Below are 45,574 nucleotides of genomic sequence, written 5' to 3' on the forward strand. Positions count from 1 at the left end.
GATCCTGGAAGATCATCTGGACGTCGCGGCGCAGCGGCCGCATCCCGCCCACCCCCAGGTGCGTGATGTCCTTGCCCTCGAACTCGATCCGCCCGCCGGTGGGCTCCAGCAGCCGGGTGATCAGCCGGCCCATGGTGGACTTGCCGCAGCCGGACTCCCCCACCACGCCCAGGGTCTCCCCCGGCCGCACGTCGAAGGAGATGCCGTCCACGGCCTGCACCGCGCCCACCTGGCGGCGCAGCAGCCCCTTGGTGATCGGGAAGTGCTTGACCAGGCCCTCGACCTTGAGCAGGGGTTCACCCGCCGCCTTCGCGGGCCCCTGGCGGGGAATCGTCGCCCGGTGATCGGGCGCGGTCTCGTCGGGTACGGCGTTATCGGGCACGGGTCGGTCCTTCACAGCTTGGGCGCAATCTCTTCGGTCCAGATGCGCGTCCGCTCCTCCTGCGGCAGGTGACAGGCGGAGTGGTGCCTGCCGCCCTCGTCACCGGTCACCAGGCGCAGTTCGGGCCGCTCGGTGCGGGTGACGCCGCCCTTGGGCAGGTCGGCGTAGGGGCAGCGCGGGTTGAAGGCGCAGCCGGACGGCACGTTGATGAGGCTGGGCGGCGAGCCCTTGACGGGGATCAGCCGCTCGGTCTGGTCCCGGTCGATGCGCGGCATCGAGCCCAGCAGCCCCCAGGTGTAGGGGTGCTGGGGTTCGTAGAAGACCTTCTCGGCCGGGCCGCGTTCGACGCAGCGGCCGCCGTACATCACCAGGATGTCGTCGGCCAGCTCGGCGACGACGCCCAGGTCGTGGGTGATGATGATGACCGCGGAGCCGAACTCCTTCTGCAGATCGCGGATCAGGTCGAGGATCTGCGCCTGGACGGTCACGTCCAGGGCGGTCGTCGGCTCGTCCGCGATGAGCAGCTCGGGGTTGTTGACCAGCGCCATCGCGATCATCGCGCGCTGGCGCATGCCGCCGGAGAACTGGTGCGGGTAGTCGTCCACCCGCCGGTCGGGCTGGGGGATGCCGACGCGGTCCAGCAGCTCGACCGCGCGCTTTCGGGCGGCCTTCTTGTCCACGTCGTGATGGACCCGGTAGGCCTCGACGATCTGTGCGCCGATGGTGAAGTACGGGTGCATGGCCGACAGCGGATCCTGGAAGATCATCGCCATCTCGCGGCCGCGCAGCCGGCGTACCTCGTCCGGGTCGGCGGTCATCAGTTCCTTGCCGTCGAGCCAGATCTCGCCGGTGATCCGGGCCTTGCGGCGGCCGTACTGGCCGACGGTGTGCAGGCCCATGATGCCGAGCGAGGTGACCGACTTGCCGGAGCCGGACTCGCCGACGATGCCGAGGGTCCTGCCCTTCTCCAGCTGGAAGGAGAGCCCGTCGACGGACTTCACCATGCCGTCGTCGGTGGGGAAGTGGATCCGCAGATCGCGTACGTCGAGGAAGGCGGTGGGTGCCGCGGCGGCCGTGCGGACGGGCTCGCCGACGGCGCCGCTGGGGGAAAGGTCCGTCACGAGAGCCTCACTCGGGGGTCGATCACGGCGTACAGGAGGTCCACCACGAGGTTGGCGACCACGACGGCGACCGCGGCGACGAGCGTCACCCCGAGGATCAGCGGCAGATCGCGGTCGCTGATGGCCTTCACCGCGGCCTGGCCGAGGCCCGGCAGGTTGAACGTGGACTCGGTGAGGATCGCGCCGCCGACGAGGGCGCCGAGGTCCATGCCGAGGATGGTCAGGATGGGGGTCATCGTGGAGCGCATGGCGTGCTTGCCGATGACGACGGGTTCGCGCAGGCCCTTGGCGCGGGCCGTGCGGATGTAGTCCTCGCCGAGGATCTCCAGCATGGTGGCCCGGGTCAGCCGGGCGTACATCGCCGCGTAGAGGAAGGCGAGGGTGATCCAGGGCAGGAGCAGCCCGCCGAACCACGCCCCCGGATCCACGGCGAAGTCGACGTATTCACCGTCCACCCAGCCCAGTCCGTAATGGAAGATCGCGAGCGAGAGCAGACCGGTGAAGTAGATCGGCAGCGAGACACCGCTGAGTGCGACGGTCATGGCCGCGCGGTCCCATACGCTGCCGCGCTTGAGGGCGGAGACGATGCCGGTGGTGACGCCGCCCAGCACCCACAGCACACAGGCGCCCCCGGCCAGCGAGAGCGTGACCGGCAACCGGTCCTGGAGCACGGGCCAGATGGCCTGCTCGGTGCGGAAGGAGTAGCCGAAGCACGGGGCGTCGCAGCGGACGGAGGTGCCGCCGCCGCTGTAGTCCCGGCCGGCGAAGATGCCGGTGACGAATTCCCAGAACTGCACGAGGATCGGCTTGCCCAGTCCGAGCTTCTCCCGGATGCCCTCGATCGTGGCCGGGTCCGCCTGCTTGCCGACGTACAGGGCGGCGGGGTCGGCTCCGGTGAGCTTCGGAATCGCGAAGAAGATGCCGAAGGTCACCAGGGTGACCACGAGCAGCATCACGATGACGGCGATCAGCCGCCTGACGATATAAGCGAACACTGCGGTCGGCCCGGCGGCGGCCCGGGAACCCCTCGGTCAAGGGGCGCCCGGACCGCCACGCGCGGCCCTCACCTGCCCTTCGGGCCTAGCGGCGGGTGCGCCGGTGGAGCGGACGGACTGTCACTTGACGACACCGAGCGAGGCGTAGTCGTAGCGGCCGTTGTAGGCGTCGGCCGTGTAGACGTTGGTCAGCCGGGAGCTGCGCCAGATGATGTTCTTCTCGTAGGTGAAGGGCAGGTACCAGGCGCCCTCCATGACCTTCTTGTTGGCCTCCTGGTAGATCTTCCCGGCCTTCTCCGGGTCGGTCTCGGCAACACCGTCGTCGAAGAGCTTGTTGACCGCCGGGTCGTCGAGTTCGGGGTAGTTCTGGTTGCCGCTCTGCTGGATGAAGCGGCCGTCCGCGATGGGCTTCAGGAAGCCCTGGCCGCTGGGGAAGTCGGCGCCCCAGCCCATGATGATGATTCCGTAGTTCTTGGACTTGACGTTCTTCGGCGCACCGATGATGCCGGTGGACTGCGCGCCGTCGAACTGGTCGATCTGCGCGTCGATGCCGACCTTCTTCAGGGCCGCCTGCAGCGACTCGGCGGTGGCGACCTCCGGCGGCTTGTTGTTGCGGACCGCGATCGTGGTCTTGAAGCCCGTGGGCTTGCCGCAGGCCTTCAGCTCCTCCTTGGCCTTGGCCTCGTTGGGCTTGCCCTGCTTGACGTCGTACGGGTCGTAGGCGGCGTCGAAGCCCTTGACCGACGGCGGCAGCATGCTGGTGCCGATGGAACCGCCCGCCTGCGGGCCGCCGCGGGCGGTCTGCAGCGAGGTGTGGTCGGCGGCGTAGATGACGGCCTTGCGGCAGTGCTCGTTGTCGAACGGCGCGACCGTCTTCGGGAAGGCGGCGTAGCGGATGAAGCCGGTGTCGGGGTTGTCGACGTTGGCCTTGTTCGACTGCAGGGCCTTCTGGCGGCCCGCCGAGCCCATGCCCGTCGCGTTGATGTCGAGGTCGTAGTCACCGGCGATGAGCCGGTTGTCCATGTCGTCGGCGTTGGTGGTGAGCTTGAGCGTGATCTTGTCCGGCAGGGCCTTGCGGACCGGGTCGCTCTCCTTCTTCCACTTGTCGTTGCGGACCAGCTCCAGGCCCTTGTTCGGGGTGTAGGACACCCACTTGTAGGGGCCGTTGGAGAAGGGCTTGCTGCCGTACTTCTCGACGGTGTCCTTGTCCGGGCGGACGGGTCCGGCCGCGGGCAGGGCCAGCATCTGGAGGAAGTCGCCGTTGGGCTTGGGCAGCTTGAAGACGATCGTCTTCGCGTCGGGCGTCTCGATCGCCTTCAGGCCCAGCTTGTCCTTGGAGGTGTCCTTGTAGGGACCCTTGTACTCGTTGCCCGGGTCCAGGGTGTCCTTCAGCCAGGTCGGACCGCCGGAGATCTTGTCCGTGGCCCAGGTGCGCTCGATGCCGTACTTGATCTGCTGGGTGGTGACGGGCTGGCCGTCCTCCCAGGTCAGGCCGTCACGCAGGGTGAAAGTGTAGGTCTTCTTGTCGGCCGACATCCGGCCGGTGTCCGTGGCCATGTCCGGCACGAGCGTGGAACTCTGCGCGCCGGGGGCGGCCTTCGGGGTGACGAGGGTACGGACGTAGTAGCGGGCGAAGTCCCACATGAATCCGTAGTAACCGCGCTGCGGGTCCCATGAGTCGGCGTCCTGGGTGCCGATGAACTTCAGCTCGCCACCCTTCTTGTCGGACACGCTGGCCACCTTGCCGACACCGGCGTTGAAGCCCGCGGCCTTGCCGCCCTTGCCGTCGTCGCTCCCGCCGCCGCCACAGGCGGCGGTGCCGACGAGGGCCGCGACCACGAGGGCCGACCCTGCGGCCAGTCTCCGCCTCGAAGTGCTCTGAGTTGTCAAGATGTCGCGACCTCCGTGATCGACGCGGCCCGTGGGACGAGCCGGCTTGTTTCGGGAACGGCCTCCTGACGGAACGACAGGGGCGGTGTACGACAGCGGACTTGGCTGTAGGGGTCAGCGCGAACCCTTCGGGTCCAGCGCGTCACGCACGCCGTCGCCGAAGAGGTTGAACGCCAGTACGGTGACGAAGATGGCGAGACCCGGGATGATCATGAACATCGGGTCGGACTCGTAGGTGCCGACGGCCTTGGAGAGCATCTGCCCCCAGGACGCGGTCGGCGGCTTGACGCCGGCGCCGAGGAAGCTCAGCGCGGCCTCGGTGAGCACATTGGTGGGGATCATCAGCGTGGCGTACACGGTGATCGGTGCCACCAGGTTGGGCAGCAGCTCGCGCAGGAGGATGTACAACTGTCCGGCACCCAGGCTGCGGGCCGCCTCGACGTACTCACGCTCCCGCAAGGACAGCGTCTGACCTCGGACGATGCGGCCCACGTACGGCCAGCCGAAGAAGCCGATCACCACGATCAGCACGGCCATGCGCACGCCCGAACCGGACATTCCCCATAGCGTGTTGGGCACCACGGACACCAGTGCGATGATGAACAGCAGCTGCGGGAAGGCCAGCAGCAGATCCATGACCCGGCTGATGACGGCGTCGACCCAGCCACCGAAGTAGCCGGCGACGATGCCGACGACCGTACCGACCACGACGGCGACGACCGCGGAGAGGAAGGCCACGAGCAGCGAGATCCGGGCCCCGTAGACGACTCGGCTGAAGACGTCGCGGCCGTTGCCGGGCTCGACGCCGAAGAGGAAGTCGCCGTTGATGCCGCCCCAGTCGCCCTTGGGGGTGCTGAACAGCGGGTCGATCGTCTCCTCGTGGAATTCGTTCGGCGGATGCCCGAACGCGCTCACGATGAGCGGGGCGAAGACCGCGACCAGTATGAGCAGCAGCACCACGATGCCGCCGGACAGGGCCACCTTGTCGCGCTTCAGCCGGATCCAGGCGATACGCCAGGGGGAGCGCCCCTCGATCGCCTTCGCCGGGACGCCGGCGGCGACATCGACGGCTGCGGTCTCCGCCGCGCTCGTGTCGTGCAATGGTGCCGTCATCGTCTGGTGGACCCCTCTCGGCCGGCGCCAACCGGCCCAACGCCCGCCGCCCGAAAGGCGGCTGGATCACATCACTGGTGCATCACTGGTGCATCACTTGGTGCAGATGGTGCGCGGATGGTGCGATGGTGCGGGAAGTACACGCGGAGCAGGTCGTACGCAGGGCCGATGGCCCGGAGAGCGGGAGCCGACGGCCCTTGTTGCGGGCCTTGTTGCGGGCCTTGTTGCCGGAGTCTTCAACGCGTTCACGATCACCCGCCAGACCTGACCGGCAATGGATGCGCAACCGTGATGTGTAGAGAAGGGTTCCGTTATACGGACATCCCGGGTTCTCCAGCGGATGCGAACACCTGTCGCCTGCGGCGGGGGGGGGGCGCCCTGCGGGCGCGCGTCCTCAAACGCCGGACGGGCTTAATTCAAGCCCACCCCACGATCCGTCGGTCAGGCCCTAGCCCTGCCAGCCCTGTTGGGGCGGGTAGCCGTAGCCGGCCGAGGCGGCGGGGGCGGCGGGGCCGTAGGCGTCGCGGTCGAAGAAGGGCCGTGTGTTGGCCCGCATCCACATCGCGACCGGGTCGTAGTCGTCCGACATCGCCACCGTCGACACCGGCAGCCCCTCGGGCACCACACTGATCGACTGCTGCATCATCAACCGCACGGATTCCACGGCGGTTTGCGAGGTGTCATAGAGATCGAGGCCGATCGCCAGGTACGGGGTGCCGAGCGCGGGCTGCACCCAGGCCCGGCGCAGCGCCCGGACGGCGGGCGTGCGGTGGGCGTTCTGCCCGAGCAGGGCGTAGAACTGCGGAATGTCTATGGCCGGTTCGCTCAGGCGCAGCGGCCCGGCGGGCAGCCGGTCGAGTCCGCCGGTGATGCGCCGCAGGTCGAGCCACGGGATGCCGACACCGCCGCCGGGCGCGTGCGGGTTGAGCCACAGGCCCCAGCGGTCGGGGAAGAGGGCGGCGGCGATGGAGCGCCCGGAGGCGACCTCGTGGGCGCGGTTCCAGCCACTGGCGGCGAGTTCCTGCGCGGAAGTCACACAGGGCGCGTAGCCGAGCCCGTCGACCTCCATGTTCCCGTACTGGGCGTCGGGCGATCCGGCCTGGCCGTGCCACAGCAGCATCCACACCTGGCCCTCGGCGAGGGCGTGCAGGAGTGCCTCGTACGCGTCGTACCTGCCGGGCGCCACTTGGCGCAGCATCTGCTCCACGCCGCTCTCCGCGCCCGCGCTCACCTGGGTCCGCCTCTTCTCTCGGCCGTCTCTCCACCGCAGGGGGGCGTGATCGCGCACCCCCTGTCGTCATCCAACCAGCTTACGAGCCCGCGACGGCGGGCACGGGAGGAGTCACAGGTCACGGTCGTAGAACGGGCGGACCCTCTCCCGCAGCCAGTCGCCGACGGGGTCCTGCGCGACGTCGAGGAAGACCAGCTGTACGGGCCAGGGCACCGGGACGGTGCCGAGGGCCCGGCCGAGGGCGTCCAGGGCGGCGGTGCGGCTCCCGGGGTCGGGCAGGTCCAGTTCGACGCCGACGAACAGCGCCGGGGCACCTCCCTCGACGCTCGCCAGGGTGCGGCGCGCGGTCCGCACGACGGCGGCGGCCGCGAATTCCAGTCCGGCGGCGGCGAGGAAGGCGGTGGGCTCGTCCTGCCAGTCGGGCTCGAAGAGCCGGACCCGCCCGCCCGTCGGATCGCCCTCCAGCGTGCCGCGCCCGGCCCGGCACAGCGCGGCCACGGCGACCGGCGGCAGGGGGACACCGACCGCGCCCTCGGGATTGACCACGATGCCCACCTGCGGGGGCAGCCCCCGGGCGAACTCCACGGCGGGCGCCACGGTGAAGGACATCCGGTCCCCGACGACGCACCGGAACTGCGCCTCGGAGCTGAAGACGGGGACGAACGCCGCGCCGTCGAGTTCGAGCGTGGGGACATCGAGGTCGGGGCTGTCGGGGCCGCCGCCGTTCGGCAGCGGTATCCACAGGTGGCTGCGGCCGAGGACGTCGACGATCGCCGGACCGGCACCGGGGTCACCGAGGGAGCCGGCGAGCACCATTTCGAGTTCGTTGGCGGGCCAGCCCTGGGGGAGAGCGGGGGCGCCGGGGCCGCCGGCGGTCACGCCTTGGGGGACACCGCCCTGAGCGGGGGTCCAGCCGTACTGCTCGGGGATGCTCATCTCGTCCAACTCGCCCAACGCCGTCCAACCACCGTATCGACAAAGCCGCATCCGAACCCTAGCGGCTCCGGGGGCCACGGCTCTCGTCGGCAGCCGAATTCGGTGCCGATCCGGATGTTCGGCGCGGATGCCCTGCGGGCCGTGGCATGTGCACCACCGCTGCGCGGGGTGTCCTCCGGACGGGCTCAATGTGGCCAGCTTTCCCTGCGGGCCGTGGCAGGTGCACCACCGCTGCGCGGCGGTTGTCCTCAATCGCCGGACGGGCTTGATTTGGCTGAGGCCAGCCAAAACCAGCCCGTCCGGCGTTTGAGGACGCGCCCGCAGGGCGCTCGCCGCCGCAGGCGGCCAAGGCGGCCCGCAGCCGACAAACCGCCGGCCCGGCGAGAGGCGGCAAGACCGCCCTCCCGGACCGTCAGCCGTCGAAGACGATCCTTTCGATCGTCCCGGCAGCCCCCCGGTCAAGCAGCACGGCAGAGGCGCAGCCATCCGGCAGGTGGCCGGCGGCGGTGTCCGTGATCAGTCGGGACATCGCCCGGCAGTGCCGGGCGAAGGCGCGTGCGGAGACGGTGCGGCCGCGTGCCGCCTGGCCGGCGAGCGCGGTGGGCGGGTCCACGGCCAGGACCAGCAGATGGACCGAGCCGCCGCGCCGCCGCGCGTCCCGGACGAGCCAGCGGCGGACCCAGCCGCGCTGCCCGCAGTCGTGCACGACCGCGCTCGCCCCCGAGCGCAGGGCCCGGCGCAGCCCGGCGTAGTGGGCGATCCGTACGAGCGGGCGGTAGGCCCCGTAGGGCAGCCAGGGCGGGGTGCGGCGCTCCAGCCGGTCGCGGGCGTCCTGGGAGTCGACGCACCAGACCACCGCGTCCCGGCCGTCCAGGGCGGCCACGGACCGCCGGATCAGTGTCGACTTGCCGCTTCCGGGGAGTCCGGAGACGACGAGCAGGTCCCCGGCCGGATATCGCAGGATCGCGGGGGCCGTGCCCCCGCGGAGATCGCGCACACCCGTCGGTCCCACGTTTCGCCGCGCCCCCTGCGCCCTCGGCGGCCCAGGCGGCACGGACCCCACCCGTGTCGTGTCCGTACCCCGCGCCCGCACCGTGCTCCCCCTCCTTCGGCCTCCCCTGTCCGGCCCCCCGGCCCCCTACCCACCGAACGTAAAGGAAAGGTAATCCAAATCAGGGGGTCTCGGGCCGTCCGTCGCACGCCTGTACGTGCAATGATGTGCGCGCCAACTGCATACCGGCCGCTCGAATCCGCGCGGGAGAGTCCCAGCACTATGTGTGCTGGGCGCCGAAGGAGCAAGTTCCTCCCTTGAATCTCTCAGGCCCCGTACCGCGCGGGTGAGGCAGATCTGAAAAGCGAGGCGCCCCCGGGCGACCTCCACCCAAGGTGCAAGCCGGGGACCCGTTCGTTTCGGGGCTCTCGGTGAACCTCTCAGGTTCCGATGACAGATGGGGAGGCCGTGACCCCTCTTTCGCGAGCCTTCCGCGAGTCTCGCGACCACGCCTGGGAGCCTGAACCATGACCGAAGCCCCCCGCCGCACCGCCCTGGACGCGCTCCACCGCGCGCTCGGCGCGACGATGACCGACTTCGCGGGGTGGGACATGCCCCTGCGCTACGGGAGCGAGCGCGACGAGCACGTCGCCGTGCGGACCCGTGCCGGTCTCTTCGACCTGTCGCACATGGGCGAGATCACCCTCACCGGCCCGCAGGCCGGCCGGGCGCTGGACTTCGCGCTCGTCGGCAATCTGTCCGCGCTGGCCGTGGGCCGGGCCCGCTACACCATGATCTGTGACGCCGCGGGCGGCATCCTGGACGACCTGATCGTCTACCGGCTGGCCGACGAGGAGTTCATGGTCGTCGCCAACGCCTCGAACGCGCAGGTCGTGCTGGACACGCTGACCGAGCGCGCCGCGGGCTTCGAGACGGCCGTCCGCGACGACCGGGAGAACTACGCGCTGCTCGCGATCCAGGGCCCCGAGTCCCCCGGCATCCTCAAGTCCGTGACCGACGCCGACCTCGACGGCCTCAAGTACTACGCGGGTCTGCCGGGCACGGTGGCGGGCGTGCCGGCGCTGATCGCCCGTACGGGTTACACCGGCGAGGACGGCTTCGAGCTGTTCGTCGCCCCGGCCGACGCCGAGAAGCTGTGGCAGGCGCTCACCGAGGCGGGCGCGGACGCCGGTCTGGTGCCGTGCGGCCTGTCCTGCCGCGACACGCTGCGGCTGGAGGCGGGCATGCCGCTGTACGGGCACGAGCTGACCACCGCCACCACGCCCTTCGACGCGGGTCTGGGCCGGGTCGTGAAGTTCGACAAGGAGGGCGACTTCGTGGGCCGCGAGGCCCTCACCGCCGCCGCCGAGCGCGCCGCCGCCCAGGCCCCGCGCAAGCTGGTCGGGCTGATCGCCGAGGGCCGCCGGGTGCCGCGCGCCGGGTTCCAGGTCGTCGCCGGCGGCCAGGTCGTCGGCGAGGTCACCTCGGGTGCCCCCTCCCCCACGCTCGGGAAGCCGATCGCCATCGCGTACGTCGACGCGGCGCACGCCGAGCCGGGCACGCAGGGTGTAGCTGTGGACATCCGCGGTACCCACGAGCCGTACGAGGTCGTCGCTCTGCCGTTCTACAAGCGTCAGCGCTGACCTTCCCGATCGGTTGTCGATCAGTTTTCGATCGGCTTTCGTCCCACCTGTCAAGACCCGTTGCACAAGCACCCACGCGCATCCAGGAGAATCAAGCCATGAGCAACCCCCAGCAGCTGCGTTACAGCAAGGAGCACGAGTGGCTGTCGGCCACCGAGGACGGTGTGGCGACGATCGGCATCACCGAGTTCGCGGCCAACGCGCTCGGTGACGTCGTCTTCGCCCAGCTCCCCGCCGTCGGCGACACCGTCACCGCGGGTGAGTCCTGTGGCGAGCTGGAGTCCACCAAGTCGGTCAGCGACCTGTTCTCCCCGGTGACCGGCGAGGTCGTCGAGGCCAACCAGGACGTCGTGGACGACCCCGCGCTGGTGAACTCCGCCCCCTTCGAGGGCGGCTGGCTGTTCAAGGTGAAGATCACGGACGAGCCGGCGGACCTGATGTCCGCCGACGAGTACACCGCCTTCGCCGGCTGAGCCCGTACCCCGCCTCCGCCCCACCCAGGAAGTCCAGGAAGAACTCATGTCGCTTCTGAACAGCTCCCTCCATGAGCTCGACCCCGACGTCGCCGCCGCTGTCGACGCCGAACTCCACCGCCAGCAGTCCACCCTCGAGATGATCGCCTCGGAGAACTTCGCTCCGGTCGCGGTCATGGAGGCGCAGGGCTCGGTCCTCACCAACAAGTACGCCGAGGGCTACCCGGGCCGCCGCTACTACGGCGGCTGTGAGCACGTGGACGTCGTCGAGCAGATCGCGATCGACCGGATCAAGGCGCTCTTCGGCGCCGAGGCCGCCAACGTGCAGCCGCACTCCGGCGCACAGGCCAACGCCGCGGCGATGTTCGCCCTGATCAAGCCCGGCGACACCATCCTGGGCCTGAACCTCGCCCACGGCGGGCACCTGACCCACGGCATGAAGATCAACTTCTCCGGCAAGCTCTACAACGTGGTCGCCTACCACGTCGACGAGCAGACCAACCTGGTCGACATGGAGGAGGTCGAGCGCCTCGCCAAGGAGCACCGCCCGAAGCTGATCATCGCCGGCTGGTCCGCGTACCCGCGCCAGCTGGACTTCGCCGCCTTCCGCCGGATCGCGGACGAGATCGGCGCGTACCTGATGGTCGACATGGCCCACTTCGCGGGCCTCGTCGCCGCCGGGCTGCACCCCTCCCCGGTGCCGCACGCGCACGTCGTGACCACCACCACGCACAAGACCCTCGGCGGTCCGCGCGGTGGCGTGATCCTCTCCACGGCCGAGCTGGCCAAGAAGATCAACTCCGCGGTCTTCCCCGGTCAGCAGGGTGGCCCGCTGGAGCACGTGATCGCGGCGAAGGCGGTGTCCTTCAAGGTCGCGGCGAGCGAGGAGTTCAAGGAGCGCCAGCAGCGCACCCTGGACGGCGCGCGGATCCTGGCCGAGCGTCTGACGCGGGCCGACGTGGCCGAGGCGGGCGTCTCCGTCCTCTCCGGCGGCACGGACGTGCACCTGGTCCTGGTCGACCTGCGCAACTCCGAGCTGGACGGCCAGCAGGCCGAGGACCGTCTCCACGAGGTCGGCATCACGGTCAACCGCAACGCCATCCCGAACGACCCGCGCCCCCCGATGGTCACCTCGGGCCTGCGGATCGGCACCCCGGCGCTGGCCACCCGCGGTTTCCAGGAGGATGACTTCCGCGAGGTCGCGGACATCATCGCCGAGGCCCTCAAGCCGGTCTACGACGCCGAGGCCCTGCGCGGCCGCGTCACGGCCCTGGCGGACAAGCACCCGCTGTACGCCGGCCTGAAGTAACGAAAGCGGTCCGGGTTCACCCGCCGGTACGGGGCATCGCGCACACTGAGAGGTGAGCGCGGTGCCCCGCACCGTGTGGCGCAGCGCACGCTCCTCGCCCCCAGGAGAGGCGTCCGCACAGCGCACACTGGACATACGGCCGTAGAACCGTGCAGCGTGCCCGTCCCGTAGGTCGGCGCGTCGCGCCCGCCCCGTGCGTCACCGCACGTCCCCCCAGTACCACCCACCAGCAGAAGGAAGCCGCCACCGTGGCCATCTCCGTTTTCGATCTCTTCTCGATCGGCATAGGCCCGTCCAGCTCCCACACCGTCGGCCCGATGCGCGCCGCGCTGATGTTCACGCGGCGGCTGAAGAACGAGGGCCTGCTGGCGCACACCACGTCCGTGCGGGCCGAGCTGTTCGGCTCGCTCGGTGCCACCGGCCACGGCCACGGCACCCCCAAGGCCGTCCTGCTGGGTCTGGAGGGCCACTCCCCCCGCACGGTCGACGTCGAGACCGCCGACGACGAGGTCGAGCGCATCCGCACCACGAAGCGGCTGCGGCTGCTCGGCGCGGAGATCGGTGCGGACCACGAGATCGACTTCGACGAGTCGACCCAGCTGATCCTGCACCGCCGCCGCTCCCTGCCGTACCACGCGAACGGCATGACCCTCTTCGCCTACGACGAGGCCGGTGCCCCGCTGCTGGAGAAGACGTACTACTCGGTCGGCGGCGGCTTCGTCGTGGACGAGGACGCGGTCGGCGAGGACCGGATCGTCCTGGACGACACCGTGCTGAAGTACCCCTTCCGCACCGGTGACGAGCTGCTGCGCCTGTCCCGCGAGACGGGTCTGTCGATCTCCGCGCTGATGATGGAGAACGAGAAGGCCTGGCGCACCGAGACGGAGATCCGCGAGGGGCTGCTGGAGATCTGGCGCGTCATGCAGGCGTGCGTGGCGCGCGGCATGTCCCGCGAGGGCATCCTCCCCGGCGGCCTCAAGGTCCGCCGCCGCGCCGCGAGCACCGCCCGCCAGCTGCGTGCCGAGGGTGACGCACAGGCCCGCGCCATGGAGTGGATCACGGTCTACGCCATGGCCGTCAACGAGGAGAACGCCGCCGGCGGCCGGGTCGTCACCGCGCCCACCAACGGCGCCGCCGGCATCATCCCCGCGGTCCTGCACTACTTCCTGGACTTCGTGCCCGGCGCGGACGAGGACGGCATCGTCCGCTTCCTCCTGGCCGCGGGCGCGATCGGCATGCTCTTCAAGGAGAACGCCTCGATCTCCGGCGCCGAGGTCGGCTGCCAGGGCGAGGTCGGCTCCGCCTGCTCGATGGCCTCCGGCGGTCTCGCCGAGGTGCTCGGCGGCTCCCCGGAGCAGGTCGAGAACGCCGCCGAGATCGGCATGGAGCACAACCTGGGCCTCACCTGCGACCCGGTGGGCGGTCTGGTCCAGATCCCGTGCATCGAGCGCAACGGCATGGCGGCCGCCAAGGCCGTCACCGCCGCCCGGATGGCGCTGCGGGGCGACGGCCGCCACCACGTCTCCCTCGACAAGGTCATCAAGACCATGAAGGAGACCGGTGCCGACATGAAGGTCAAGTACAAGGAGACGGCCCGCGGCGGCCTCGCCGTCAACGTCATCGAGTGCTGATCCGGCCGTTCTGCGCCGCGACCGTCTGAAACCCTGCCCCCTGCCCCCCGTGGCGGGGGGCAGGGCCGTTTACGGCATGATCACCTCATGCCTCATCTCGGACTGGTGACCCTCGTCGTGCGGGACTACGACGAGGCCATCGCCTTCTACGTGGACGCCGTCGGTTTCGAACTCGTCGAGGACACCGTCATCGACGAGGGCAAGCGCTGGGTGGTCGTCCGCCCGCCGGGCGCCCGGGAGACGGGACTGCTGCTGGCCCGGGCCTCGGGCCCCGCGCAGGAGGCGCGGGTGGGCGATCAGACGGGCGGCCGGGTCGGGCTCTTCCTGCACACCGACGACTTCGCGCGCGACCACGCGCGGATGCGGGCGGCGGGGGTCGAGTTCCGGGAGGACCCCCGGAGCGAGGCCTACGGGACGGTGGCCGTCTTCCAGGACCTGTACGGGAACCTCTGGGACCTGATCGGGCCCGGCGTGCCCGCTACTCCCCCGTCTGCTCCGTCTGCTCCGTCAGCCACCTGAGGTAGTCGGCACTGCCCGTCGTGACGGGCGTGGCGATGATTTCGGGGGTCTCGTAGCCGTGCTCGGCCCGGAGGTGGGCTTCCAGCTCGGCGTAACGGGCGGCCGTGGTCTTGTAGAGCACGCGCCATTCGGTGGCCGTCTCGATCCGGTCGCGCCACCGGTAGACGCTGGTGACGGGGCCGTCGATCTGGGCGCAGGCGGCGAGGCGGCGGGTGATCGCGGTCGTGGCCAGCCGGCGCGCGTCGTCGGCGCTGTCGGTCGTGGTGCTCACCGCGAGGTACTGGGTGTCCGGCATGGCGCCGACCGTATCGCGGCGTGGGAGCGGCGTTGTCAGTGGCGCCGCGTAGGCTCGCAAGCATGAGTTACGCAGATCTGCGCGAACTCCAGAGCGCGCTCAACACCGCTTCGGACATCGCCTTCTCGCTGGACGCCGCGCCCTCGGCGCACGAGGCCGACCAGCTCGTGGACGCCCTGCGCCGGGCGTTGGCCGCGGCCAATGCCCTGGGGGCCGGGTTCGGGGCGACGGGCTGCGCCGAGCATCCCCGGGGAGCCGTCGATCCGCTGTACGGGGACAAGGCCGATCCGCTGCCGCCGGGCTGGGGGCGGTGTCTGCTGTGCAACGACCGGCGGCGGCGGGCCAGCGCGCAGCGGCGGGGCTGGCGCTGACCCGGTGGCCGGGTCCGCATGGTGGCGCGGGCCGGGTCAGGCGTTGAGGGAGTTCCAGAACTCCTCGAAGGACAGCACGCCGTCGCCGTTGCCGTCCTTCTTGTTGATGATGGCCTGGGCCACGGTCTCGGTGACGTTGAAGTCGCCGAGTTCGGCCATCACGCTCTTGTACTCGGCGGCGGTGATGAAACCGTCCCCGTCCACGTCGAACCGGTCGAACGCCTTGCGCGCTGCATCGATGCTGGCCATGCGGGCCTCCCCTTGGTGTGCTGGTGTGACCGGCACAGATTAGCCGTCTCCTCCGGGCGCCGGTCGGGCGGTTCGGCCGACGGCCGCCGGGCCCCCGGAGCGGGGCCGCGCCGGGCCGGTCACATGGGCGGACCACCCACCGCGCCAAGCCCTTGTCACACACAGTGAAGCCGCATAAAGATAAGCGGCTTCGGCGAATCATTCATGGAATACAAGGTGGGTGGCGCAGCTCACCTTGGATTACCGAAGGGTATTGCCAGCGATGTCCCGTTAAGGGCTATTGCACCATTGGCTCCCGACCACTGCGCGTGACATAGTCGGGGCAACGACCCCCATTGACCCGGGCCAGGTCGTCTTACGCCGCGGAATACACCCCAATTCGTTCCGCGGCCCACGAAGAGGCCCCCGGCCCGTCGGACACCGACGCACGGGGGCCTCTTCGTTTTCGCCCGCTCCGCGTCGCCGTGGCGCCCTTCACCCGGCCGCGCGGGTCAGCGGTCCGCGACCCGCATCTCGAACCACGTCGTCTTGCCGCGTGCCAGCAGATCCACGCCCCAGCGGTCGGACAGCTTGTCGACCAGGAACAGCCCGCGCCCGCTCGTGTCCAGCTCGCGCACGGGCAGCAGGCACGGCAGCCCGCGCGAGGGGTCGCGCACCTCTATCCGCAGCCAGCCGCGGCGGCGCAGCATCCGCAGCCCGAAGCAGCGGGCACCGGTGTGCCGGACGGCGTTGCCGACGAGTTCGGATACCAGCAGGACCGCGTGTTCGGTGAGTTGGGCCGAGAGGCCCCACTGGCGCAGGACGACGGTCTGGGTCAGGCGCCGGGCCGCGGCCGCCGACTCCGGACGCGAGGGCAGCCGGACCTCACCGAGTGTGGGGTTGCCGAACAGTTCGAGCGCCTTCAGCGCCAGTTCATCCTCAACGGTCGGGCTCCATCGCACAGCGGCCGTACCGACCCGCTGCCGCGGTTGCTCCGATCCCTCCAGGCCCGCCATGCCCCCATCATGGCCGCCGTAAAGCCGCCACGGAGTGGAACCCAGGGATTCACTGCACCGGAACCTGCGATTCCATGCGCCCCCACCGACATATGCCATGGGCAGCAGGGGGCCCGGGAAACGTTCACCGACCTGCGGCGACGCCCGGTCCGCGCGGGGCGGCCGGGGGCTTGGAACGGGGTCAATCCAGGGGGTACGCACGCCGGAGAGAATTCCCCCACAAGAGGCAAGCCTCCGGCGTGCGCCCCCGACGGGGGTGGCGCGGCCGGCAACCCGGCGCGGGTCAGCCGAACTTGGCCTTGCCCGGCCCGTCCTCGACGAAGCTGCGCATCCCGATCTCGCGGTCCTCGGTCGCGAACAGCCCGGCGAACCAGTTGCGCTCGATCGCGAGCCCGGTGTCGATGTCGGTCTCCAGCCCGGCGTCCACGGCCTCCTTGGCCGCGCGCAGCGCGATGGCGGGACCGGCCGCCAGCTTGGCCGCCCACGCGTGCGCCTGCTCGTAGACCTCCTCGGCCGGGACGACCCGGTCGACGAGGCCCAGGGAGAGCGCTTCCCCGGCCTTCACCTGACGGCCGGTGAAGATGAGGTCCTTGGCCTTGGACGGGCCGATGAGCCGGGCCAGCCGCTGGGTGCCGCCCGCGCCGGGGATGAGCCCGAGCAGGATTTCGGGCTGGCCGAGCTTGGCGTTCTCGGCCGCGATCCGGAAGTCGGCGCACAGCGCCAGCTCACAGCCGCCGCCCAGGGCGTAGCCGGTGACGGCGGCGACGACGGGCTTGGGGATGCGGGCCACGGCCGTGAAGGAATCCTGGAGTCCGCGGGACCGCGCCACCATGGCGGCGTGGTCCATGTTCCGCATCTCCTTGATGTCCGCCCCGGCCGCGAACACCTTCTCCCCGCCCCACAGCACGACGGCCCGTACGTCGTCGCGGCGGGTGACCTCCTCGGCCAGCTCACGGATGCGGTCCTGGGAGGCCATGTCCAGTGCGTTCATCGGCGGGCGGTCGAGCCGGATGGTGCCGACGCCTTCGGCGACCTCTAGATGCACAGTCATGGCGTCAGATTAGGCGCTGGCCGTGGCCGGTGGTGCTTCGGGCTACGGCCCCGCCTTCGCACGACGGGCGGGCCGGTTCTGCCCGAACTCGGCGAGAACCGGCCCGCCCGGGGAGAGCGGGGACGTGACTCAGCCGCTGCGGCCCCAGTCCGTCCAGGACATGTTCCAGCCGTTGAGGCCGTTCTCGGGCTGGATGGTCTTGTCGTCGGAGTTCTTCACGACGACGACGTCACCGATGAGCGAGTTGTTGTAGAACCAGGCGGCCGGCGTGGACGGGTCGCCGCCGCCTCGCTGGTCGTACAGGCCCACACAGCCGTGGCTGGCGTTGGTGGACCCGAAGGTGTCCTCGCCGGACCAGTAGTTGCCGTGGAGGAACGTGCCCGAGGTGGACAGGCGCATCGCGTGCGGGACGTCCTTGATGTCGTACTCGCCGCCGAAGCCGACCGTGTCGCCGTTCATCCGCGTCACGTCGTACTTCTCGCTGATGACCATCTGTCCGTTGTAGGTGGAGTTGCCCGGGCCGCCGGCCGAGATCGGGACGGTCTTGAGGACCTTGCCGTCGCGCACGACCGTCATCTGGTGGCTCTTGGCGTCGACGGTGCTCACCTGGCTGCGGCCGACGGTGAACTTCACGGTCTTCGTCTGCGTGCCGTACACGCCTTCACGGCCCTGGACGCCGTCGAGGTTGAGCTGGACGGTCACCTTGGTGCCGGCCGCCCAGTACTTCTCGGGACGGATGTCGAGGCGGTCGTTGCCGAACCAGTGGCCCTTGACGGGCACGGACGGCTCGGCGGTCACCTTCACGGCCCGCTCGACGGCCTTGGGATCGGTGATGCCACGGCTGAAATTGATCGATACGGGCATTCCCACACCGACGGTGGTGCCGTCCTCGGGCGTGAAGTAGCCAACGAAGGTGTTCTGCGGGGTGAGGGTCGTGAACGTGGCGTGCTTGGCGGACGCCCTGCCCTCTTTGTCCTTGGCGACGGCGTCGACCGTGTACTTCGTGGAGGCGGCCAGATGACTGGTCGGCTCCCAGGTCGCTCCGTCGCCGGATATCTTGCCGTCGACGGTCTTGCCCTTGGCGTCGGCGACCTTGACGGACGTGATGCCGCCCTTCTCGGCGGTGACCTTCAGGGCGCCGCTCGTCGCCACGTCCTTCGCGCCGTCCTTGGGGGCGATGGTGACGACGGCTTGGGAGGGGCCGCCGACACTGGCACCGGCCTTCTTGGCGTCATCCGACCCGCCACAGGCGGTGACCAGCAGCAATGTGGCCCCGAGCAGCGCGGCGAGAGGGCCGCCGCGGCTCCCCCGCCGACCCGGTATCGGCTGCGTCTTCAAAACGGTTGTCTCCCCTCACACGGCCCGCCCAGGCGGCGCCCATCTGAGCGCGGCACGCGCGCATGGCGATAGATAACCACACGCCCCGGACGACTCCGCCCCCCGCGTATGTCACCGTTCGGTCCCAAATGGGAGTGGTGATGCGAGCCGTGTGCCTGGTGATTGACCAGTGGCTCGATCGGGGCAGCATATTTCAGCCGCGCGGGCCGGATGACCGGGCCCCGGGCCCGGCGGCCGCGGTCGCCCGGCGGGCCCGATCACGCGGGTGAGCGCACCCGAGGATCTGGGCAGAACTGGGGGAAGGACGCACCGCCGACACCCGGCACGGGAAGCCGGGTGCCCGGCGCGCTACCCGAGAGCCGCCGGAGGCGAACACGTGTCGAGCGCACCCGAGCAAGAGGCGGAACAGGGCGAGAGGGCCGCGGACGATCCGGGGCGGCCCGGCACGGGGGCCGGACCGGAGCCCGTCCCGGCCGGGATGAACGGCCATCGGCCCGCGGTGCCGGGGCCCTGTGCGGGCACCCCCGTCTGGCCGGGAAGTCCGGAGCCGCTCGGGGCCCGCTTCAAGGTGGGCGCGGACGGGGTGGCCGGGACGAACTTCGCCCTGTGGGCGGGCGGCGCGGAAGCCGTGGAGCTGTGCCTGTTCGACGACGAGGAAGACGGGGGCGGGGACAGGGGCAGGGCCCCGCGCGAAACCCGTTGTGCGCTGGCCGAGTTGACGCATGAGATCTGGCACGGCTTCGTCCCCGGGGTGCTGCCCGGCCGCCGCTACGGCTACCGCGTGCACGGCCGCTGGGATCCGTGGACGGGCGCCCGGTGGAACCCCTCGAAGCTGCTGCTCGATCCGTACGCGCGCGCGGTGGACGGCGACTTCGCCCTTCCCCCCGAGGTGTACGGGCACGTGCGCGACTGGCCGCAGCAGCACATCGCCGACACCGTGCGGGACGAGCGCGACTCGGCCCCCCACGTCCCCAAGGGGGTGGTCGTCGCCGATGACGACGACTGGGCGGACGACCACCGCCCCAAGACCCCGTGGCCCGACTCGGTCATCTACGAACTGCACGTGCGCGGCTTCACCATGCGCCACCCCGGCATCCCGGAGCGGTTGCGCGGCACGTACGCGGGGCTCGCGCACCCGGCGGCCGTGGAGCACCTCGTCCGGCTCGGGGTGACGGCCGTTGAGTTGCTGCCGGTGCACCAGTTCGCCCACGAGGAGCACCTGTTACGGCGGGGCCTGCGCAATTACTGGGGCTACAACTCCATCGGCTACTTCGCGCCCCACGCCGCCTACGCCGCCTCCGGGTCGCGGGGGCGGCAGGTCGGCGAGTTCAAGCGGATGGTGCGGGCCCTGCACGCGGCCGGCATCGAGGTCATCCTCGACGTCGTCTACAACCACACGGCCGAGGGCGGCGAGCTGGGGCCGACCCTGTCCCTGCGGGGCATCGACAACCGCGGGTACTACCGGCTGCAGGGCGACGCCCGCCGCTACGCCGACTACACGGGCTGCGGCAACACCCTGCACGTGGTGCAGCCGCACGTCCTGCGGCTGATCACCGACTCGTTGCGGTACTGGGTCACGGACATGGGGGTCGACGGGTTCCGTTTCGACCTGGCGGCGGCCCTGGCCCGGTCGATGCACGACGTGGACATGCTCTCCCCCTTCCTCGCGGTCATCGCCCAGGACCCCGTGCTGCGCCGCGTCAAGCTGATCGCCGAGCCCTGGGACGTGGGCTCGGGCGGCTACCAGGTCGGCGCCTTCCCCCCGCTGTGGGCGGAGTGGAACGACCGCTACCGGGACGCGGTGCGTGACTTCTGGCGGGGCGCGCTGCCCGACGTCCGGGACCTCGGATACCGGCTCTCGGGCTCCAGCGACCTCTACGCGTGGGGCGGCCGCCGTCCGTACGCGTCCGTCAACTTCGTCACCGCGCACGACGGCTTCACCCTGCGGGACCTGGTCAGTTACGAGCAGAAGCACAACGAGGCCAACGGCGAGGGCAACCGGGACGGCGCGGGCGACAACCGGTCGTGGAACTGCGGCACCGAGGGCGAGACCGACGATCCGGCCGTCCGGTCCCTGCGCCTGCGGCAGGCCCGCAATCTGCTGACCACACTGTTGTTGTCCACCGGGGTGCCGATGCTCGTGGCGGGCGACGAGATGGGCCGGACCCAGCAGGGCAACAACAACGCCTACTGCCAGGACAACGAGACCAGTTGGATCGACTGGACCCTGCTGGACGACACCGCGGACCCGGGCTGGCGGGCGCTCACGGACCTCTGCTCCCGGCTGCTCGCGCTGCGCCGCGCCCATCCGGTGCTGCGCAGCCACGCCTTCTTCTCGGGACGCCCGCGGAGCGCGGAGGGACTGCGGGACCTGGCCTGGTTCGGCCCGCGCGGCACGGAGATGACCGAGGCCGACTGGTACGCGCCGGCCCACACCCTCGGGATGTACCTCTCCGGCCGGGACATACCGCAGCGCGGTCCGCAGGGGGCGCCGGTCACGGACGACAGCTTCCTGGCCGTCCTGCACGGCGGTCACCGCCCGCAGCGTTTCACCCTTCCGGGTCCTCCTTGGGCGGACGCGTACGAGTTGCTGGTGGACACGTCCCGGGAGGACCAGCGCACGGCGCCGGGTACCCGCCGCGAGGCGGGTACCCGGATCACGCTGCCGCCCCGGACGGTCCTGCTGCTGCGAGCCGTGCCGCCAGGCGGCGGGGACGCCCGGGAGACGGCTCAGGAGCCGGGGCCGGAGGTGCGGATGTAGCAGGTGAGGTGGCCCTTGAGCTTGCTGTGGCTCTCGCCGTCGGCACCGTGGTGCCCGGTGAAACGGGAACCACCTGTCATGCGGTAGCGGCCCGCCGGGACGGCTTCCCGCCGCCACTCCTCGGGGGCCGCCCGGAACTCCTCACGGCATCCTTGTCCGGCCCGGTCCATCGCCGCTTGCCCGTCGACGGCTCCCGAACCTTGGACGTCCACGGGCAGTTGGCCGAACACCCGCAGGCTGTGCGGCCGGTCGCAGGAGACCACGCGGACCATCGACACGGAGGGGAGCCCCGGAGCGGTCAGCGCGCAGTCGCCGGGGGCCAGTTCACCTATCAAGGTCAAGGTCTTGGTCGCGTCCTGTGCCGCTGCCCGGTCGGGCAGCAGGCGGGTGGGCCGGCCGCCGTAACCCGACTGCTCGTACGTGGCCCTGACGCTCTTCACCCCGCCCACGTCCCGCATATGAGCCAGCAGCGGTGTCAGGTCCATCGTGGCCCGGGACACGCGGCCCTGGGCGTCGAGCCGGATCTCCATGGGGAACATGCCGTTCTGGCCCTTGCCGGCTTCGCTGTTCCAGCCGTCCTTCATCCGCCCCAGTTCGGGCAGCGCTTTGGACGCGACTCCGCCGGGCACCACGGCCCGGTAGTCACGCCCGCCGTCGTCGCGGACCACGGGCCGGCCCTGCGGCCTGGCCGAGGCGATCACCTCGGCCAGGGTGCCGCCGTACGGCGCCGTCTCCCCCGCGACCACTTGCAGTGAGCGGATCGCGTCGGCGACCGGGCCGACTCCCACGGGCCGGTAGTGGAGCCAGGCGGCGCCGTCCCGGACGAGCACCTGACGCGCCACGATCGCGAACGTCCCGGCGCCGGGCGGGCCGAGACGTTCGGTGGCGCCGGCGGGGAAGTCGTCCGGAATGCTCATGGTCCGCTCCGCGTAGGCGGTTCCCCTGCCCCAGTCCTGTTCCCCCTTGACCGTCTCCACCGCGTCACCTCCGGCGGATCCGACGACGACGGTCGAGGTGAAGCGGGACAGGCCCGCCTGCCGCGTCGCCTCCCGGGCCTTGAGCAGCTGCATCGACAGCTCGGCGTCGAACACCGGGTGCGCCGGCTTGGGGGGCTTGTCACCGCCCGGCGTCCCGCAGGAGACAGCCCCCATCAGTAACACCAGTAACGCCACCGCTCTTCGGCCACCATGACCGCCACGAACACCACGCATCGCGCCCCGCCCCTCAACTCGCTCTGCTTTCCCATGAATCAGACGACCCAGACCTTTACCACGAACCTGAGTCCTAGGTACAAATCCCAGTGGGCGTTGTCAGTGCCGGACCGTACGCTCGCCGTGATGACTGAGACGACCACGACCGAGGAGACCCGTCCGCCCGAGCGGCGCTCCGCCGTGCGCTCGCTCTACCGCCTGTGGCCGTACGTGCGGCCGGTGCGCGGGCGGCTGGCCGGGGCGGCGTTCGTGGGGGTGGTGGCGTCGTGTCTGAGTCTGGTCATCCCGCTCGCGCTCAAGTGGATCGTGGACGGGCCGGTCGCGGACCGGGATCCGTCCGGGGTGTGGCTGGGCGGGGTGGTGCTGCTGGTGCTCGGGGCCGCGGAGGCGGTGTTGTTCTGGGTGCGGCGAGTGCTGGTGGCACGTCCCCTGGCGCGGGTCGAGGCGGACATGCGGGCGGCGCTCTTCCGTCATCTGCAGCGGTTGCCCGTCGCCTTCCACGACCGCTGGTCCTCCGGACAGCTGCTCTCGCGCGGCACGACCGATCTGATGCTGATGCGGATGTTCCTGGCGTTTCCGCTGACCTTCCTGCTGGTCAACGCCACGACGATCGTGGTGGGCTTCGCCATTTTGCTGGCGCAGCAGTGGACGCTGGGGCTGGTACTGCTCGCGCCCGTCGCCCCGCTGGTCGCGTTGTGCTGGTTCTTCGAGGAGCGCTACGCGCTGGCCGCGCGCACCGCCCAGGACCAGGTGGGCGATGTGACCACGATCATCGAGGAGAGCGTCCTCGGCATCCGCGTCATCAAGGGATTCGGTCAACACCGCGCGCAGGAGCGGGCGTTCGCGGCGTTGTCCGAGCGGCTGCGGACGACGGAGCTGCGCAAGGCGGGCCTGCTGGGGACGCTCTGGGCGTTGATCATGGTGTTGCCCGAGCTGGCGATCGGTGCGGCGCTGCTGCTCGGGGTGGTGCGGGTCGCGGACGGCGAGCTGACGGCGGGCACGCTCGTGGCGTTCCTGTCCACGGCGCTGGCGTTGCGCTGGCCGGTCGAGTCGCTCGGTTTCCTGCTCGCGCTGACGAATGAGACGGCGACGGCCGTGGACCGCTTCTTCGAGGTGATGGACGTCGCGGAGGCGGATCCCCGGCCGTCGGGCCGGCCGGGGGCGGAGGACCGCGGGCTGCGCCTGGAAGGGGTCGGGTTCCGGTATCCCGACGCGCCGCCGGACGCGCCGCCCGTTCTCCGGGGGGTCGATCTGCACATCCGGCCCGGCGAGACCATGGCCCTCGTCGGCGCCACGGGCAGCGGCAAGACCACGCTGACCGCGCTGATCCCCCGGTTGCACGAGGCGACGGCGGGCCGCATCACCCTCGACGGCGAGGACATCACCGCGCTGTCCCGCGAGCGGCTGCGCGAGCTGGTCTCCGTGGCCTTCGAGGAGCCCACCCTCTTCTCCGCCTCCGTCGGCGAGAACGTCCTGATGGGCGCGGAGGGGGCGAGCGAGGCGGATCTGCGGCGCGCGCTGGCCGTCGCCCAGGCCGATTTCGTCCACGCCCTGCCCGACGGGCACCGCACGCAGGTCGGGGAGCAGGGGCTGAGCCTGTCCGGCGGCCAGCGGCAGCGGCTGGCGCTGGCCCGGGCGGTCGTCGGCAGTCCGCGCTTCCTCGTCCTCGACGACCCGCTGTCGGCGCTCGACGTGCACACCGAGGCGGCGGTCGAGGCGGCGCTGCGCGAGGTGCTGGCGACCACGACGGCGCTCGTCGTCGCGCACCGGCCGTCGACGGTGCTGCTCGCCGACCGTGTCGCGTTGCTCTCCCGGGGGCGGATCGCGGCGGTCGGCACCCACCATGAACTGCTGCACGGCAACGAGGAGTACGCGTCGCTGATGTCCGGCCGGGAAGGCTTCGAGGGGCACGAGCGGGACGGACATGACGGGCAGGACGGAGGCGCCACGCGATGACCACCGATGTCTCCGGCCGGCCGGCGGCCGACGAGAAGAAGGAGGGCGGCGAACCTCCGGGCGACCCCTTCGACCGGGATGTGCTGCCCGTCCCCAGGGGTGCCTCCCGTGCCCTGCTGCGTTCGCTGCTCACGCCCGCCCGGGCCCGGGTGCGGCTCGCCGTCGTCCTGCTGCTGCTCCAGCAGGCCGCGGTGCAGACGGGGCCGCTGCTCGTGGCGTACGCCATCGACCACGGGGTGCCCGCCGCGCGCCGCCACGACCACGGTCCGCTCCTCGTCGTCGGCGCCGGGTACGCGCTCTGCGCGCTGGCCGCCGGGCTGTCGCAGCTCGCCTTCGTCCGGCTCGCGGCCCGCATCGGCCAGCGGGCCCTGCTGGAGCTGCGCGCCCGGATCTTCCGGCACGCGCAGACGCTCAGTGTCGACTTCCACGAGCGCTACACCTCCGGCCGGATCGTCTCCCGCGCCACCACCGACGTCGAGTCGATCCGCGAGCTGCTCAACGACGGCCTCCAGGAGCTGATCGGCGTCGCCCTGTCCGTGGTGTACGTCTCCGCGATGCTGCTGTACCTGGACCCGGGCCTGGGCGCCGCGGCGCTGGTCTCCCTGGGTCCGCTGTATCTGTGCGTGCGTTCCTACCAACGCCGCTCGGGGCGGGTGTACGGCAGGCGGTCCACGGCGATCGCGGCCGTCATCGTGAAGTTCGGCGAGACGATGAACGGCATCCGTCCCGTCCAGGCGTTCCGCCGCGAGCGGGCCAACGAGGCGGAGTTCCGGCGGCTCAACGAACGTCACATGCGGGCCAACGGCGAGGTGATGTGGGAGATGGCCCGCTACGTGGTCTCCGCGCGGCTGGCGGCCAACACCGCCCTGGCCGTGATCGTGCTGTGGGGTGCCTACCGGGTGGCGTCCGGCGGGCTGGCGCTCGGGGTGCTCGCGGCGGCGGTGATGTATCTGCGGCGGCTGTACGACCCGATCGACCGGCTGGGGATGTTCCTCAACGCCTACCAGTCCGCGGCCGCCTCGCTGGAGAAGATCGCGGGGCTGCTCGCCCAGCGGCCCTCCGTACCCGAGCCGGCCGAGCCCCGCCCCCTGCCGGAGCGCCGGGCCGGCCGGCCCGGCCGCGAGGTCGTCTTCGACGGGGTGCGTTTCGCGTACCGCACGGGCGGCGAAGTGCTGCCCCGTTTCGATCTGACCCTCGCCGCCGGGCGGACGGTGGCCGTGGTGGGCTCCACGGGTGCCGGCAAGTCCACGCTCGCCAAGCTGCTCGCCCGCTTCTACGACCCCCGCGAGGGCCGCGTCCTGCTGGACGGTGTCCCGCTGCGCGAGCTGTCCGGAGCCGAGCTGCGCCGCGAGGTGGTGATGGTGACGCAGGAGGCGTTCCTGTTCTCCGGCACGGTGGCGGAGAACATCGCCATCGGCCGCCCGGGGGCGACCCGTGCGGAGATCGAGCGTGCGGCGAAGGCCATCGGCGCCCATGACTTCATCACCGCCCTGCCGGACGGCTACGACACGGACGTCCGCAAGCGCGGCGGCCGCATCTCCGCCGGTCAGCGCCAACTGGTGGGCTTCGCACGGGCCTTGCTCGCCGACCCGGCGGTGCTCATCCTCGACGAGGCGACGTCCTCGTTGGACGTGCCCGGCGAGCGTGCGGTGCAGCGTGCGATGCGCACGGTGCTGCGCGGCCGTACGGCGGTGGTCATCGCGCACCGGCTGTCGACCGTGGAGATCGCCGACCGAGTCCTGGTGATGGCCGACGGCCGGGTCGTGGAGGACGGCACCCCTGCCGAACTGACGGCGGGGACGGGGCGTTTCGCCACGTTGCACCGCGCGTGGCGGGACAGTCTGGTCTGATCCTCCACCCTGGTCGGCCGGCTTTGCCGCCTGCGGCGGCGAGCACCCTGCGGGCGCGTCCTCAAGCGGCCGGACGGGCTGGATGTGGCTGGGCTCGGCACAGCAGCCCGTCCGGCGCTTGAGGACAGAGCACAGCAGCCCGTCCGGCGCTTGAGGACAGAGCACAGCAGCCCGTCCGGCGCTTGAGGACAGAGCACAGCAGCCCGTCCGGCAGGGGTGCGGACGGCACCATCCACCGGCCATGGCCGGTTCGTACGCCTGGACGAAATGGGGTCCGGGATGTTTAGCGGTGGTACTCACGGGTTCGGTGCCGATCAGCCGAGCGGCGAGCGACCGGCATCCGCCCGCTATCCGGACCGCGGTCTTTTCTCAACGGACGGATTTTGGCCAACTTGGGTCCACAGTCCTGACACGTACATGCCTGCGGTGGCACTCTTCCCTCCACCGACGCACGGCTTCCCCACAGCCTCTCGGCCTCGCGTCGACTTCCGTTTCTCCGCGCCTGCCCCCCACACCCCCCGTTCACCGCGGCCACCGCCCCCTCGCCCGACAGCACCGGGCGGCCGCGGCGGCGTACGGGAAACGTTCCACGAGTTCTGCCTCGCTCTGCCCGGTCGGCCACTTGGGCGCCCGGTCACCCCCCGGCCACGCCCACCGTGGCCACCGCAGAAGGAGTCAGCGTGAGACCCACCCCCCATCGACGCGCCGTAGCGACCGGCGCGCTCGTCGCCGTCACGGCGATGCTCGCCGTCGGAGTACAGACCGGTTCCGCCAACGCCCGCACGGATGACGCGGGTTCGGGGCCGAGGATCCTCGCCAAGGCCGATCCCGGCGCCCTGCCGGTGAAGCTGTCGCCGTCGCAGCGTGCGGAGCTGATACGCGACGCGAACGCGACCAGGGCGACGACCGCGAAGTCCCTCGGCCTCGGCGCCAAGGAGAAGCTGGTCGTCCGGGACGTCACCAAGGACGCCGACGGGACGACCCACACCCGGTACGAGCGCACCTACGACGGCCTGCCCGTGCTCGGCGGCGACCTCGTGGTCGACGCGGCCAAGGGCGGCAAGCTCAAGACCGTCGCCAAGGCCACCAAGGCACGCATGACGATCGCCACGACGAGTGCGTCGTTCGCCGCCGCCACCGCCGAGAAGGACGCGGTCGCGGCCGCCAGGGCGCAGGGCTCGAAGGCCACCAAGGCCGACCGGGCGCCGCGCAAGGTGATCTGGGCCGCGAGCGGCAAGCCCGTCCTCGCCTACGAGACGGTCGTCGGCGGCCTCCAGCACGACGGCACGCCCAACGCGCTGCACGTCATCAGCGACGCGAAGACCGGTAAGAAGCTTTTCCAGTTCCAGGGCGTCCAGCAGGGCACCGGCAACAGCCAGTACAGCGGCAAGGTCACCATCGGCACCTCCGGCTCGTACCAGCTCAACGACACCTCGCGCGGCGGCCACAAGACGTACAACCTGAACAGGGGCACGTCCGGCACCGGCACCCTGTTCACCGACACCGACGACGTGTGGGGCAACGGCACCACCACCGACCCGGCCACCGCCGGGGTGGACGCGCACTACGGCGCCCAGCTCACCTGGGACTACTACAAGAACGTGCACGGCCGCACCGGCATCAGGGGCGACGGCGTCGGCGCGTACAGCCGGGTCCACTACGGCAACAACTACGTCAACGCCTTCTGGTCCGACGACTGCTTCTGCATGACCTACGGTGACGGCAGCGGCAACGCCAAGCCGCTCACCTCGATCGACGTGGCCGCGCACGAGATGACGCACGGCGTCACCTCGAACACCGCGAAGCTCGTCTACAGCGGTGAGTCCGGCGGGCTCAACGAGGCCACCTCCGACATCTTCGCCGCCGCCGTCGAGTTCTGGGCCAACAACGCCCAGGACGTCGGCGACTACCTGGTCGGCGAGAAGATCGACATCCGGGGCAACGGCACCCCGCTGCGCTACATGGACAAGCCCAGCAAGGACGGCCAGTCCAAGGACGCCTGGTACTCCGGCCTCGGCGGCATCGACGTGCACTACTCGTCGGGCCCGGCCAACCACTGGTTCTACCTGGCCTCCGAGGGCAGCGGACAGAAGGAGATCAACGGGGTCAAGTACGACTCCCCGACCTCCGACGGACAGCCGGTGGCCGCCATCGGCCGGGACAACGCCGCGAAGATCTGGTTCAAGGCACTGTCCCAGCGCATGCAGTCCAACACCAACTACGCGGGCGCCCGGGACGCGACGCTGTGGGCCGCCGGTGAGCTGTTCGGCGTCGGCAGCGAGACGTACAACAACGCCGCCAACGCCTGGGCCGCCATCAATGTCGGCGCCCGGGCCTCCACCGGTGTCTCGGTCACCAGCCCCGGCGACCAGGTGAGCGTGCTGAACCAGGCCGTGTCCCTGCAGATCAAGGCCACCGGTTCCGGTGCCCTGAACTACACCGCCACCGGGCTCCCGGCCGGTCTGTCGATCAACGCGTCCACCGGGCTGATCTCCGGCACCGTCACCACCGCCGGCACCAGCAATGTGACCGTGACGGTCAAGGACGCGAACGGCAAGACGGGCACCGCCACCTTCAAGTGGACGGTCAACGCCTCGGGCGAAGGCGGCGTCTTCGAGAACACCACCGACGTGGCGATCCCCGACGCCGGTGCCGCCGTGACCTCCTCCGTCCTCGTGACCCGCAGCGGCAACGCCCCGTCCGCCCTCAAGGTGGACGTCAACATCAAGCACACCTACCGCGGTGACCTCCAGATCGACCTGGTCGCCCCCGACGGTACGGCGTACCGGCTGAAGAACAGCGACTCCTGGGACTCCGCTGCCGATGTCGTCGACTCGTACACCGTCAACGCCTCCGGCAAGGCGGCCTCCGGCACCTGGAAGCTGAAGGTCCAGGACGTCTACTCCGCCGACACCGGTTACATCGACAGCTGGAAGCTCACGTTCTGAGACCACATCTCACAGCCTTAAGCACCTGGCTGAGAACCAACTGAACCAGGCGCCGTCCGGGGAGAGTTCGACTCCCCCGGACGGCGCCTTCGTACTGTTTTGACCCGTTATCTACCGTCCACAATGATGCGTTGTTGGAATCTTTACAGGACAGTAATCACCCAAGCCTCAATATTCCCAGCGGAACGCACGCAAGTTCGAGCAGACTGTGCGCAGTTGGGCGTGATCTCCGGCGCCCGGCACCCCACAGTCAGAGGAGTACCGCGTGCGCCACACCTCCCGCATATCCCGCTCCGGTCACCGCCGTGCCGTCGCCGCCAGCGCCGCCACGGTTGCCGCCGCCCTGCTCGCCGCGGGCTTCGGCACCGGTCCGGTCCAGGCCGCCGCCGCCCCCGGCGCGGGCGACCATTCCAAGACCCTCGGTCTCGGCGGCCAGGAGAAGCTGATCGCCCGGGGCGTCATCACCGACGCGGACGGCACGGTCCACACCCGGTACGAGCGCACCTTCGACGGTCTGCCGGTGCTCGGCGGCGACCTGATCGTCCACCAGGCCAAGAACGGCAAGGTCGAAGAGGTCACCAAGGCCACCGACGCGGACATCAAGGTCCCCAGCACCACCCCGAAGGTCAAGGCCCCCGCCGCCGAGAAGCACGCCCTCGCCGCGGCCAAGACGGCCGGCAGCAAGACGGCCGAGACCGACAAGGCGCCGCGCAAGGTGATCTGGGCCGCGAGCGGCAAGCCCGTTCTCGCGTACGAGACCGTGGTCACCGGTGTGCAGCACGACGGCACGCCCAGCAAGCTGCACGTCATCACCGACGCCTCGACCGGCAAGAAGCTCTACGAGTTCCAGGCCGTCGTGACCGGCACCGGCACCGGCCAGTACAACGGCAAGGTCAAGGTCGGTTCGCTCAAGAGCGGCAAGTCCTTCCTGCTGAAGGACAACGCGCGCGGCGGCCACATGGTCTACAACCTCAAGCACGCCGAGGACGGCCGGGGCGCGACCTTCACCGACGCCGACGACATCTGGGGCAACGGCAAGCCGACCATCGCGCAGACCGCGGCCGTCGACGCCCAGTACGGTGCCGCCGTCACCTGGGACTACTACAAGAACGTGCTGGGCCGTAAGGGCATCAAGAACGACGGCAAGGCCGCCTACTCCCGGGTCCACTACGGCAAGGAGTACGTCAACGCCTTCTGGGACGACGACTGCTTCTGCATGAGCTACGGCGACGGCGAGGGCGACAAGAAGCCCCTCACCTCGATCGACGTCGCGGCCCACGAGATGAGCCACGGCGTCACCTCCGCCACGGCGAAGCTCAACTACAGCGGCGAGTCCGGCGGGCTCAACGAGGCCACCTCCGACATCTTCGCCGCCGCCGTCGAGTTCTACGCCAAGAACGCCGCCGACAAGGGCGACTACCTCGTCGGCGAGAAGATCGACATCAACGGCGACGGCACCCCGCTGCGCTACATGGACAAGCCCAGCAAGGACGGCGGCTCGCCCGACTACTGGAACTCCAAGCTCGGCGACCTCGACGTGCACTACTCCTCGGGCGTCGCCAACCACTTCTTCTACCTGCTGTCCGAGGGCAGCGGCAAGAAGACCATCAACGGTGTCACGTACGACAGCCCGACCAAGGACGGCAAGGCCGTCAAGGGCATCGGCCGCGCCGCCGCCGAGAAGATCTGGTACAAGGCGCTGACCACGTACATGACGTCCACGACCAACTACAAGGGCGCCCGCGCGGCGACCCTGAAGGCCGCCAAGGCGCTGTACGGGCAGAACAGCGCCCAGTACAAGGCCGTCGGGGCCGCCTGGACCGGCGTCAACGTCAAGTGACGTGCTGACGGTCCGCTGACCGACCTCAGGCGCCCGGTGCGCACGGTGAAGGCCGTGCGCACCGGGCGCCGGCCGTTCAGCGCATCAGCACGCCCGCCTGCTCTCCGGAGGACTCCGGGGGCAGCGCCACCAGACCCAGCTCGGCGCCGCTGGCCAGCAACCGGTGGACGGGCAGGATCCGGACGGTGTAGCCGAAGGGGCCCGTGCTGTCGAGGGTCAGCGAACCCTCGTACTGGCGGCGGCCGTCCAGCGCTGGGGCTCCCGTGGGCTTGAGCGGCACGGTGCCGGTCCCGGACAGCCGGTCGGCGGGGTCGACACGGCCCGCGACGGCCTGCACCTCCACATCCGAGGGATCGAGATCGCCGAGGGTGACGCTCACCCGCAGACAGACCGTGGACCCCAGCTCGGCCGTGCCGTTCAGCGGGGTGTCGGCCACCGTCTCCACATGGTCGACGGCCACCGCCGGCCACGCGGCCCGCACCCGCGCCTTCCACTCGGCCAGCTCCCGCGCGGCCTCCGGGAACAGGGCCCGCTGGGCCTCGGCGGCGGGCCCGTAGAGCCGCTCGACGTATTCGCGCACCATGCGCCCCGCGAGCACCTTCGGGCCGAGGGTGCCCAGCGTCCGGCGGACCATCTCGATCCAGCGCCCGGGCAGCCCGCCCGAGCCCCGGTCGTAGAAGCGCGGCGCGACCCGGTCCTCCAGCAGCTCGTAGAGGGCGGCGGCCTCCACGTCGTCGCGGCGGTCCTCGTCCATGGCCGCGCCGTCGGCGGTGGGGATGGCCCAGCCGTAGTCGGGCTCGTACCACTCGTCCCACCAGCCGTCGAGGACGGAGAGGTTCAGACAGCCGTTGAGCGCGGCCTTCATGCCGGAGGTGCCGCACGCCTCCAGGGGGCGCAGCGGGTTGTTCAGCCAGACGTCACAGCCGGGGTAGAGCTTCTGGGCCATGGCCATGCCGTAGTCCGGGAGGAAGACGACGCGGTGGCGTACGCGCGGGTCGTCGGTGAAGCGGACGAGTTCCTGGACGAGCCGCTTGCCGCTGTCGTCGGCGGGGTGGGCCTTGCCCGCGACGACGATCTGAATCGGCCGCTCGGGGTGCAGGAGCAGCCGGGTCAGCCGCTCGGGGTCGCGGAGCATCAGCGTCAGCCGCTTGTAGGAGGGGACGCGGCGGGCGAAGCCGATGGTGAGGACGTCGGGGTCGAGCACGCCGTCGATCCAGCCGAGTTCGGCCGTGCCGGCTCCGCGCTGCCGCCAGGAGGCGCGCAGCCGTTCGCGCACCTCTTCGACGAGCTGTTCGCGCAGGGTGCGGCGCAGGTCCCAGATGTCGCTGTCGGGGATGTCCGCGACGGTGTCCCAGCGTTGTTTGCCGCCGACGGTCAGGGCGTCCTCGGCGCGGCCCGCGCCGATCCGGCGGGCACCGAGCCGGAAGACCTCGGGGGCGACCCAGGTGGGGGCGTGGACGCCGTTGGTGATGGCGGTGATCGGCACCTCCTCGGCGTCGAAGCCCGGCCACAGCCCGGCGAACATCTCCCGGCTGACCTGCCCGTGGAGGGTGGAGACGCCATTGGCGCGCTGGGCCAGGCGCAGGCCCATGACCGCCATGTTGAAGAGGTTGGGCTCGCCGCCGGGGTAGGTCTCCAGACCGAGCTGGAGGACCTTGCCGACGTCGATGCCGGGCAGTTCCCCGTCGTCGCCGAGGTGGCGGGCGACCAGCTCGCGGTCGAAGCGGTCGATGCCGGCGGGTACGGGGGTGTGGGTGGTGAAGACGGCTCCGGCCCGGACGCTCTCCAGGGCCGAGTCGAAATCGGCGCCCTGTTCGACGAGTTCGCGGATGCGTTCCAGGCCGAGGAAGCCGGCGTGGCCCTCGTTGGTGTGGAAGACCTCGGGGGCGGGGTGGCCGGTCAGCCGGCAGTACGTCCGCACGGCGCGGACCCCGCCGATGCCGAGCAGCATCTCCTGCAGCAGCCGGTGCTCGCTGCCGCCGCCGTAGAGCCGGTCGGTGACGTCGCGCTCGCGCGGCCCGTTCTCCTCGACGTCGGAGTCGAGGAGCAGCAGCGGCACCCGACCGACCCGGGCCTGCCAGATGTAGGCGCGCAGGGACCGGCCGCCGGGGAGGGTGAGGGCGACCCGGCTGGGGGTGCCGTCGGGCTCGCGGAGCATCGACAGGGGCAGCTCGTCGGGGTCGAGGAGCGGGTAGTGCTCCTGCTGCCAGCCCTCGCGGGACAGGGACTGGCGGAAGTAGCCGTGCCGGTAGAGCAGTCCGACGCCGATGAGGGGGACGCCGAGGTCGCTGGCCGACTTCAGATGGTCGCCGGCGAGGATGCCGAGTCCGCCGCTGTACTGCGGGAGGGCGGCGGTGATGCCGAACTCGGGTGAGAAGTAGGCGATCGCCTCGGGCAGTCCGGGGGGCTGCTCCTGGTACCAGCGCCGACCGGTGAGGTAATCGTGCAGATCGTCGGCCGCCGCGGCGAGCCGCCGCCGGAAGCGGCGGTCGTCGGCTAGGGCGGCCAGCCGGGCGGCGGACACGGCGCCGAGCAGCCGCAGCGGATCCCCGCCCGCGGCCTGCCAGCCCTCGGGGTCGACGGACTGGAAGAGTTCGCGGGTCTCGGGGTGCCAGGACCAGCGCAGATTGCGCGCCAGCTCACTGAGCGGTCGTAGGGACTCCGGAAGGACGGGGCGCACACTGAATCGACGAATGGCCTTCACCCCCACGACGGTAGCGGCGCGGCCCCCCGGGTTTCCGGCAGTGACGCCAACTGGCCGTCACCGACCGGGGCGGACGACGGGTGTGCGCCCTGTTGTCGACCGGAACGGGTGAACACGCCCGGTGTTCCGGGTTTCGCCGCGGCCGGGCGGGGTCCGGGGCCGGCCGGGGTGTCGGGGGGTGCCCGGGGAGCCCCGGGGAGGCGGGCCTTCTCTCACCCGTTGGTGGGGCGGCCGGCGCGGGCGCCCGAACGGGTGCCGAAACAAGCGCGGAGACAGGCACCGGTCCGCATGCTGGACAGGACGGTGCGGCCGAAATCCGGCGGCCGATCATCGGCTGATGCGTTGGTACGAGATGGATCTACGCCACGCGTACAGCAGGGGTGCGGGCGGCGAAATACCGCTACGGCTGTCACCGAGGAGGCCGGGGCACCGTTCCGCCGATTGGCCGCCGCTTACCCCGTTTCGTCACATTGCACACGATCGGCCGAGCGAGGAGACTCCCTACGGGTGAAGCGCTTCGGCCGCCCTCCTCAGCTGGTGCCACGGGATCTACGCACCGGCAGTTCGCACGGTCCGGGCATGCCCGGCCGGGGCTGGTGGGAAAGCTCAACCGGTATGCAGCCCGTCACGCGTCCCCCGGCCCGGTCCCCGCGCTCTACTGCCCGCCCTCGCTTCCGCCCACCCGGGTGAACCCGGGCAAGCGCGGACAGGAGCAGTCATGCGCGCAGCCAGCCGACTGCCGACGGAGCAGATAGAAAGTACAGAACCCGCCACACCCCCAGATTCCGTCGAACCTCCAGGTGATCCCATGATCGGTCGCATCCCCGTCCTGGACCTCGGGCCGCTCGTCGACTGCGGTCGCAGACCGGCCAAGGCCGTGGTGGGCGAGACCTTCCAGGTCACGGCCACCGTGTTCCGCGAGGGCCACGAGGCGTTGGGTGCCAATGTGGTGCTGCGCGACCCGGCGGGCCGCTCGGGGCCCTGGGCACCGATGCGGGAGCTGGCGCCGGGCACGGACCGCTGGGGCGCGGACGTCACCCCGGACACCGAGGGCCGCTGGACGTACGCGGTCGAGGCGTGGAGCGACCCGGTGGGCACCTGGCGGCACCAGGCGCGGATCAAGATCCCGGCGGGGATCGACACCGAACTGGTCCTGGAGGAGGGCGCCCTGCTCTACGAGCGGGCGGCGGCCGGGGTGCCGAAGAGCGACGGCCGGGAGGCCGTGCTGGCCGCGGCCGACGCGCTGCGCGACCGGCGCCGGCAGGTCGCCGACCGGCTCGCGGCCGCCCTCGCCCCGGCGGTGACCGCGGCCCTGACCTGCCATCCGTTGCGTGAACTGGTCACCAGCTCACGGTCGCTGCCGCTGCTCGTGGAGCGCGAGCGGGCGCTGTTCGGCTCGTGGTACGAGCTGTTCCCGCGCTCGGAGGGCGCGACGACGACGGCGGACGGCAGGCCGCGGCCGGGTACGTTCCGCACGGCCGCCCGGCGGTTGCCCGCGGTGGCGGCGATGGGGTTCGACGTGGTGTACCTGCCGCCGATCCACCCCATCGGCACCTCCTTCCGCAAGGGCCCCAACAACGCGCTGTCCGCGGGCCCGCACGACGTGGGCAGCCCCTGGGCGATCGGCTCGGCCGACGGCGGGCACGACGCGATCCACCCGGACCTCGGCACCTTCGAGGACTTCGACCACTTCGTCTCCTGCGCCCGCGATCTGCGCATGGAGGTCGCGCTCGACTTCGCCCTGCAGTGCTCCCCCGACCACCCGTGGGTGGCCAAGCACCCCGAGTGGTTCCACCACCGCGCGGACGGCACGATCGCGCACGCCGAGAACCCGCCGAAGAAGTACCAGGACATCTATCCCCTCGCGTTCGACGAGGACTTCGACGGGCTGGTCACGGAGACGCTGCGGGTGCTGCGGGTGTGGATGGACCGCGGCATCCGGATCTTCCGGGTCGACAATCCGCACACCAAGCCGGTGGTCTTCTGGGAGAAGGTCATCGCCGAGGTGGGCCGCACCGACCCCGATGTGGTCTTCCTCGCCGAGGCGTTCACCCGCCCGGCGATGATGCGCACCCTCGGCGCGATCGGCTTCCAGCAGTCGTACACCTACTTCACCTGGCGCAACGACAAGCGGGAACTCACCGACTATCTGCGGGAGCTGTCGGGCGAATCCGCCGCCGTCATGCGGCCGAACCTCTTCGTGAACACGCCGGACATCCTGCACGCCTATCTCCAGGACGGCGGGCGCGCGGCCTTCGAGATCCGGGCGGTGCTCGCCGCGACCCTCTCCCCCAGCTGGGGTGTCTACGCGGGCTACGAGCTGTGCGAGAACACCCCGGTGCGCGCGGGCAGCGAGGAGTACCTGGACTCCGAGAAGTACCAGCTGCGTCCGCGCGACTGGGAGACCGCCGAGCGCGAGGGGCGCTCCCTGGCCCCGCTGCTCACCCTGCTGAACCGGCTGCGGCGCCGCCAGCCCGCCCTGCGCCGGCTGCGGAACTTGCGCTTCCATGACGCCGACAACGACGCCGTCATCGCCTACTCGAAGCGCACGGGGAACTCCTGCGTCCTCACGGTCGTCAACCTCGACCCCCACCACACCCAGGAGGCCACGGTCTCGTTGGACATGCCGGAACTCGGCCTCGAATGGCACGAGTCCGTCCCGGTGCGCGACGAGCTCACCGGAGAGACCTATCACTGGGGCAGGGACAACTATGTGCGCCTCGAGCCGGGCCGTTCCATCGCGCCCGCGCACGTGTTCTCGCTGCGACCGTCCTCACCGATCGGAGGGTCACCCACATCATGATCGTCAATGAGCCCGTACAGGACACGTTCGAGGACACACCCGCGAAGGACCTGGATCCCGACTGGTTCAAGCGCGCCGTCTTCTACGAGGTGCTCGTACGCTCCTTCCAGGACAGCGACGGAGACGGGGTCGGCGACCTCAAGGGCCTGACCGCCAAGCTGGACTATCTGCAGTGGCTGGGCGTCGACTGCCTGTGGCTGCCGCCGTTCTTCCAGTCGCCGCTGCGTGACGGGGGCTACGACGTCTCCGACTACACCTCGGTGCTCCCCGAGTTCGGTGATCTGGCCGACTTCGTGGAGTTCGTGGACGCGGCGCACCAGCGGGGCATGCGCGTCATCATCGACTTTGTCATGAACCATACGAGCGATCAGCACGAGTGGTTCCAGCAGTCACGCGCCGACCCCGAGGGCCCCTACGGGGACTACTACGTCTGGGCGGACGACGACAAGCAGTACCAGGACGCGCGGATCATCTTCGTCGACACGGAGTCCTCCAACTGGACCTTCGACCCGGTGCGCCAGCAGTACTTCTGGCACCGCTTCTTCTCCCACCAGCCGGATCTCAACTACGAGAACCCGGCGGTGCAGGAGGAGATCCTGGCGGCGCTGCGGTTCTGGCTGGACCTCGGCATCGACGGCTTCCGGCTCGACGCGGTGCCGTACCTCTTCGCCGAGGAGGGCACCAACTGCGAGAACCTGCCGCGCAGCCACGACTTCCTCAAGCGGGTGCGGGCCGAGATCGACGAGCACTACCCGGACACGGTGCTGCTGGCGGAGGCCAATCAATGGCCCGAGGACGTCGTCGACTACTTCGGCGACTACGAGGCCGGCGGCAACGAATGCCATATGGCGTTCCACTTCCCGGTCATGCCGCGCATCTTCATGGCGGTCCGCCGGGAGTCCCGCTACCCGGTCTCGGAAATCCTCGCCAAGACCCCGGCGATCCCCAAGCACTGCCAGTGGGGCATCTTCCTGCGCAACCACGACGAGCTGACGCTCGAGATGGTGACGGACGAAGAGCGCGACTACATGTACGCGGAGTACGCCAAGGATCCGCGGATGCGCGCCAACATCGGCATCCGCCGCCGGCTCGCCCCGCTGCTCGACAACGACCGCAATCAGATCGAGCTGTTCACCGCCCTGCTGCTGTCCCTGCCGGGCTCGCCGATCCTCTACTACGGCGACGAGATCGGCATGGGGGACAACATCTGGCTCGGCGACCGCGACGGGGTACGCACCCCGATGCAGTGGACACCCGACCGGAACGCGGGCTTCTCCTCCTGCGACCCGGGGCGGCTGTATCTGCCGACCATCATGGACCCGGTCTACGGCTACCAGGTCACCAACGTCGAGGCGGCCATGAGCAGCCCCTCCTCGCTGCTGCACTGGACCCGCCGGATGATCGAGATCCGCAAGCAGAACCCGGCGTTCGGCCTCGGTTCGTACACCGAACTGCCGTCGAGCAATCCGGCCGTGCTCGCGTTCCTGCGCGAGATGCGGCTGCCCGGGCAGCGGGAGGACGACCTCGTCCTGTGCGTGAACAACTTCTCCCGCTTCGCACAGCCGACCGAACTCGACCTCCAGACGTTCAACGGGCTGCATCCCGTCGAGCTGATCGGTGGGGTGCGCTTCCCGGCCATCGGTGAACTGCCTTATCTGCTCACCCTGGCCGGTCACGGCTTCTACTGGTTCCGGCTGCGGCGCGGCGCGCCACCGGCCGGGCACTGACCCGCCCCGTGCGCGGCGGCCGTGGTCGTCCGACCGCGCACGGACGGTTTTCCCTCCCGGGCCCGGGGCACCCTCACTACTACGCGGGGCCCGGGTCGACCGCATCGACACCGCTCGACCCCGATCGGCCTCGCTCGACCCCGATCGACTCCGCCACACGTGGCCGCACAGTCCGCAGAAGCCAGCGACACCGCACACCGGGGCCTGAAGGCGCTGACCGTACGGACGATCCTCGCCCGACACGTCCCGCACCGCGCACGGTCAAAGCCGCAATCCGGGACACTTTGCCCTACCTGTCGTGTGCCCGGGGAAAGGACGCGACGCCATGTCGGACGCTGCACCGTCCCGCCGGGGGGCGCCTCCCGGACCTCTGCCGGCCGTGGCCCGGGCCACGGCCGCGCGGTCGGCGACGCCCCCCGCCGACGGGGGGCTGCTGGGCTCGTTGGTCCCGTTGCTCTCGGAATGGCTGCCCCGGCAGCGCTGGTTCGCCGGCAAGGGCCGCCCGATCACCGGTTTCACCCTCGTCGCGGCCACCGAACTGCTGCCGGCCCCGGCCGGCGGCACCGCCCCCGGCCTGGTCCATCTGCTCGTCCGCGCCCAGCAGCTGGGCTCGACGGGCCCAGGCGGCACCCCGGCGCACGGCACCGACGACTGCTATCAGCTGCTCCTCGGAGTCCAGGACGTACTGCCCCCGCAGCTCGCGCCCGCCCTGATCGGCCGCCCGGCGGGCGGACCGCTGCACGGCCGCGTCGTCTACGAGGGCCTCGCCGATCCCCGTCTGGCGGCCGTGATCCTGGAACGGCTGCGGCTGCCGGGCCGCCTGGGGCCGCTGCGCTTCGCCCGGGAGGAAGGGACGGTCATCGCCGCGGGTCTCGCGCCCCGGCTGCTCGGCTCGGAGCAGTCCAACTCCTCGGTCGTTTACGGCGAAACGTATATCCTCAAGCTCTTCCGCCGCGTCTGCCCCGGCACCAACCCGGATCTCGAACTGCCGCGCGCGCTCGCCGGCACGGGCTGCCGGCGGGTGCCGACGCCCGCCGCCTGGTTCGAGGCCGACCTTTCCGGGCTGCCCGGGCCGGCCGGAGCAGTCGGGGCCGCCGGCGGCGTCGACGAGCCGATGACGCTCGGGGTGCTCCAGCCCTTCCTGCCCGGTTCGGCCGACGGCTGGCAGCTGGCCCTGGGGGCCCTGGCCGTGCGGGCCGACTTCACCGCCTCCGCCCGGGCCCTCGGGCACGCCACGGCCGAGGTGCACGGTGCGCTGGCGGAGGCGCTGCCCACCGTCGTGCTGCGCCGCCCCCAGCTGGAGCGGCTCGCCGACGCCATGACCCGGCGGCTGGACGCCGCCGCCGACGCGGTGCCCGCCCTGCGCCCCTACCGGGCCGCGCTGCGCGGGGCGTACGAGGAGCTGGCGGGGCTCGGCCGGGCCGGGCGCACCTGGTCCGCGCAGCGCATCCACGGTGATCTGCATCTGGGACAGACCCTGCGCACGGCCGCGGACGGCCGCTGGTCCCTCATCGACTTCGAGGGCGAGCCCGCGCGCCCGCTGGCCGAGCGGCGCAGGCCGCAGCCGGTCGCCCGGGACATCGCGGGCATGCTGCGTTCCTTCGACTACGCGGCGGCGGTGGGCCGGGCGGCCGGCACCGCCTGGTCCGACCGGGCCCGGGCCGCGTTCTGCGAGGGCTACGCCACGGTCCACGACGATCCGCGCGAGGAGCCGCGACTGCTGCGCGCCCACGAGACGGACAAAGCCGTCTACGAGGTCCTGTACGAGGCCCGGCACCGGCCGGACTGGCTCCCTGTCCCGATGGCCGCGATCCGGCGGCTCGCGGGGATGCCGGCGCCGGACGGCGCGCCCGCCGGCCCGCCCCAGGGCGGCGACCGGCGGCCGGAGCCGAGGAATCCCGTATGACCCACCGACCCGCACGACAGATCCGCCCCCGGGCCGCCGTCCGGGGGACATCGAGGAGGACCGCCCCGTGACCGCTCGTCCGCCGTCCAGCCGACCGCCCCGCGAGCCGGGGGGCGACCGCCCCGGCGGTCCCGTCCCGGTCCCGGCCACGTTCCTGCCGGCGTTCCCCCCGCGTCCGCACCCACCGAAACAAACGGAGGGACCGGAGGGGCCGGGGCGGACGGAGGGGACGGGGGCGCCGGGGCCGGCGTACCGGTCGACGGAGTGGGAGTCGGCGCCCGACACCGCGCCTGACACCGCGTCGGTCCCGGAGCCGGCATCTGAGCGGGCGCCGGAGCCCGAGCGGGCAGCCGAGCAGGAGGCCGCACCGGTGGCGGAGCCGGAGGCCGCGCCGGTGGCAGAGCAGGTGGCAGAGCAGGTGGCAGAGCAGGGGGCGGCGCAGGGGGCGGGGGCCGTACCGGTCACACCGGTCGCACCGGTCCCGGCCGTCGCACCCGTACCGCGGGCCGCGGCGCGCCGGGGCGTACGCCCGGCCGATCCGCTGGACCCCGGGGAGCGCGAGCGCCTGCTGCACGGCGCGCATCACGACCCGCACGCCCTCCTGGGGGCGCATCCGGTACCGGGCGGTGTGGCGTTCCGTGCCCTGCGCCCCTACGCCCGTGCGGTCTCGGTCACCGCGAAGGGGCTGCGGGCGGAGCTGTACGACGAGGGGGACGGGTTCTTCGGGGGTGTGCTGCCGCTGAAGGAGATCCCCGACTACCGCCTGGTGGTCACGTACGCCGATGCCGAGCTGGAGGTGCACGACCCGTACCGCTTCCTCCCCGCCATCGGGGAGCTGGACATGCACCTCATCGGCGAGGGCCGGCACGAGCAGCTGTGGCGGGCGCTCGGTGCGCAGCCGATGACGCACGAGGGCGTGATCGGCACCCGTTTCACGGTCTGGGCGCCGAACGCGCGGGGCGTCCGGGTCGCCGGGGACTTCAACTACTGGGACGCCACCGGGTCCCCGATGCGTTCGCTGGGCTCCTCGGGGGTGTGGGAGCTGTTCCTGCCGGGCATCGGCGAGGGCGCCCTGTACAAGTTCCAGATCACCCGCCCGGACGGTTCGTACACGCTGCGCGCCGACCCGATGGCGCGGCGCACGGAGGTCCCTCCGGCCAACGCCTCGATCGTGCACGCCTCGCACCACCGGTGGCGGGACGAGGAGTGGCTGCTCCGCCGCGCGGAGCGGCATGTGCACGAGTCGCCCTTCTCCGTCTACGAGGTGCACCTGGCGTCCTGGCGTCCGGGGCTGACCTACCGGCAGCTGGCCGAGCAGCTCCCGGCGTATGTGAAGGACCTGGGGTTCACGCACGTGGAGCTGATGCCGGTCGCCGAGCACCCCTTCGGCGGCTCGTGGGGCTACCAGGTCACCGGCTTCTACGCCCCGACCGCGCGGCTGGGCACCCCCGACGACTTCAAGTACCTGGTCGACGCGTTGCACCGGGCGGGCATCGGGGTGCTCGTGGACTGGGTGCCGGCGCACTTCCCCAAGGACGACTGGGCGCTGGCCGAGTTCGACGGCCGCCCGCTGTACGAGCACGCGGACCCGGCGCGGGCGACGCACCCGGACTGGGGGACGCTGGAGTTCGACTACGGCCGTACGGAGGTGCGCAACTTCCTGGTGGCCAACGCCGTCTACTGGTGCGAGGAGTTCCACATCGACGGGCTGCGGGTGGACGCGGTCGCCTCGATGCTCTACCTCGACTACTCCCGCGAGGCCGGCCAGTGGACGCCCAATGAGCACGGCGGCCGGGAGAACCTCGACGCGGTGGCGTTCCTGCAGGAGATGAACGCGACGGTCTACCGCCGGTGCCCCGGTGTGATCACCGTCGCCGAGGAGTCCACGGCGTGGGACGGGGTCACCCGGGCCACCCACCACGTGGGCGTCAGCGGCTTCGGCGGGCTCGGCTTCGGTCTGAAGTGGAACATGGGCTGGATGCACGACTCGCTGGAGTATGTGTCGAAGGAGCCGGTGCACCGCAAGTACCACCACGGCGAGATGACCTTCTCGATGGTCTACGCCTACAGCGAGAACTACGTCCTGCCCATCTCGCACGACGAGGTCGTGCACGGCAAGCGGGCGCTGGTCTCCAAGATGCCGGGTGACTGGTGGCAGCAGCGCGCCAACCACCGCGCCTATCTGGGCTTCATGTGGGCGCACCCGGGCAAGCAGCTGCTCTTCATGGGGCAGGAGTTTGCACAGGGTGCGGAGTGGTCCGAGAGGTACGGCCCGGACTGGTGGCTGCTCGACCCCTCGTACTCGGCGGAGGCCGACCACCGGGGCGTGCGGGATCTGGTGCGGGATCTGAACGCGGTCTACACCGCGACGCCGGCGCTGTGGCAGCGCGACACCGACCCGAGCGGATTCGAGTGGATCGAGGGGGACGCCAGCGAGGACAACGTCTTCGCGTTCCTGCGCTTCGACGCGGAGGGCTCACCGCTGCTGGCCGTCAGCAACTTCTCCCCCGTCGTCCGGCATGCCTACCGTCTCGGTGTCCCGGCCCGGTACGCGGAGTGGCAGGAGGTCCTCAACACCGACGCCGGGCGTTACGGCGGCAGTGGTGTCACGGGCACCGACCCGGTCAAGTCCGAGCCGACCCGCCGGCACGGCCGCCCGGCGAGCATCGCGGTGACCCTGCCCCCGCTGGCGACGGTCTGGCTGCGCCCGGTCTGAAGCGCGTCGTCACCGGTGTCCCGCACCCCTGGGAAAGGGGTGCGGGACACCGGTGACGGGCCGTGCGGGAGCGGGAGAGGGTCAGACGCGCTCGTCGGTGCGCCGGGCGTCCTTCGCGCCCTCGGTGTCCCGCGCGGCCGGGCCGTCCGCCGTCGCCTGGCCCGCGTGGCGCGGCAGCAGGGTGACGACCACGAGGGTGCCGACGCCGAGGATGATCGCGCCGATCATGCTGGTGTGGGCGACGGAGTCCGCGAACGCCTTGTGCACGGCTTCCACGACGGACTGCGCCTGCTGCGCGCCGTACGCGGCCGCCTTCTCGGCGCCCATCTTGGGCGTGGCGCCGGCCGTGACCTGCTTGCCGACCTCCTTGGCGACGTACAGGCCCCCGCCGACCGAGTCCTGTGCGGCGCTCAGCGCCTTCTCCGGCAGCTTCGGACCGCCGCCGGCCGCCACCTTGGCGGCGGTGTCGGCGAGGTTGGAGGAGTAGGTCTTGGCCAGCACCGTGCCGAGGATGGCGATGCCGAGCGAGCCGCCCATCTCGATGGAGGTGCTGTTCACCGCGCCGCCGACACCGAGCTGGTCCTCGGGGAAGGAGCCCATGATGGCGTTGGTGCAGGGCGACAGGGACAGGCCGATCGCCAGGCCGAGGATCATCAGCGGCCCGACGAAGTCGTTGTACGTGGAGCCGGCGTCGATGCGGGTGAGCAGCGCGATGGCGACCGTGCCGACCGTCATGCCGAGGGCGACGGTGATCTTCATGCCGAACTTCGGCGTGAGGAAGGCGGTCAGGGCGCCGCCCACGAAGACGGCTCCGGCCAGCGGCAGCATCCGTATGCCGGTGTCGAGCGGCGAGTAGCCGAGCACGAACTGGAGGTGCTGGGTGAGGTAGTAGAACGCGCCGAAGACGGCGAGGAAGAACAGCGCGACGGCCAGCGTGGAGCCCGCGAAGGCGCGCTGCGCGAAGCGGCGGACGTCCAGGACCGGGCGCGGGTGGCGCAGCTCCCACAGGACGAAGCAGACGAGCCCGACGCCGGCGAGCACGGCCGCGGTGATGGCCTTGGCGCCCCAGCCGAAGTGCGGACCCTCGATGATCATGTAGATCAGCGAGCCGACCCAGATGACGGACAGCAGACCGCCGATGTAGTCGATCCGGTCGACCTTGGCCGCCTTGGACGGCGGTACGAGCAGCAGCGCGCCGATGATGCCGAGGGCGGCGATCGGCACGTTGATCAGGAACGTCGAGGCCCAGCCGTGGTCCTCCAGCAGCGCACCGGCGACCAGCGGGCCGACGGCGATGGCGAGGCCGGCGGTGGCGGTCCAGATGGTGATCGCCTTGGCCCGCTCGGCGCGCGGGAAGGTCGCGGCGAGCAGCGACAGCGTGGCCGGCATGATCATGGCGGCGCCGACCCCCATGACGGCGCGCGCGGCGATGACGGCGCCGGAGCTGTCGACGAGCGAGCCGGCGACGGACGCCGCGCCGAAGACGAAGAGGCCGAGGACGAGCGCCCCGCGGCGGCTGTACTTGTCACCGACGGCGCCGAGGATCAGCATCAGCGCCGCGTACGGCACGGTGTAGCCGTCGATCACCCATTGCAGGTCCGAACTGCCGAGGCCGAGGTCCTGGACCATGTCCGGGGCCGCCACCGTCAGCGACGTATTGGCCATGACGATGATCAGCAGACTCAGGCACAGGACCCCCAGTGCCGCCCAGCGCCGCTTGTACGGACCATCCATCTCTTCGACCGGAGTCGACATCCCGAGGCCCATCGGCCCCCCTTTCCAGATCTTGCACACTACTGTGCAATTACACACTGCTGTGCAATTTACGCGTCTGCCCAGCCTTGTGCAAAATGAACCCAGCGGACCGCCGCGAGTTCGCCGGTGACGTCCGGGGGACGCCCGATCGAGAAGAGACCCAATGGCCGGCAGAGCGGACGCCAATCGCCGCCGCATCATGGACATCGCGCTCGCGGAGCTGCTGCGCGACGCGGATGTGAGCATGGATCAGATCGCGCGCGCCGCGGGCGTCGTCCGCCGCACGGTCTACGGCCACTTCCCCAGCCGCGACGCGCTGATCGGCGCGCTCGTCGACGACGTGGCCGAGACCGTCGGCGCGGTCCACGCGGCGGCGCTGCGCGGAGTGGACGACCCGGCCGAGGCGCTGGCCCGGTCCGTCCTGGCCGTCTGGGAGATCGCCGACGGCTACCGCCTGCTGATCTCACTGGCCCAGCGCAGCGTCACGGTGGAGGGCATCCACCGGCGCCTGGAGCCGGTGCGCCACGAGGCCGCCGCGGTGCTCCGGCGCGGTCTGGACGCGGGGCGGTTCGTCTCACCGCTGCCCGTCACGGCCCTCGCCTATGTGCGCGAGCAGGTGATCTTCGGCCTGATGCAGGCCGTCAACGAGGGCCTGCTGGCCCCCGAGGAGGCGGGCCGTTCCGCCGCGATCACCTCGCTGGCCACGCTGGGCGTACCCGTCGCCGAGGCCACCGAGCTGGTGGCGCGCATCCCGGCGGCGGACACCGCGCGGACGGCCGGGACCGCGACCGGGAACGCAACCGGGAACGCCGTGGCGGGGGGGGGGGAAGGGGGGAGGAGGGAGGTGGGGAGGAGAGGGGGGGC

General features: G+C 71.1%; 32 protein-coding genes and 1 riboswitch (1 of these 33 running past the window's edge). Of the genes, 16 read left to right on the top strand and 16 right to left on the bottom strand.

Features of this window, described 5'->3' with window-relative positions; genetic code table 11:
* From ACZ6MA_RS16645 to ACZ6MA_RS16680, 8 genes are all read right to left on the bottom strand, one after another.
* Nucleotides 1-397, bottom strand: the 5' end (the start) of a protein-coding gene (locus ACZ6MA_RS16645) for an ABC transporter ATP-binding protein (RefSeq protein ID WP_469434395.1). The gene continues 707 nt to the left of window position 1, outside the view; the window shows 397 of its 1,104 coding nt (coding positions 1-397); its start codon is at nt 395-397; its stop codon lies off the left edge, out of view.
* Complete coding sequence (locus ACZ6MA_RS16650) at nt 394-1,503, bottom strand: ABC transporter ATP-binding protein (protein WP_469434397.1); 1,110 nt, start codon at nt 1,501-1,503, stop codon at nt 394-396. Before ACZ6MA_RS16650 ends, ACZ6MA_RS16645 begins: the two co-directional genes overlap by 4 nt.
* On the bottom strand, nt 1,500-2,498 hold the full coding sequence (locus ACZ6MA_RS16655) for an ABC transporter permease (protein WP_469434399.1): 999 nt from the start codon (nt 2,496-2,498) through the stop codon (nt 1,500-1,502). The genes ACZ6MA_RS16650 and ACZ6MA_RS16655 overlap by 4 nt, the downstream gene beginning before the upstream one ends.
* Before the next feature lie 120 nt (nt 2,499-2,618).
* Nucleotides 2,619-4,388, bottom strand: coding sequence for an ABC transporter substrate-binding protein (locus ACZ6MA_RS16660; protein WP_469434400.1), 1,770 nt, complete (start codon nt 4,386-4,388; stop codon nt 2,619-2,621).
* 114 nt (nt 4,389-4,502) lie between these two features.
* Complete coding sequence (locus ACZ6MA_RS16665; RefSeq protein WP_469434402.1) at nt 4,503-5,501, bottom strand: ABC transporter permease; 999 nt, start codon at nt 5,499-5,501, stop codon at nt 4,503-4,505.
* A 448-nt stretch (nt 5,502-5,949) separates the two neighbouring features.
* On the bottom strand, nt 5,950-6,699 hold the full coding sequence (locus tag ACZ6MA_RS16670) for an enhanced serine sensitivity protein SseB C-terminal domain-containing protein (protein ID WP_469434701.1): 750 nt from the start codon (nt 6,697-6,699) through the stop codon (nt 5,950-5,952).
* 144 nt (nt 6,700-6,843) lie between these two features.
* The gene (locus ACZ6MA_RS16675; RefSeq protein ID WP_469434703.1) at nt 6,844-7,548 is read right to left on the bottom strand and encodes an enhanced serine sensitivity protein SseB C-terminal domain-containing protein; all 705 of its coding nucleotides are present in this window, start codon (nt 7,546-7,548) and stop codon (nt 6,844-6,846) included.
* A gap of 532 nt (nt 7,549-8,080) precedes the next feature.
* Complete coding sequence (locus tag ACZ6MA_RS16680; RefSeq protein ID WP_469434404.1) at nt 8,081-8,761, bottom strand: AAA family ATPase; 681 nt, start codon at nt 8,759-8,761, stop codon at nt 8,081-8,083.
* Between the two features lie 152 nt (nt 8,762-8,913).
* A riboswitch (glycine riboswitch) is annotated at nt 8,914-9,010 on the top strand.
* A 176-nt stretch (nt 9,011-9,186) separates the two neighbouring features.
* Here ACZ6MA_RS16680 and gcvT point away from each other — a divergent pair.
* The 5 genes from gcvT to ACZ6MA_RS16705 all read left to right on the top strand — a co-directional run bounded on the left by gcvT (nt 9,187) and on the right by ACZ6MA_RS16705 (nt 14,234).
* Complete coding sequence (gcvT, locus tag ACZ6MA_RS16685; protein ID WP_469434406.1) at nt 9,187-10,302, top strand: glycine cleavage system aminomethyltransferase GcvT; 1,116 nt, start codon at nt 9,187-9,189, stop codon at nt 10,300-10,302.
* Between the two features lie 98 nt (nt 10,303-10,400).
* Nucleotides 10,401-10,775: a glycine cleavage system protein GcvH gene (gcvH, locus tag ACZ6MA_RS16690; protein WP_469434408.1), complete on the top strand. Its 375-nt coding sequence runs from the start codon at nt 10,401-10,403 to the stop codon at nt 10,773-10,775.
* 46 nt (nt 10,776-10,821) lie between these two features.
* Entirely contained in the window at nt 10,822-12,084 is a 1,263-nt protein-coding gene (gene glyA, locus ACZ6MA_RS16695; RefSeq protein WP_469434410.1) for a serine hydroxymethyltransferase, read from the top strand.
* A 248-nt stretch (nt 12,085-12,332) separates the two neighbouring features.
* Nucleotides 12,333-13,715 (top strand): L-serine ammonia-lyase, encoded by a 1,383-nt coding sequence (locus tag ACZ6MA_RS16700; RefSeq protein WP_469434412.1) that lies wholly within the window; start codon nt 12,333-12,335, stop codon nt 13,713-13,715.
* An 87-nt stretch (nt 13,716-13,802) separates the two neighbouring features.
* On the top strand, nt 13,803-14,234 hold the full coding sequence (locus tag ACZ6MA_RS16705) for a VOC family protein (protein WP_469434413.1): 432 nt from the start codon (nt 13,803-13,805) through the stop codon (nt 14,232-14,234).
* Here the strand turns inward: ACZ6MA_RS16705 and cutA are convergent.
* Nucleotides 14,194-14,529 carry a divalent-cation tolerance protein CutA gene (gene cutA / locus ACZ6MA_RS16710; RefSeq protein ID WP_469434415.1) on the bottom strand — a complete coding sequence of 112 codons (336 nt, stop codon included), beginning with the start codon at nt 14,527-14,529 and terminating at the stop codon, nt 14,194-14,196. The two genes, ACZ6MA_RS16705 and cutA, sit on opposite strands and share 41 nt — an antisense overlap.
* 62 nt (nt 14,530-14,591) lie before the next feature.
* Here cutA and ACZ6MA_RS16715 point away from each other — a divergent pair, with 62 nt between their 5' ends.
* A complete protein-coding gene (locus ACZ6MA_RS16715) occupies nt 14,592-14,900 on the top strand; it encodes a hypothetical protein (RefSeq protein ID WP_469434417.1) in 309 nt (102 codons plus the stop codon).
* 36 nt (nt 14,901-14,936) lie between these two features.
* Here the strand turns inward: ACZ6MA_RS16715 and ACZ6MA_RS16720 are convergent, their stop codons facing one another.
* The 4 genes from ACZ6MA_RS16720 to ACZ6MA_RS16735 form a co-directional block, all read right to left on the bottom strand.
* Nucleotides 14,937-15,149 carry an EF-hand domain-containing protein gene (locus ACZ6MA_RS16720; protein ID WP_469434418.1) on the bottom strand — a complete coding sequence of 71 codons (213 nt, stop codon included), beginning with the start codon at nt 15,147-15,149 and terminating at the stop codon, nt 14,937-14,939.
* Nucleotides 15,150-15,640: 491 nt separating this feature from the next.
* Nucleotides 15,641-16,249, bottom strand: a complete 609-nt coding sequence (locus tag ACZ6MA_RS16725) for an ATP-binding protein (protein ID WP_469434704.1) — start codon at nt 16,247-16,249, stop codon at nt 15,641-15,643.
* Between the two features lie 178 nt (nt 16,250-16,427).
* On the bottom strand, nt 16,428-17,195 hold the full coding sequence (locus ACZ6MA_RS16730) for an enoyl-CoA hydratase/isomerase family protein (protein WP_469434420.1): 768 nt from the start codon (nt 17,193-17,195) through the stop codon (nt 16,428-16,430).
* Nucleotides 17,196-17,324: 129 nt separating this feature from the next.
* Nucleotides 17,325-18,533, bottom strand: a complete 1,209-nt coding sequence (locus tag ACZ6MA_RS16735) for a L,D-transpeptidase (protein ID WP_469434422.1) — start codon at nt 18,531-18,533, stop codon at nt 17,325-17,327.
* Nucleotides 18,534-18,909: 376 nt separating this feature from the next.
* Between ACZ6MA_RS16735 and glgX the strand changes: the two genes are divergently transcribed.
* Nucleotides 18,910-21,294 carry a glycogen debranching protein GlgX gene (gene glgX, locus ACZ6MA_RS16740; RefSeq protein ID WP_469434424.1) on the top strand — a complete coding sequence of 795 codons (2,385 nt, stop codon included), beginning with the start codon at nt 18,910-18,912 and terminating at the stop codon, nt 21,292-21,294.
* Here the strand turns inward: glgX and ACZ6MA_RS16745 are convergent.
* Entirely contained in the window at nt 21,264-22,445 is a 1,182-nt protein-coding gene (locus ACZ6MA_RS16745; protein ID WP_469434425.1) for a hypothetical protein, read from the bottom strand. The two genes, glgX and ACZ6MA_RS16745, sit on opposite strands and share 31 nt — an antisense overlap.
* Before the next feature lie 186 nt (nt 22,446-22,631).
* Here ACZ6MA_RS16745 and ACZ6MA_RS16750 point away from each other — a divergent pair, with 186 nt between their 5' ends.
* The 4 genes from ACZ6MA_RS16750 to ACZ6MA_RS16765 all read left to right on the top strand — a co-directional run bounded on the left by ACZ6MA_RS16750 (nt 22,632) and on the right by ACZ6MA_RS16765 (nt 31,099).
* Nucleotides 22,632-24,461 (top strand): ABC transporter ATP-binding protein, encoded by a 1,830-nt coding sequence (locus tag ACZ6MA_RS16750; protein ID WP_469434427.1) that lies wholly within the window; start codon nt 22,632-22,634, stop codon nt 24,459-24,461.
* Nucleotides 24,458-26,311 carry an ABC transporter ATP-binding protein gene (locus tag ACZ6MA_RS16755; protein WP_469434428.1) on the top strand — a complete coding sequence of 618 codons (1,854 nt, stop codon included), beginning with the start codon at nt 24,458-24,460 and terminating at the stop codon, nt 26,309-26,311. Before ACZ6MA_RS16750 ends, ACZ6MA_RS16755 begins: the two co-directional genes overlap by 4 nt.
* Before the next feature lie 680 nt (nt 26,312-26,991).
* Nucleotides 26,992-29,259 carry a M4 family metallopeptidase gene (locus ACZ6MA_RS16760; protein ID WP_469434430.1) on the top strand — a complete coding sequence of 756 codons (2,268 nt, stop codon included), beginning with the start codon at nt 26,992-26,994 and terminating at the stop codon, nt 29,257-29,259.
* A gap of 265 nt (nt 29,260-29,524) precedes the next feature.
* A complete protein-coding gene (locus ACZ6MA_RS16765) occupies nt 29,525-31,099 on the top strand; it encodes a M4 family metallopeptidase (RefSeq protein WP_469434431.1) in 1,575 nt (524 codons plus the stop codon).
* A gap of 76 nt (nt 31,100-31,175) precedes the next feature.
* Here ACZ6MA_RS16765 and glgP read toward each other — a convergent pair whose 3' ends face one another.
* Nucleotides 31,176-33,803, bottom strand: a complete 2,628-nt coding sequence (glgP, locus tag ACZ6MA_RS16770; RefSeq protein WP_469434433.1) for an alpha-glucan family phosphorylase — start codon at nt 33,801-33,803, stop codon at nt 31,176-31,178.
* Between the two features lie 808 nt (nt 33,804-34,611).
* Here glgP and ACZ6MA_RS16775 point away from each other — a divergent pair.
* From ACZ6MA_RS16775 to glgB, 4 genes are all read left to right on the top strand, one after another.
* Nucleotides 34,612-36,606, top strand: coding sequence for an alpha-1,4-glucan--maltose-1-phosphate maltosyltransferase (locus ACZ6MA_RS16775; RefSeq protein WP_469434434.1), 1,995 nt, complete (start codon nt 34,612-34,614; stop codon nt 36,604-36,606).
* Nucleotides 36,603-38,333, top strand: coding sequence for a maltose alpha-D-glucosyltransferase (gene treS / locus ACZ6MA_RS16780; protein WP_469434435.1), 1,731 nt, complete (start codon nt 36,603-36,605; stop codon nt 38,331-38,333). Before ACZ6MA_RS16775 ends, treS begins: the two co-directional genes overlap by 4 nt.
* Before the next feature lie 325 nt (nt 38,334-38,658).
* On the top strand, nt 38,659-40,239 hold the full coding sequence (locus tag ACZ6MA_RS16785) for a maltokinase N-terminal cap-like domain-containing protein (protein ID WP_469434437.1): 1,581 nt from the start codon (nt 38,659-38,661) through the stop codon (nt 40,237-40,239).
* Nucleotides 40,240-40,306: 67 nt separating this feature from the next.
* Entirely contained in the window at nt 40,307-42,955 is a 2,649-nt protein-coding gene (gene glgB / locus ACZ6MA_RS16790) for a 1,4-alpha-glucan branching enzyme (RefSeq protein ID WP_469434438.1), read from the top strand.
* 81 nt (nt 42,956-43,036) lie between these two features.
* Here glgB and ACZ6MA_RS16795 read toward each other — a convergent pair whose 3' ends face one another.
* Nucleotides 43,037-44,722 carry an MFS transporter gene (locus ACZ6MA_RS16795; RefSeq protein WP_469434439.1) on the bottom strand — a complete coding sequence of 562 codons (1,686 nt, stop codon included), beginning with the start codon at nt 44,720-44,722 and terminating at the stop codon, nt 43,037-43,039.
* 151 nt (nt 44,723-44,873) lie between these two features.
* Between ACZ6MA_RS16795 and ACZ6MA_RS16800 the strand changes: the two genes are divergently transcribed.
* A partial coding sequence (locus tag ACZ6MA_RS16800) for a TetR/AcrR family transcriptional regulator (RefSeq protein WP_469434441.1) occupies nt 44,874-45,574 on the top strand: 701 nt, incomplete at its 3' end.

Source organism: Streptomyces sp. NPDC042259 (genome assembly GCF_055582085.1).

Excerpts from the sequence above, each read along its gene's own strand:
- glyA (WP_469434410.1), top strand. The coding sequence starts at position 10,822 with ATGTCGCTTCTGAACAGCTCCCTCCATGAGCTCGACCCCGACGTCGCC.
- ACZ6MA_RS16715 (WP_469434417.1), top strand. The coding sequence starts at position 14,592 with ATGAGTTACGCAGATCTGCGCGAACTCCAGAGCGCGCTCAACACCGCT.
- ACZ6MA_RS16755 (WP_469434428.1), top strand. The coding sequence starts at position 24,458 with ATGACCACCGATGTCTCCGGCCGGCCGGCGGCCGACGAGAAGAAGGAG.
- treS (WP_469434435.1), top strand. The coding sequence starts at position 36,603 with ATGATCGTCAATGAGCCCGTACAGGACACGTTCGAGGACACACCCGCG.
- ACZ6MA_RS16775 (WP_469434434.1), top strand. The coding sequence starts at position 34,612 with ATGATCGGTCGCATCCCCGTCCTGGACCTCGGGCCGCTCGTCGACTGC.
- cutA (WP_469434415.1), bottom strand. The coding sequence starts at position 14,529 with ATGCCGGACACCCAGTACCTCGCGGTGAGCACCACGACCGACAGCGCC.
- ACZ6MA_RS16730 (WP_469434420.1), bottom strand. The coding sequence starts at position 17,195 with ATGACTGTGCATCTAGAGGTCGCCGAAGGCGTCGGCACCATCCGGCTC.
- ACZ6MA_RS16705 (WP_469434413.1), top strand. The coding sequence starts at position 13,803 with ATGCCTCATCTCGGACTGGTGACCCTCGTCGTGCGGGACTACGACGAG.
- gcvH (WP_469434408.1), top strand. The coding sequence starts at position 10,401 with ATGAGCAACCCCCAGCAGCTGCGTTACAGCAAGGAGCACGAGTGGCTG.
- ACZ6MA_RS16745 (WP_469434425.1), bottom strand. The coding sequence starts at position 22,445 with ATGGGGGCTGTCTCCTGCGGGACGCCGGGCGGTGACAAGCCCCCCAAG.
- ACZ6MA_RS16665 (WP_469434402.1), bottom strand. The coding sequence starts at position 5,501 with ATGACGGCACCATTGCACGACACGAGCGCGGCGGAGACCGCAGCCGTC.
- gcvT (WP_469434406.1), top strand. The coding sequence starts at position 9,187 with ATGACCGAAGCCCCCCGCCGCACCGCCCTGGACGCGCTCCACCGCGCG.
- ACZ6MA_RS16670 (WP_469434701.1), bottom strand. The coding sequence starts at position 6,699 with ATGCTGCGCCAAGTGGCGCCCGGCAGGTACGACGCGTACGAGGCACTC.
- ACZ6MA_RS16750 (WP_469434427.1), top strand. The coding sequence starts at position 22,632 with ATGACTGAGACGACCACGACCGAGGAGACCCGTCCGCCCGAGCGGCGC.
- ACZ6MA_RS16785 (WP_469434437.1), top strand. The coding sequence starts at position 38,659 with ATGTCGGACGCTGCACCGTCCCGCCGGGGGGCGCCTCCCGGACCTCTG.
- ACZ6MA_RS16675 (WP_469434703.1), bottom strand. The coding sequence starts at position 7,548 with ATGGTGCTCGCCGGCTCCCTCGGTGACCCCGGTGCCGGTCCGGCGATC.
- ACZ6MA_RS16720 (WP_469434418.1), bottom strand. The coding sequence starts at position 15,149 with ATGGCCAGCATCGATGCAGCGCGCAAGGCGTTCGACCGGTTCGACGTG.
- ACZ6MA_RS16795 (WP_469434439.1), bottom strand. The coding sequence starts at position 44,722 with ATGGGCCTCGGGATGTCGACTCCGGTCGAAGAGATGGATGGTCCGTAC.